Below are 57,671 nucleotides of genomic sequence, written 5' to 3'. Positions count from 1 at the left end.
CCTCGTCCTTCTTTATGTTTATGAACCCATATACAATCAATAAAGTAGACGTCTTGTCCTACAGCATTAGCATGTTCTATTGGTAGATATTGAATCATCCCACCAACATTGCCCGTATCATCTACAGCAAGCTTTACACCTAGGCCTTTATCTTTCATGTGGTTATACCAAGTACATTTGTGGTTGCCAGCTTCCTTCATTTCTTCCGACCAATCTTCCAAACAAACAAAAAACAATGACTCATGTTCCTTTGTTAAGTCCATTATTTTCACTTGATTCATCTCCTTAACGATTCCTAAAGAATCCTTTATATATAAGATTGTACATTTATTTAGTCTGATGTTCAATACCTATTGTCAAAGATGCAAAGAGATGTCAGAGATAACCTAACACTTGCAACAGGAGGGCTTATAATTATAACAAAAGGGCTGTTTTGTGTCTTGCAAAGCATGTTGTTCCATTAAAGACAGTATCGTTAGTGAAAATGCTTGTATATCCAAATGCTGAACTAGGGGCTTTCTATAAGACAAAAAAACAGGAAGATTGGTCATCCAATCTTCCTGATGGTCGTGATAATACTATAGGCGATTAATCATACTGGCATTGTAGGCAGCACCGAAACCATTGTCAATATTAACGACACTAACCCCACTGGCACAACTGTTGAGCATGCCTAGCAACGTAACCACACCTCCCAGATTAGCACCATAGCCAACACTGGTAGGTACTGCAATGATGGGTTTATCTACCAGACCACCTACAACACTTGCCAAAGCCCCTTCCATACCTGCAACAACGATAAGCACTTTTGCCTCTCGAATTCTATCCATTTGGTTAAATAGCCGATGAATGCCAGCAACACCAACATCGATGATCTTTTCCACTTTATTACCAAATATTTTAGCCGTTTCATAGGCTTCTTCAACCACTGGCAAATCGGATGTACCAGCTGCAATGATTGAAATCTTTGATGACGTTTCTTGGTATGCTTTATTGACGATACTGATGGTTCGTCCTAAAGGATTGTATCTTGCTTTAGGACATGCTTTAACCACCGTCTCATACATATGGTCATTACTTCTTGTTATAAGCACATTTTGACCTTTCGCTTGCATGTATGTGGCTATTTCAGTCACTTGCTCACTGGTCTTTCCTTCACCATACACAACCTCTGGATAGCCAACCCTAAGCTCACGATGGTTATCTATTTTTGCAAAACCTAAATCGCCAATTTGTAAAGATTCCAGTTGCTTTACCGCATCATCTATTGTCAAATCACTGTGCTTTACGTTATGCAGTAATTGTTCCAATTCATATTTTCGCATGATTGACTCCTTCCTTACCTAGAATACATGGGACATTGGTTACTTCCCAATTTGTTGATTGAAGCTGCCCATGGTATAACCGGAAGCTTCAATGGTCACATAGTCATAACCATAAGTTTTAAGTGTATGGGATATCTTATCTAATAATGCTTCATCAAACAACTTTTTCCTCATGTTTCTTGCAACTTCTATCCGAGCAAGCTGACCATGAGAACGGACTCTAACAGCTCGAAATCCAAGTGTCATTAAATAAACTTCTGACTTTTCAATGCGTTCTAGTTCTTCTTGGGTAATGGTTGTATCGTATGGAAGCCGGGTGAGTAAACAAGCATAGGCTGGCTTATCATGGGTTGTTAATCCTACTTCCTTTGATGATTCCCGTATCATCTCTTTGGTCCACTCACAAGCCATCAATGGACTGCGTACATTTAATTCGTGAAGAGCAGCAAGTCCTGGTCGATAGTCTTTTGTGTCATCTACATTGGACCCATCTACCACTACCTTGACACCTTGACGTTTTGCCTCTTCCAGTATGGATGAGAAAATAACTTTTTTACATAAATAGCATCGATTGGATGGATTATGTGCAATGGATTCATGGATGGTTGCTGGCAAAATAACATGGCGTATACCTATTTCTTTAGCCAATACCTTAGCTTCATCAATTTCCCATCTTGGTATATAAGGGGAATCCACTGTGATTGCAACGGCCTTATCTCCAAGAGCCTCTCGTACTGCATAGGCTAAAAATGTACTATCAACACCGCCTGAAAAAGCAACAGCTACACTCTCCAATTTTTCTATATAAGCCAATAGTCTTTTATAAGCACTCAATCCGCGTCACACACCTTTTTTTCCACTGCATCATAGATTGCTTGAATGGGAACACCTTGTTCATGAGCTAATCTTGCACAGTCTTCGTACTCAGGTTTACATTTAATACATTTACCCTCATAGTAGAGGTTTTTAACTTTTACTGAACCATATGATGTCTCAACGTCCACAAAATCCCGCTTTAGCATGGATTTCACAACCTGTGTTTCCCTCACACCGCCAGATGATGTTTCAGTAAACATTATTTTTTGGAGCGCTTCTCTATTTTCTTTTGAGAACAGAATACTTAATGTTACTGCTGGTCTGCCTTTCTTCATCATAATAGGTGTCTTATAGACATCCAGTGCGCCAGCATCAAAGAGCTTTTGCTCAATGTATGTGAAGATTTCAGGATTCATATCGTCAATATTTGTTTCCATAACGTATTGGTTTTCTATGACCAAATCACCAGGTGCATCCTCTATTTCACCCAAATAAACACGTAAGGCATTTGGCACTTCAAAATCTTTGTAACCCAAGCCATAACCTATTTTATGGATACGCATGTCATGTTCATCTTTATACGCTGATACAGTAGCCTTGAGGATGGCTGCACCTGTTGGTGTAGTCGTCTCAAAGGGGACAAGGTTGTATTTTAATGGTACACCTTGTAATATTTCTACTGTTGCTGGTGCGGGTACGGGCATTTTCCCATGAGCACAGGTCACAAAGCCGCCGCCTACTTGAATACTGGATGCTATGATTTTATCCACTTGAAGTGCATCAATACAAATGGCCGCACCTACCATATCCACAATGGAATCCGTAGCGCCTACTTCATGAAAATGAACTTCTCCCATAGGCTTGTTATGCACTTTACCTTCAGCTACCGCAACCAGTCGAAACATCTCAATACTTAACGCCTTAACCCCATCACTTAGTGTACTCTTATTAATCATGTCTTTAATCATGGTAAAGTTTCTATGGTGATGATGGTCATGGCTATGATTGTGAGCATGTTCATGGCTATGTTCATGCCCATGGTGATGAGCATCATTATGACTATGTTCATGTCCATGCTGGTGAGCATGGTCATGGCTGTGTTTATGTCCATGTTCATGAGCATCGTCGTGACTATGTTTATGTCCATGTTCATGAGCATCATCATGGCTATGTTTATGTCCATGTTCATGAGCATCATCATGGCTATGTTCATGTCCATGTTGGTGCGTATCGTCATGCTGATGATCATGAACGTGGTGGTGATGGTGGTCATGGTTATGCTCATGAGGATGATTGCCTTCTTGGGATCCTTTATCATGATGAAGAATGACTTCCACCCTTGTTCCACTGATACCACATTTCATGCCTTTTGTCACAACAATATCGTATTCCTCTTCAATATTCAGTTTTCTGAGTTCTGTTTTTAAATAATCTTCTTTAACACCTAAATCAAGTAATGCACCCAGATGCATATCACCGCTTATACCGCAAAATACATCATAATATAATACTTTCATATCATTCTCCTTTTTAACCAATTACTTAGAACAGACTGGACATCCTTGCATCCTCAAAGGCAATTCAAGGTGGCTTTGGCATAATAATGCTTTATTCTTAAATATGGTCATGGGTTCTCCATCACCCTGTATCTTACCTTCATATAAAACAATAATGCGGTCACACAAATCTAAAGCCATATCCATATCATGTGTTGTGATGATTTTGGTTTCATTTCTTGTGGTTAATAACCTTATTAAGCCTCTTCTTGACCTTGGGTCTAACCCAATAGATGGTTCATCCAGAATGAGTATTTCTGGATTGGTCGATAAGGCTGTGGCCAAGGTTATGGTTCGCTTTTCCCCACCTGATAAAGTATATGATGGCCTGTCAGAAAGATGCAAAGCATCTACTTCTTTCAGTATTTTTCTAACCCTGTCTTCTACTTCCTTCTTTGACAGGCCTTCTTGTCTTAGACCAAAAGCCACATCTTCAAAAACAGTGGGCATAAAAAGTTGGTGATTAGGATCTTGAAAGGTATAACCTACTTTTTTTCTTATGGCCTTAATAGCCTTTGATGAAACATCCATACCATCTACTAGAACACGTCCCTCTGTGGGTATGATTAGACCTGTCATCAATTTTATGAGGGTTGATTTTCCTGCTCCATTAGCACCAACAATGCCTACAGATTGTCCTTTTTTTATCTTAAGATTAACTGCCTTGAGAACTTTCTTATGGGTATACCCAAAACTGACATTTTCAAAAACAACCATGTTCCTCTCCCTTAACTGCATCCCATTTATATCTCAATTGAACCACCGCTGGTATCATAACCCCTTAACACCATGGCATTGTAAATCTCATTGGACCGGTGATACGACCTTATCATAATCTGACCAACCAACGATCCCCATGTATGGATGTGTATCCCATGACCACGCCTGGAGCGAAGACTGTATGCTTCCATTGTTCGATGCACTTCTCCCAACAAAATAGTGATACACCTGTACATAAGCAATAATAACATCACGAGTCTTACAGGCACTTTGAGCCTGATAAGACTTCTTCCTATTTCTTCAATGGGTGTTGTTGCAACCAACAACAGGGTTGCTGATAAGGTCCACATGGCTTTGATAAAAAGCGTTACAAAGGAAATGATGCCACCACTTATAGCAATTTCACCGACTTTTATGACCATCTCTCGATCTAGAAAAGGATTGAATACACCTAATCCCATACTTACAATAGCAGGAATAATCAGCTTATTACCAACAACACCAAAGGGAATATCAGCTATGGTGATGATGATGATGGGATAGATGCCAAATAGGAGCAGCTGGCTAAGCTGATATTTACCAAGGGAAGTGACAACAACGATATACAATAATGTTATCAGAATCTTCATGATGGGATGCACCTGATTCCACCAAATTTTACGCCTGGCAAATTGTTCCAGTTCAGCTAGATTGAACATGGACAGGAGTCTTTTATTCATTTTGTGACACCCTTCTGCCACGGCGTTTTATGCCTATACCCAGCAGTAGTACAATACCAAGTGTTATGAAACTGCCTACAATGCCCGAAACACTGGTCTCTGCTTTGTCCGACGACATGCGACCGCCAAACCCATAATCTGGCATGAAAGAAATCTGTTCTTGGGCTCTTTCAAGCCAGTGAATGACCGTTGATTCATTCGCTACTTCTTCCGTGTTAGCTGTCTTAAAAACAGCCCACTCCAGCCCATCTGGATTGGAAGAAGCAAATAGTGAGATTAAGCCTCCCACTACAAGAGCCGCCACCATTACCTTCATAACAAGATGCCGCTTAGGTTTCATGGCTGTTTTTACGTCATCAGATTGTTGATGAGCATAGATGAAAGCTGCATTCTGGCTATATAAGTAACTCACAATCAACCCTGTAATCATGCCTTCAACAATGCCAATGGCAAGATGAATAGGCTGCATGAATAATAAAAAGGTGGATAATGGCAATTCTGTCCGACCAGAAAACCAAGTCTGAGCCACAACGCCCAGTGAGCCAAGCTGTAAACCAACGATAGATGCCAGTATGGCTCCAATGATAATCCGCCTCTTTGTCACGGCTTTACGAACCATTGGACGAAAAATCATAGGATAGGCTACAAAACATGTAAAAAAGCCTAGATTAATCAGATTACAACCAAAAGCAAGCAAACCGCCATCAGCAAAAAACAGTGCCTGTATTAACAAGACACTTGCCAGTGTCAAAAATCCTGCGCTGGGTCCTAGGATAATGGCGAGAAGAATTCCCCCGCCAATATGACCGCTTGACCCGGTACCTGGTATAGCAAAGTTAATCATCTGTGCAGCAAATAAAAATGCACCCATAACCCCCATAAGGGGTAATCTTTTCTCAAATACCTCACCTTTTAATTGATGAATCGAATAGCCCATAACACCTGTACTTGCAGCTAACATGGTACCGCCAACAATTGGTGAGATGAGCGCATCACCCATATGCATATGTATTCCCCCTCTTCTATTTTAACTTACTACTATTTTACTTACTTCTATTTTAACTTACTTCTATTTTAAAATCCAGTACACGATATACAACATGTTTATTTCTTTATCACTTTTTTGATTATTCTTTCATACAAAGGTGAACAGATGCTGTTTTAAATGTAAGTGGCAATGCCAATATCTTGGGATTAGCACCCACATACTTCTTAGCATCCTCCAAAGCTTCTTCAAAACTAGCCCTTGTTTTAAGCCCCATACCTCTAGCAAAACCTGGTTCATAGGCACCTACACAGTATACTGCACTACAATGTTTTTCTGCTAAGTGACCACAGCTCATCATGGAAAAAGCATGGAATGGGTGATAAGCATAATTGAATCTGTAAAGGTCTGTATAATACTTATTCATAGCAAAATTTACACCATGTTCAGCCATATCCGGTAATTGATTATGATAATCTTGTTGAAAAAGCTCATAGGTTTCTCTGTAAGAAGGAAATTCCTGATCATGGAAATAACCGTTACAGATGGATGAGAAAATCATAACACAATTGTCCGACATGACCCGTTTATGACGAATAATCTGTGCTGAAGCTGCCTGCATCATGAAAATAGGGTTGGTACCCATTCCGTTTCCATAGTGGAAATTCTGAGGCATACCAAAAATCATAATGTCATATTTTTCATCTGCAAAGGGTACATACGTTCTTTCATCTGCTACCTTCCATGAGATGGGCTGCATCTCTTTGGCATAGCCTGAGAAAACTGCTATTTGTCTTGCTTTGGTATCCAGTACAGCGTCACACATAAAGAACTTGGTATTCATTTCTTTTTCCATGTGCATGGAAATGGTGTCAAACTTGGAACGCATTAATGATTGTGCGTTAACGGGTGTGAAATCATCTCTGTGCATCACATGTGGTGCATGATGGCTGGCAATGGATTTCCAATGGGTAATGCCTGTTGCAGAATGTTTGTAACCACCTGAATAACCGCCATAAGGGTTACCAAGTGTGTGACCAATAAATACAGCAAGGTCTGATTCATAGACTTGTTTACTCATGATGACAGGGTTATTGTTCTCATCCACACCAAGGTCCACTAAGTTGTCATAGTCTTCGCTGTCATGATTGATGATTTGATTGCTGTGCCAAAAATCATAGAAGACTTTGTTACCAAGAATGGATTTAATTTCTTTTTCCGTATTCTTTCGGTGTAAACCATTGGAACAGATGAGTAAGATATCTTTCTTCTCAACACCTGCTTTAAAACATTCTTCAAGAATAATGGGAATGGAAATCTTTCTGTGGGCAGTATCCTGGAAGCCGCCTTTTACCCGGTCTGGGAAAACAATGGTTACTTTTGAGCCTTTCTTTACCAAGTCACTGATGGGTTTCATCCCTATGGGATTAAGAATGGATTCTCTTGTTACTTCCACAATCTGATCTTCTGGAATATACGCTGGGTCTGGTACCGTAGTTCCTGGAATAAATACATCTGTTCTGTCCTCTGGTAATTCTGCTGTCATGACACCTTGTCCATACTCAAAATTAACTTTCATGTCTCATATCCTCCTATATAATGTGTTTTTTTATACCTGTTGGTATTGGTCAATAATCTTTTTAAGACTGGCTACTTCAAACCCAATAGGCTGTTCAAAATTTGTTAAAGCAACGAGACCACCGTCAATGGTATCAATGCTTGCTATCATGTTGGCATTGGCTTCTTTTAAACCACCACCATATACAACAGGGATATTATCAATGCCCAGTTCTTCTTTCGCACATGTTTTGATATAATCTGAAACAAATGCAATATACGGTTTTTCAGGTGGTGTCTTACCGGGTCCAATGGCCCAAATGGGTTCATAGCCAATAACCACTTTGTTGTCTCCCAAGAGATGACGATTATCTCTCAGACATTGTAATAACTGAGCCTTTAGTACTTTCTTGATGTTCACCTTCTGTTCTTCCCAAGTGCCTTCTCCCTTTTCCTCGGCAGATTCACCGATGCATAGCAGAACATGAAGATTTTGCTTTAAGGCACAAGCAACTTCTTTGCTCATCAGATGGTTTACGCTGGCCATGGCTTGTTGATAGGATGCTTCATGTTGTCTTAATGTGGGTTCAAACTGTTCCATGATTTCCAACTTATCTTGACGTTCTTCGGAATGACCAATGATGGACCATGTACATCCTAAGCTTTTAACGGCTGCTGCTGGCAGATTTGATGTAAAGGCTCCGAAGTTTCCACCTGGTTCAATATCTTTTCGATAAACGCTCTGGGAACCGATGGACAGGTTTTTCCTATCACTAGTATGAGCTTTTGTTAAGACATTCATTCCTGTAGACAAAAGTGATTCTGGTAACATATAAACCACTTCAATGCCTTCTAACTTGCCTAAGTCATAGGCTAAGCTTTCCTCCATGACCCCATGTATCCATGACACAGCATCATCTTGTGGGCATATACCGCCTTTAGCTCTACTTACATCAAATCGCTTTAGATTAATGAAAATATACTTCATGATCACACACCTTTCTTGATTGGTAAAACATTTTACTCAAACGTTTGTTTATGTGTTTATACTACACCCCTTTAAGATATTTGTCAACTGGTAAGTTCCATACATGATAAAAAAGTATAACATAAAGGAACTGTCCCATATCAGCAAATCATGATAATCCCTGTAGGAAAATATACGGTATTCCCCTACTAAAATTGCTTATATAGGACAGTTCCTTTTATAAAGTCGCTCTTTATCGTCTAGATTTGGTGCTCTGACGGACAACCAATTCAAATGGCAAGTCTACCCGATAAGGATATGTTCGATTACTCTCAATCTTATCCACCAATATTTTCACAGCTGTGCGTCCAAGTTCTTCTTTCTTAATGTGAACCGTTGTTAAAGCTGGTGATACAAATGATGCCATTTCTATATCATCTAAACCGACGATGGATATATCTTCTGGTATCTTCAACCCATGTTCCTTAATGGCTTTCATGGCACCAATGGCCGTTACATCATTGGCACAGTAAAAGGCTGTAGGCAGCGTTTCTTTTGTTTGACCTTTGAGATATGCCATCATGTTTTCATAAGCTTCTGTAGACTTCAGACTTGTATGGACGATGTTGTTTTTGGTCAAATGCCATCCTTGTTCGTCGAGAAAATCAACATAAGCTTTATAGCGGTGTTCATTAATAATAAGCTTACTCTCACGGTCTTCCGGGGCATAACCTACAAAGCCAATGTCTTTATGACCAAGGTCCTTCAAATGACCCAAGGCTGCTTTTGCGCCTTTATAACCATCACAAATGACCTCATCAAAACCCCCGTTCACACTGTTAACACCGGCATAAATGATATTGGTATAGTGTTTTTTTAGAAATTCTAAGGTAGCTTGATCAAAACGCCCAAGAACTACAACCCCTTCAACTGGGTTGGCAAGAACATAGTTATATATTTCAGAAAAGTCCATGCCGTAGATGGACAATGCATAGGCCATGACGTACCCTTGACGTTTCAGTTCTTCTTGAACACCAAGCCCAATGTAGGAAAAAAATGGGTCGTTATTGGTATCCAGCGTGGATGTATATAAACATCCAATGGTCTTCTTGGTTATCTTCTCCTCTTGGCTATCATTGCCTTTGATAAGATTTCTTGCATGTTGATTAGGTATATAACCCATTTCTCTTACAATCTCCCATATGCGATCAATGGTTTCTTGACTGGCAGGCTTCGTTGGGTCGTTATTCACAACACGGGATACGGTTGATATGGATACTTTTGCTTTTTCTGCTATTGCTTTTAATGTGACTGACATGATTTCACTTCTTTCTTCCCAAACGTTTGTGTTGTTTTTACTATAAAGTATATTTCCTAATCTGTCAACTAACTTATAAGGTGAAAAAACCCATCTTCTTCAGACGGGTAAATATTGGCTTGCTTTATGTTAGCCTACCGTGATTTCATTATCTGTAAAGCTTTTACGTTGACCTTTTCCCTATGGTCCTCATAATAGACTCGGTAACAGCATTCAGATGATCAGCCATGGCTTTGGATGCTCCATCAGGGTCTCTTGCTATAATGGCTTCTACAATCTTTTGATGATAGGCATTGGATTTTACAGGCGTGGACGAACCTTCTTGTTGAATTTTCAGCGTGGTACGAATGGCATCTAGAAAATTCATGAACACAGAATTGTGTGTCGCCTCAGCTATTGCAAAATGGAATTGACGGTCATATTCGTAAAGTTTATGATAATCGAAGTCACCATCAGATGCTTCCACAATTTTTTTTCTTTGTTCATTGATCTCACTAATTTTAATAATGTCTTCATCGGTGGCATTGATACTGGCTAATCGTGCTGCCTCAGACTCCATAATTTTTCGAACTTCCATAAATTCAATGACAAGTTTATCATCTAACTGCATATAGATATCCATGGCTTTACTGAGCACATCCGGATTCTTAGCATTAACAAATGTGCCGTCACCTTGTCTCGTTGTTAATACGCCCATGCGTGATAATGAACGAATCGCTTCCCGGATGGGTACTCTGCTGACACCTAATTTTTCTGATAGAGCCCTTTCTGTAGGTAACTTTTCCCCTGGCTTTAAGCGCCCCTCTTTAATCTCATTCACCAGATAGTCGTAAACCTGATCACTTATATTTTTTCTTACAATCATCCAATCACCTTCTTATTCATTAGGAATCACAATACATTCCTACTCATCATATGGTAACACCTTATCATTGGTATACCAATCGCTCATTACTTATCATACCAATTAATGATTTGAATGTCAAAGCTGATCTTAAGATACTTGTATTCTGTTGAGGATTGAAAGCAACTGTATGCTTTATCCATTTATGTGTTGGTGAAACTTCATACAGGCCTCCCATATGGAATCAACTTGATTAAAACAAGCAAACATACCCATAACGAGTAGGTCTGCACCACTTTCAATGGATTTTTTACCACTAACAGGGTCTATGCCCCCATCCACATTAATGATAAAATCCAATTGTTTTTCCTGTCTTATTTTATTCAATTGGGATATTCGTTCATAACTTGCATCCATAAACTGCTGTCCAGAAAATCCAGGCTCAATGGCCATCAGCAATACCATATCCACTTTGGCGATAATGGGCAATAGATTTGATATAGGTTCACTGGGGTTGATGGCTACGCCCGCCTTCATTCCTGATTGTTTAATGGCATCAATCATTCTACAGGGAAAATGGGTAGCATGCATATGAAATGTAAACCATTCAGCTTGTATATCTGCCGCCTGCTTGATGTACTGCAAAGGATTCGTGACCATCATATGTATGTCCAATGCCATGTTTGGAAATGTCTCTTTGATTTCTTGACACAAACGAAAATTAAGGGATAGATTTGGCACGTAGTTTCCATCCATAATATCAATATGCAATAGATCAATGCCAGCCTTCTCTAATTCTCGAATATCCTCTATCATATTTATTTGGCTTGCGCACGCTAGGGTTGCGGAAAGTCTCATGATTTATCCTTTCTATATATATCCTAATTTGTCTTGCTTATAGCTCATTTCGTTACGATAACACATCATGTCGCTTTGTTCATGATTGCATGGGTCACATCATCAAGATGTGCCGACATCCATTTTATTGCCTTCTCTGGGTTTTTCCCCATAATGGCGTGAAGCACTTTTTCATGATATGCATTTGATTTTCGAGGCATATCTTTAAAGCTTGAAGACTCTTTTTGTTGAATTTTCAACGTGGTATGTATGGCATTAAGGAAATTAACAAACATAGAATTATGGGTTGCCATAGCAATGGCTGCATGAAACTGACGGTCATATTCATATAATAACGCATAATCATATACATCCTTGGATCCTTTTATGATAGCTTTTCTTTTTTCATGTATGCTTTTAATGCGCGTAATATCTTCCGCTGTTGCATGCAGACTTGCTAACCTGGCTGCCTCAGACTCCATGACTTTCCTAACTTCCATATATTCCATAGCTAGTGATTCTTTTTCCATGGTTACATAAATAGCCATTACTTGACTAAGGATATCCGGTTTCTTGGAGTTCACATAGGTACCGTCCCCTTGTTTTGTTACCATAATACCCATCCGTGCCAAAGAAAGAATACCTTCACGTATAGACACCCTGCTTACACCGAGCTCTTGGGATAGATCTCTTTCTGTCGGTAGTTTATCCCCTGGTTTTAATTGCCCATTTCTTATCTTATCCACGAAATAATCAAATACCTGGTCACTGATATTTTTCCTTATGATCATCCTGTCACCTCCTAGAATGGTGGTATCCTTTTTTAGGTTTAAACCTCTGAGCATTCATAAAGTGCTAATTCATCAATTTGGCGATTGGCTGATAACACATAGGTTTTATCACCTTGTTGACGCACACTAATCTGACTGGGACCTGTCTGTTCATCCATAAGGGTATCCACAATCTTACCCTGCTCATGATGGATGGATATTAATCGCATAGCATCTCTTCGTTCACCTAACAAGAAAGTTGGACGCTTGCCTAATTGACCTCCCCAGATCACATGGCCGAATGCAATGGGAATGGTTTTAATGGGTCGTAACGTCCCCTTTTCTTTTTTGTAGATGACACATGTGTTGCCATGAAAAGGTTCAATGGTGGCATATTCCAGTTCACCATCTTGGTCCAAGTCACATACAGCGATATCACTGACTTCATGGGTCATGATGCGTTGGATTGTCCATGCATGATCCATGGGTGATTCTGGCACTTCAAATGAAAATACACCTTCAACACCTGTTATCAGATAACGTAAACCATGATCCAGCTCTACACGACAGAACCCATGATTCTTTGTTATGCCATGATAAATGTTTTTTACCTCAAAGGGTTGGCTGTAATCATCCTTTAACTTTCCAATATACACGCTACCTGGTTGACGCCAATCCTGGACAAACGTTTTTCCTTCACATAAGGATGCACCTATAAAATAAATATCACCGTTGCTTTCAAACAAGTCAAAGCGGTGCAAATAAGGAAAATCCATGACTTTAATCGTTTGCCATGTGCCTTGCTCAAATCGTATGTAATGAAGGCTGCACTGCTTTGCATCAAACACAGGTAAAAAATGTTGTGTCCCATAAAATGCATTGTCTCTTCCTGGAATGGGTACAATGTTCATTGTTCCGCCAGGTCTTTCCCATAAGATGCTTGTTTCTTCTCCATCATAAGCATGACAAGGACCTTCACCCTCTGAAGCGCCAATACATGTCATTTTCCCATCAACGTTTCCTATACATGTGGCGTAAACTTTATCAATTTGACCTAATACGGTTTTCTTAATCTTCATGTTTCACTCCTATCATCGTCCCATTGACATGACTTCTTTAACCTTGTTTATGATTTCATCAGGTGTCAACCGAAATCTTTCTCTTAGATATTCTTCTGTGCCGACTTCACCAAATTCATCCTGTATGCCGACTTTTCTTAATGGCGTGGGCAGGTTGCAGCTTAGTACAGATGCTACTGCATCCCCTAGACCTCCATGTATATTGGCATTCTCTGCGGTTACCACTGCACCTGTTTTCCTTGCAGATGCCAAAATAGTCTCTTCATCAAGGGGCTTAATGGTCACAGGGTCAATGACTTCTACAGAAATATTTTCTTCTGCAAGCATCATAGCTGCTTCTAAAGCCACAGCCACCATTATACCGCTTGCCACAATGGTCACATGGGTGCCTTCTCTCAACACATTGGCTTTACCAATCGTAAACTGACTATCATCACTGTAGACTTTTATGACCTTTTTTCTTGGTGTTCGGATATAAACAAGACCAAAGAAATCCTTTGACAGTTTTAGGACCTGTTCAAACTGTGTTGCATCCACAATATCAAATATAACCGCATCAGGAATTGCTCGATACAGAGCAATATCTTCAAAGGGCATATGGGTGCCACCGTTATAGGCCGCTGTAACACCTGGGTCACTGCCGATAATTCTTACATTATTTTTTGCATAGGCTACCGATAGGAATACCTGATCGTATAACCTCCTTGAAGCAAATGGACCAAATGTATGGACGTAAGGTATCTTCCCTTCAGCACTCATACCTGCTGCCATCCCAATCATGTTGGCTTCTTGAACACCCACATCAAAGGCTTGCCCAGGATATTTGCCCACAAACCCACCAGTTCCGATGGAGTTCATTAAATCTGCGTCCAAATAAACAACATCCCTATCTTTTGTCATTAAGTCACCCAATACCTTTGGAAACACTTCTTTTGGTGTTCTGGTATCGGGATGATTCGTATATGCATTCTTAAACATCTTCAAACCTCCACTATGCATTTAATTCTAATATGGACTTTTCTGCCTGTTCTTTTGAAAGGAGTATATGATGATTGAAGGTTGTTTCTTCAATCCACTTAACACCTTTACCTTTCACGGTCTGCATCACGATAACAGAAGGTCTGCCTTCATGATTGTTCTTGGCATCTTCAATGGCATTATATAGGGCTTCCACATCATGCCCATTCACTTCTTGGGTATACCAGCCAAAAGCAGCAAACTTAGCGGTTAAGTCCCCCATATCCAGCACTTCTTCTGTGGTACCATCCAGCTGCTTATGGTTATAATCCACAAAAGCAATGAGATGAGAGACACCATAATGAGCAGCTGACATGGCCATTTCCCATACTTGTCCTTCATTGCATTCACCATCCCCAAGTAGCAAATAGACGTAATGGTCTTGATCCCTTGTGGCCATGGCCATACCAAGAGCTGTGGATGCTCCCTGTCCAAGGGAACCTGTTGTCATATCAATCCCGGGTGTCTTTGTTTTGTCACAATGGCTTGGCAGGTTGGTACCACCACAATTCAACGTATCCAGCCATGTCATTGGGAAAAATCCTTTTAAGGCTAGAGCGGAGTAGATACCTGGTCCTGCATGCCCTTTGGATGATACAAAACGGTCTCTATCTTTCCATTGGGGGTCATCTGGGTTATACCGCATTACCCCTTCATATAAAACAGCAATAAGATCTGTGGCTGATAACGTACCGCCTACATGGCCAAATCCAAGATGCCCAAACATCTTAAGCGCTGTAATTCTAAGCTCTTTTGCAAAAGCTTCCATTTTAGCTTTAAGTTCTCTATCCATCTTTCCCTCCATTTTCACAGAACACTTCTAAAGAATTCCATGCCCTTTATAGCACAGGTTTCCGTATCTGGCAAAGCCAGTGCTTCCAGACACAGATACCCTTGGTAATCTATTTCTTTTAATGTTCTATAAATCATTCTCATATCCATATGTCCCATGCCCGGTGCTAAACGATTAGAATCAAGAAAATGCACATGTTTAAGCAGGTCACCACATACCCTAAAGCTCTCTTCAATGGACACGTCTTCAATATTCATATGAAAGGTATCCAGCATCAAATAGATGGGTAATTGATAATCATCAATGAATGCTTTCGCTTCTAAACTGCTGTTCAATGTGTTAATTTCATAACGATTAATGGGTTCAAGAACCAAATCAACACCATACTTTTGCGCAAATGGCAACAGCTTTTCAACAGAATCAGCGAATCGTTCCAACAATGCTTCTGTTGTATCATGACCTGCAACACTGCCACGAACAAGTCCTAGTGATACCATGGCATCTACTTGCGATGCATATTCAATGATCTGTTTCATACGGCTAATGATGGTACGTCTAATCTGAGCATCCATGTGCCCTAAATAAAGACCTTCTTTCGTCAAGGCTGCAGGCATGACCACCCCAACCCCTAATGCATGATTGTTTAGTTTTTTTATGGCTTTTTTGCTTATGTCCGCATAAGGGTCTAATACAAAAAGATCGACACCATCATATCCCAATTGTTTAATACGTGGAATGGTGTTATCAATATCCCCTGAAAAAAGTATAGGGGATCTGCTATCGGCTTTAAATAACGACAATGATACAGATTTTTTCATTTACTCACCTACTTCTTTTCTTGATAAAAGTATGCATTGGCACCGTATTTTCTTGTATAATGCTTGGTTATCATATGATTCGGCAGCAGGACTGGTTGACCACCATTAATGTCCAGTCCCAACTTAGCCATTTTTGCAAGTTCTTCAAGAATGACGCTGTGCTCTACGGCGGCGGCAGCATCTTTGCCCCAAGTGAAAGGGCCATGACCCGCTGCAAGTACTGCACCCATTTCAAGGGGATTTCTATCTTCAAATAGCTTACAAATCAATTGACCAAGATGCCGTTCATAGTCCTCTGCCACTTCCTCTGGTGTTAACTGTCTTGTACAAGGAATCTCCCCATAAAAGTGATCCGCATGTGTGGTTCCAAGTACGGGAATGCCTTTTCCTGCTTGACTCCAGGCAGTCGCCCACGTGGAGTGGGTGTGGGCAATACCGCCAATTGTGGGAAAATGCTTGTAGATTTCAAGATGAATATCCAAATCGACGGATGGCAGGAGGCCTTCAATCAGATTACCTTCCATGTCCACAACGGACATATCATCAGCTGTTAGGTCATCGTATTCGATGCCTTTGGGTTTAATCACCACCCGTTTTTTTTCGCTATCAATAGCACTTACATTACCCCATGTATAGATAACCAGCTGTTTACGTACTAATTCGAGATTTTTATCATAGACGTCCTGTTTTAGAGCTTTCATATCCATATGATCACCACCAATCTTATAAAAAGGATTTGAAGGGCAAGTCCGGTTCACTTATGAAAGCATCCTCAAAACCTCTTTCAAACATAAATTCCATATCATCTTTATTATCTGGCCATGTAAACTTACCGCCAACCTGCCATATATAAGGTTTAAAACCATATTTCAGTCTGTCTTTCTTCATATGCCATAACGTGGTAATTTCTTTTGGATCAGCCATAAAATTGGTCCATAAGTCATGATGAAATGGAATGATGACCTTGGCCTTTAGACTTTCTCCCATACGCAGGATACCTTCTGCCGTCATTTTATCGGTCATCCCTCTTGGGTTTTCCCCAAATGAGCCAAGTGCAACATCAATCTTGTGATCATTACCGTGCTTTGCATAATAGTTAGAATAGTGAGAATCGCCACTGTGATATAAACTGCCACCTGGTGTGTGGAATAAATAATTTAAGGCTTTTTCATCCATTTCAAGAGGCATATTCCCTTTTAATGTAACACCCTCAGGTGCTGTCACTAATTCGGTTCGATCAAAAGAATCCAGTGCAACAATTTCAATATCTTTAATCTTATAACGATCCCCAGGTACAAGTGTTACCAACCTTTCTTCAGGCACACCCCAGCTTCTCCAGAGTTCCACACAAGCCTTTGGTCCAATAAACTTCACATGGTTATCCGTGTTTTGACATATGGCTGCTGCCACATTCTCGTCGATATGATCCAAATGATCATGGGTAGCTAATATGGCATCAATTTCTTTTATTTCAAAGGGGTCTATGACCACAGGGATATTTCTTAGATTCGGCTGTAATGCAATGGCTCCAATCATGCGTCGATGCTGATGATGGGGAGGAAAATCCGGTGTATTAACCCGTGATCGTTTACCTGCTTTAACCCAAAGGTCGATACAGATATTAGCGTTGCCTTCACTTTTAAGCCATATGCCTGTACAACCTAACCACCACATGGAAAAAGTACCTGGTTGAACCACGGTGTTTTCAATTTCTTCATTTAACCAGGTGCCCCACTCTGGAAATGTATTAAGTATCCAACTTTCTTTTGTAATGTCACTGATTTTACTCATTTTCTATGCCCACTTTCTCTTTTCATCTTATCTTAAATAATCTTATCTTCTAACGAGACAACTCATATTGTCCATGTTTCACAAAACATGCATACCCATATTTCGCTGATTCCACTGTTACATTAATTGCTTTTAGAAACTTATATTCTGCTGCTACAATGCCGCCTTTTTTTGTCCCAACCCGGTGCATGATATCCATCACTTCTTTTTCAATAAGGGTTTTATCACCTGTTGGCAACGTTTTTTGGATATCAATGGATATGTCAAAGGCAATTTTACCAGCATACTTTTCTAAGGTTTCAAATCCAATAAGGTTCGGCTGATGAATATTTAACATATCAACGCCGATTTCCACAAAATCATTCAGTATGTCGTTAATTCGACCACAGGAGTGAAAATCCACATACATGCCATGTTTGTGCATTTCATCCACCAAAACTTTATAGCGGGGTTTAAAGATTTCTCGCCATAGATCAGGTGAAATCATCAATGCATTCTGGGTACCCCAGTCATCTGAAAAATCAATGGCATGGATTCTTCCCTTACCTAATTTAGCCGCTTGTCTAACAATACCCAATTGATAATTGAGCAAATCATCGCATAATAGCTCAAACATCTCTCGCTCTGTATACATATCCATTAATGTATTTTCAAATCCTCTTAGAAAATGCAACCTTTCAAAGATAAGGTATTGAGAATTAAGCTGTACCCATTTCTGCTCCTTCTCTGCTTCTCTAAGAACCTCTTCAAGCCCATCAAACCGACCGATTGCATAAGGGTCTGGCATGGTATATGTCTTGTAATCATCCCAAGTATGAATAGGACCTTTTAAAGGCTGTCCCAGACCCAAACCATCCCCCTCCATATTTTCCCATAACACACCCCACTCGTCATAAGCACCTGGGGTTGGCACCACTTTTACCTTCATGTCCACCTGCTCCTCAGGGTCTTTCCTCAAAGCTCTAGGGGTTTGCAGATAAATCCTAACAACATCACCTTCACCCACATTGGCATACTTAAGTGCTACCCTTTCAGGGTTATTGAAGGTGATGGCTCTTTTCACAATCTCATAACTGGTCATACCCATCATTCTTAACTCCTAACTCCGTGTATATATCGTATACCGCCATTAACTCTTGATAAAGTGACTAAGCTTTATGCACCGATTTTCGCTCTCTTCTAATGTAGTTTATAGCATAAAATAAAGGTAATAATACTGCCAGTACAACAAATACCGTTCCGAAACCAACATTTTGCATGGCACCCATAAATGTATTATGGTTGATAATGGATCGTCTTAAATTTTCCTCAATGATACCACCCAGTACAAAAGATAGGATAAAAGGTGCAATGGGGTAATCATTTTTATCCAGGACATAACCAATGATTCCGAAAACGATTAAATACAGCAAATCAAACAAGTTATTGTTAATGCTGATGACACCTGTAATACAGAATGCCGTTACCCATGGATACAGGTAACTCTTCTTTACTTCCGTAATCTTTGCCATGTAGCGTATGGTTACTATCTGATACAAAAACATCAAAATATTAGCGATAAACACTGAAAAGATAATGCTTTTGAATAAGACTTCATTGTTCATACTAAAGAGGGGTCCAGGTGTAAGACCTTGTAAGGCTAAGGCACCCATGATAATTGCGGTCACTGTATCACCAGGGACACCCAGTGCTAACATGGGGATTAAAGCCCCACCTGTGGTAGCGTTATTCGCACTTTCACAACAGTAGATGCCTTCTTCACACCCTGTACCAAATTTTTCTGGGGTCTTGGAGGTTCTTTTTGCTTGGGCATAAGAAATTAATGACGCTGCTCCCCCTCCCATACCTGGTAATATACCGATGAACGTACCTAAAATACTACCTCGAATCATGATATTCACATTCTTTTTTATGCTACTGAATTTTGGTAGGTAAAACAGCCTCTTTTTCACAGGCATAGGCTTGGTTTTTTCATGTATATTTTTTATAGAGTAAATAATCTCCGGTATAGCAAAAACCCCAATAATGACCACAATTAAATTAAATCCAGTCTCCAAATTATAATTGCCAAAGGTATAACGGGTAGCAACACCATCCACCGGACTGCTCCCCACGGTTTTAAGCAATAATCCAATGCACACGGCAATAAATCCTTTAAGAACTCTGCCTCTTAGCATGACACAGACTAATACTAAAGATAAAGTGGCTGTTGCAAAATACTCCCATGGGCCAAACCCTATGGCCATCTTGGATAAGAAGGGTGCCAATAATAATAAGCAAATACTGCTAAATATACCTCCAAAAACAGATGCTAAAGCACCATGAGACAGGGCTTCTGTAGCCCGTCCACTTTGAGCCATGGGATAACCATCAAATGTTGTTGCCACGGAAGCAGCTGTACCGGGTATTTTCAAAAGTATGGCCGATACTAAACCTCCTGAAACGGAACCCATGTATAGCCCCATAATCAAACATATAGCTGGCAAAGTTGCCATGGAAAATGTAATGGGAAGCACCAGTGCAACAGCTATAGGTGCATTCAAACCGGGAATACACCCAAAAATATTTCCTATGATAACACCTGCTAATATAAGCAATAAATTCTCAGGTGTTAATACACTCATAATAACGTCCATACCTACCTCCTCATGATTCCTTCAGGTAATAAAATATTAAGCACGTCTGTAAACACGTAGTAAACGCCAATGACCAACATGATGTTCAGGACGATTGTTACTGCCAATTTCTTTTTGCTCTGCTTTTCACCCATCTCTTTTTTATAGAAGTAAATAATGGTGACAATTAAATAGATACTTGTGGATACGATGTAGCCAACATATTTAATGGATAATATAAATGCTAACGTTGACAACAAATATACCAAGCGAATACCCTTAAACATTTCAAAGAAAGCAAATTTTTTGTGCCATTCTTTTTTTCTTATGATCTCAACAACCCGAATGATCATAAAAAATAGGAGTAAAAAAATAACGATTCTTGGAAAAAGTGCAGCCCCGCCTGATTGATCAATAATACTGGTTGGAAAGTTATACGTCATGATTAACATGATAAAGCTGATGACTGCTAATATACCCATAAAAATTATTTCGCCCATTTAAGCTCCTTTCATTCAAAACAGTACCTAAGACGGTAATCTCATACTTTTATACTAATAAGCGTGCCTTAGGGCTTCCATGAAATTACCCTCTTTTCCTGCTAACCAGCGATACTGTCATGATTCATTCATGATTAATCCATTCATTACTTGCCTGTTACAAGTTTTGCTTTTTCTTGGAATGTGGCATACGTTTCCTTCATGAATGTCGTATAGTCGTCTACGGACATATAGGATGTTTTGTAAGCAAGATTAGCAAATTCTGCCTGACATTCTTCATCCTCTGCTGCTAACTTCATTAATTCATTGATATAATCCACTGTTTCTTTTGGTGTACCTTTTGGTGCCCATAAACCCTGTACTTGCTTTAAGTAACCAAAGTCTTTAAATCCTAATTCTGCAAAAGTGGGAATATCTTCATAACCTGCAACTTCCACATCGGTTATCACACCAAGGCATCTGAACTCACCACTGTCGATGAATTGCCTTACTGCCCCAATGGCATCCACATAACCATCTACTCTGCCACCCAATAATTCAGATGATTTATTAGTTTGCGCTAAGTCTGCCATTTTAAACGTAGCATCCCCTTGAGCTCCAATTTCAAGAATAGCGAAGAAGGGTAAGGTGCCATTAACAGAACCCATGGATATCTGTCCTGGGTCTGCTTTTGCTGCTGCAATTAAGTCATCCATTGTTTCATAGGCTGAATCAGCTTTTACCACAACAGCAAGGGTTGAATTCAACCATTGACCAACGGGTTCGAAATCTTCATATGTAAAATCTTGAATGCCCAATGCATGCATCATCGGAAACGCAACAGGTTGAGAGACAAGCATGGTACCATCAGGGTCGGCTTTTTGTACCTCTTTTGCACCTGCTGAACCACCTTTACCACCTGTTATATTAATGACTTCCACTTTCACATCACTGTACTTGTCCATATACTTGGCAAAAATACGTGCAGGTATATCTGTAACGCCCCCTGCTGCAAAAGGTACCACAATCTTTATATCTTTTGTCATTGTAAATGCTTGTGACCCTTTATCGTCATCGTTCTCTTTGGTTGAACCCTCATCTGATGCAGTGTTACCGTTCATCTCTTCACGGTCTTTATTGGTACTATCCGTTTGTTGACTACTGCATGCAGATACTAACATTGTCATTACCATCACCAATACAATTAAAAGCTTTCTTTTCATATTCTCCTCCTAGTCTTTCATGCTCCTTTGTCATGATGCATGAAGACAATCTTATTGTCTCCGTGACACACCCATATTCATTTTTGTCTGTACCATGACACATAAAATAAGTTTTTACATCCCAATATATTGGTATTACCAATTACATCTTATACCATTTACGGTGCTTTGTCAATATTTATTGTGCAAAAAAACCAATTATTGTGCACATAAACCGTTAAAATTGTATGAACCTTCCACAAAATGCAAAAACCACCTACTCACTGTTCTTTTAAAAAGTGAGTAGGTGGTTCTATTTTATGAATGGATGAACATAAAAAATACAATGCTTTGGTATAACTGATTGTTATTGTCTTATATTCAATGAATACTATTCATAATCAATTATTATTTTTTTATATGAAGCATCACACAACCACGTTGCGTTTTGGTTTTCACTCTAAAATACTCCTCATCCTTTTCTACGCTTAGCTGCCCTTTCACACCGCCTGGCATAATCGCTTCAATGTCAGGATCATAAAAACTATCTTTCAAAACAACTTCTATGTCTTCACTACCTTGAATAATCATGACCACATAACCTGTGGCTACCTTGAACATGTTCATTTTTCCATGGCCTGTCACGATTTTTCCATAGTCTCCTTGGAATACCCATGATTTCTGTACCATCAACCCAAACATAGGCGCGTAGTCCATATACTTTTCTTCAATACCTTTATGAGGTCTTAAGGAATGGTCATTTCCCTCTATTGGTGCAACAGGCAGGACACCCATGTATAAGAAGCGCTGTATCAAGTCATCTGTTTTTTCACGGGCATAACGATTATCACTGACCCATCCAATAACGGCCATGTTGGCTCCTAATATAGCTGTGGTGTTCAGAGAAGGTCCAGCATAAGTGAATTCATCGAATAGACCATCTGCATTTTTAAGAAGGTCTAACCTTTTTAAATGATTGTTGCAATAGATGACTTTACCTTTTTCATGGAAAATAGCCGCCAAGCCTTCCATCACTTGATGCCAGCCAAAGTATAAACTGCTTGTTTTCTGGCCATTGACAAAGCTCATACCGTCATCTTTATTGAAATTATAAAGCCTTAACCAATCCATACGGTCAATAGCAATACCACTCGATGCAGGCAATAAATCCACATGTTTCCTAGCCTGCTTAAGCAGGAAGGACTGATAACTTTCATCTGTAGGGTCTAAGACAATAGCGTCTCGCCATGTATAGATGGGTGCATTAGGCTTTACTTTTATACCCGATTTCTCAAAGGGTACATCTTCTTTATGAGCGTAAAGAACCGCTTCTTTAAAGTTCTGACTGATGTATTTTGAACTGTCATCCCAGCATATTTCTTCAGGGCTTACTTCCTGGAAAGGGTATTGGACTTGATGCCCAAACTCGGTGACATTAAAATAGTTTAACACGTAGAAACCGTTTTCTTGCATACTTTTTGAGTAGTTCTGTAGATTATCCACACCTGTTTCTTGCTGCTTAAAACCTATCCACTTTTCTGCATCGGGTATATACATCCCTAAATAGGGGAAATCAAAACTTGCTTTCCAATTAACTTTGAATCCCATTTTTTGCATCTTGTCAACATCCAAGTTATTTTCATTGCTTGAATAAGCACCGCAACCAACAATATCACCCGCATGCTGAACAGGTGAGTTAAAATAATCGGAAAATTGCTGAGTCACCCATCGCATACCGCCACGCCAAGAATTCTCATGCTTAACAATATGCATGTTGAATGCAAGGGAGTTACTGGAACAAATACGATGATGAATTCTACTAAAGATAATGTCACCAGAGGCTTTGACTTCCATTGTTTCATCTAAACATCGGTCGTTCACATCATTAATAAAGCTTAGACCATGATCCGCTTCAATGACCGAACACATGGATATACAATAGATGTCTTTTCGAAAGGGCACATAACCAATATGATGGTCTTCTGGTGTATAATAAGGTGCCCCATAATAGAATAAACGATTTAAGAATGGCACTTCAACAAGAGGATCATTCCAGTTGGATACAGCGTCGGTATCCTCTACATTATCCCCATTGACCATGGCAGCTGTATCCACCTTGGCTTCTTGCTCTTTCACATAAGGTTCATCTGCCCATGCAGTCCAAAATCGGGTGTTTTCCTGAACATTATAACGTATCTTTGTTTGGATGGGCGTTGTCCATGCTATTTCTTCTCCTAAGATTTCAATATGATAGGTGGTATGATCCTGTGTATCCTTAAGTTGTTCCACCAATACACAGCGGTTACCTGTTTTTTGATGCACACATACACTGGTCACCTTTTGTAAAGTCTCATCAATGGCTCTTTCTTTCACATCACATTCTTTGAGCATGCTTTGGACCGTATATGATCCCATTACAAATGCACCCTGCTGATTAATCATCATTATCTTCCTCCATTTGATTCTGCTTATATACAGAAATCCTTTCCTTACATGTCAAATACTCAAATAATTATTTACAGTTAAGATGTTTTTTTAGTCTCCTAATCATGGTTATGATTAAAATTTTCTAAAAGTGTATAACAATCATTTGGGAATGTCAATGACTTGGATAGAGCTTCAAACAAATTAACCCTTTTCTATCATTTTGGGCATTCTATATGGTATTTATGTGTTCGTGTATCCTATAAAATCAACGCATAACCACTGGATAAAGTATAGGCTTCATCTACCTTCGCCAATCTGTAGGTGACATACCTGTCATCGCTTTCATCTTTTTGCTAAAGTAATACACATCTGAATAACCGATGAGTTCTGCAATGTTCTCCACTGTTAAATCACTGTGTATCAGCAATTCTTTGCCTTTTTCTATTCTTAACTCATTAATATAAGTAGAGATGCTTTTTTTCATAGCTCCTTTGAATAACTTTCCTAAGTAATCATGGTTGTATCCATAATAACTTGCCAGACTTTTTCTTGTAAGCTTCGTGTGGTAATTGTGTTCAATGTATTGACACAAGGTCTTGATAAAAGCACTGTGATCAGGCGGTGTTGCTGTTTTTCTTGATTCTGTCAATTGACTGATGACAGCAGCCATTATCAGCATCCAATTGGCTTTGGCCTCTAGCTGCCAGGATAACTTATGTTGTAAAAATACCCGAAAAATCTGATCAAAACAATCGGTCATGGATTGTTTATTCTCCATTAACAACACCTTTGGCAGCTCAATATCCCCTTCAAACACGTACCGCTTTCTTAAAAATTTCTTACTGGGCAACTCCGGTTGAAAGCATATGGAACCATTTTTTTGAATCATATTATGGAGATCATACACATCCTTATGGTATTCAAAATCAAAGTGCACCCATTTAATCATACCTGGTGTATCACTATCCAACCAAAAGCTGTGAGGTACATCCGGTTCAATATACAATAATGTACCTGGAACCAATGTATAAACATGACCTTCTTCTTCATAAAATGCTTTTCCAGCCGTGCAAAACATCCATTGATGGTCGTATATACGCCTCTTTTTATGCCGCCACTGATTAGACCCTTGAACACCAGCCTTACGTATGTAGGGTGTTAAAGCATCCATTGCTATTTTTGTTTTTTTCATCCACAACACCTCTTATCATTTATCCTTTTATGACCTCTTATTTTTACAAACAGTTATCGCTTATTTCCATTACCGATACGCTATAAACATTATATACTATAAACAGTCCATTGAGTATACCCATCACACGCCAAATAACCAGACATTGTACTTAAGGGTATACCCTATCATTGTTAAACTTATCGAGCTATGAAAGGAGTATCTATGATGAAAAGACCTAACATTCTGCTGATTACCAGCGACCAGCAACACCATAACACCCTTGGCGCCTTTAACCCGGAGATAAAGACACCTAATCTTGATAGACTGACCCAAGAAGGAACCACCTTCAACCGAGCCTATTGTCCTAATCCAACGTGCACACCTACAAGGGGTTCTATCATTACAGGCATGTACCCAAGCCAACATGGCGGTTGGACCCTTGGAACAAAAGTACCTGAAGATATCCATACAATAGGTAAAGACCTTATGGAAGCTGGCTACCGAACAGCACTGGTTGGAAAAGCACACTTTCAACCTCTTGATTCTACAGAAGCCTATCCTTCTCTAGAAGCTTACCCTACATTACAAGACCTGGATTTCTGGAAAACCTTTAACACGACCCATACACCTTGGTACGGTTTTCAACATTGTGAACTCACACGGAACCATACAGACGAAGCCCATGTGGGCCAACACTATGCATTATGGCTGGAAGAAAACGGCTGTGATAACTGGCGGGACTATTTTAGAGAACCGACTGGAAAACTCACCAATAAAGGCGAGCGCTGTTGGTTAATACCCGAACAATACCACTATGACAACTGGATTGCAGAACGCACCAATGCCTTAATGGAAAACTATGTCAAGGAAGATGAACCCTTCTTCTTATGGTCAAGCTTCTTCGACCCTCATCCTTCTTACTGCGTGCCAGAACCTTACTATTCCATGTATGACCCTGATACCATCACATTACCAACCATCACCGAAGGAGAACATGACCTGAATCCACCCCATTTTGCTATGACTCAAGAGGCATCACCAGACTTTAGCGCCTACCGTGAATCTGGCTTTTTTAACCATGGCATGACCAAACACATGTCCGACGAAAAAAGCCTAAGAAAACGACTGGCCATCTACTACGGTATGGTCACCATGATGGACAAATACATTGGCAGGATCATGGATAAATTAGATGAACTTGGTATAGCCGATAACACCATCGTTGTCTTCTCAACAGACCACGGTCATTTCATTGGTCACCACGGACTAAGCGCAAAAGGACCATTCCTCTATGAAGACCTCATTAAAATACCTTGGATTGTCAGATACCCAAACCACGTTCCTGCCGGCAAAGTATCCAGCGCACTACAATCCTCCGTTGACTTAGCACCCACGTTCCTAAGTATTCTAGACAAAACCATACCAACATCCATGACAGGTGTTGACCAAAAAGACGTCTGGTTCGGCCATGCATCAAATGCCAGAGACCACGTCATCTGTGAACACCACCACGAACCCACCACCATCAACCTAAGAACTTACGTGGACGAACGCTACAAGTTAACCGTATATTACAACCAGACCTACGGCGAATTATTCGACCTTCAAGAAGACCCCGAAGAAGTGCATAACCTATGGGACAATCCCAACTACAAAGACCTGAAAATGTCACTCATGTTAAAATACATCTGGGCAGAACTCGGCAAAGAACCCATGTGGATGCCAAGAATCGCCAGCGCCTAATCAATCCCAACAAAACAAAACCGACACCTATTCAATAGCTTCACCTAACATCACCTAAGCAATAGCAAACATGATATGTTTGCTATTGCTTAGGTAAATACTTCTTCTATAACTTCAGCTATAGTTTTCACCAACAGTTAACCCTCCATACTATTTCACCCTTACTACCTAACCCTATTTCTTCTTCAACAACACCCAACACCCTAAAACCCACTACAACCAAGTCGATGGATAGATGATAGTACATCAAGTGATGTTTAACAACTTGTTAGTCCTTCTTAGCAAGCAGAAATACAGCTTACGTTAAGAACCTTAAGTGTCTGACCAACGGGAGTTCTTAAGGTTTAGTAAGCTGTATTGGCGCGCGCTTAGAAGGACTTCAAGTTGTTAATCTGAACTTGATGTACTATCATCTATCCATCGACGCCGTCTTGCACCAAACCATACAAAAAATGCTTCTATTTTAATATCCTACATTTACAAAACTCTCATACAAGAAAATAAAGCCCCAACCTACCATCAGTCTAGGGCTCAATACAAATTTCCACCTACTTTCCATAATCCATCTTAACACTAACCCCTCCACCATACACACCAAACTGCTCCTCAAAAGCTTCCAACCACTGCTCATGATCTAACGTATCCACACCTGTCCTCACATCTCCCCCTACAGCATGACACACCTCATCAGCAAAACGCAATCCTCTATCACTTGCCTCACCCTCATAAAAAGGCTGAAACTGACTGTTACTCCAAATATGGTACTTCCCTCTCACATGACCATCCAAAGGCCCATGATTAAGAACAACCAACTCATCATCTACTACAGCACCCTCTGGTCCCCATTCCTTCTCATAATCCAATACCTGCTTTCTCAAAGCCAGATGCATCTCAGACCCTTCCATGGATGCTATCACATTATGCACTTCACCAGGATCATTGACCAAATCATACATCTCTTCCTTGCCACCATTATACTGATACACATACTTATATCGGGGATGACGGCACATGACCCACCTGCTTTTATGTAGAAAACCACATGCAGAAATAATGGTCTCTCTATTCCTATCACTTTTCCCTTTTAATAAGCTACCCCCATATAACCGACTTTCATCACCTGGATAATCTGTCCCCGTCACATCAAGGCATGTAGGTAATATATCTGTCAAATCAACAAATGCTTCCGATAAGGTACCAGCTGGAAAGCTCTTAGGATATCGTACAATAAAAGGAACCCTAACAGAACTGTCATAAGGCAGTGACTTGCTATAATACCCTTTATCTTGTAACATCTCACCATGATCCGATGTATAGATGACCAAGGTATTATCCAGTTGGCCTGTTGAGCGAAGATGTTCCATAATATGCCCTACACTTTCATCCACCATGGTCACACTTGTGTAATACGCTTCCCTTATTTGTCTCATCTTATCCTCATCATCCAAATCACCATACCATGGATCAGCTTCATTATCACATGGGTAACTTCTTGACCGTTCAATGGCCTTCGGCAATACTTTATCCTTATATAACCCTTGAAAATCCTCTGGAATATCCCATGGGGGATGGGGTTTAATATACCCTACACATAACATAAATGGATGCTCACCATTCTCATTGAGCCACTGAATGGTTCTGTTCTTCACCCAGTTGGTTTCATAATGAGCTTCATCCACTTGCGCCTGTTGAGGCGTATGATACAGAAGGGGCCTTATGCCATGAATATTTTGTACTGCTCCTAAACCCTGTTTCTTCAAGTATGTAGCATAGGCATCATCTTGACGCCTTCTTGGTATTTCCTCCATTAGATGCATTTCCGAATACCCATGATGCATGCGCACCGGTGAAAAATGCATCTTACCAATAGCTGCTGTTCGGTATCCATTTTCTGATAAAATACCCGGTAATGTGGGGATACCATAATCCTTAATGGGGCTGCCGCCTTTATTGGCAAAATAACCGTGAGCACCTGCAGGCATACCAATGAGAAGGTCATGCCTAGCAGGCATGCATACTGGGTTATGGGTATGTGCGTTTTTATATAAGTATCCTTCTTCAACCAATTTATCCAGATTGGGGGTTATCATATGCTCATAGCCTGCTGCTCCAATGGTATCGTAGCGTTGTTGATCCGCCAGTATGATTAAGATATTGGGCTTATTCATCTAATCTCTCCTTCCTCGATAGAAAACAATTTCTTCTGGATAACTTTTAGCTCGCCTAATGGCTTTGTTATGGTTATCAAGGATGACCTCCTGCCCCTCTTGACTCACCATCTTCATGGGACTTCTCTCCCCTGTATGAAACCAGATTTCGCCTTGCCCTGCATATGTCTGTGCTTCAAAAGGGTCCAAAGGAAAATCATACCACCAATACCCTATGGACTGCTCTTGCTGAGCATTCAGCACACGGGTTAGGGTACCATCCCCTTTAAAGTCATAATCAAACTGCCCATCATGCCATATCCCCACCATTTCAGGTGCAAAAGGACCCACAGGTTTATCCAGATTCAATACCTTATTTCCATGAGCCAAATCAATTACTTTCTCACGTTCACCCTTGTAAAAGGTGGCTTCAATATCAAATAGCAGTTCATCCATGGTATATATCCGAGCTTTCACAACCGTTGTCTCCTGTAGGACTATAGGTGCTGTTAAAACTTGCCAAGGTTGTTCATTCAGTTGTATCTCAATGACATAGGCCGATGGCTTATGCTGACCACACAGGTTTATAAAATCCACATCCACCGTTACTTGTGTACGGTCTTTAAACATTGTCTCACCAAGTATGGATGCCACATATACCCCTGTTGTTGTCCTATGAAGCTCAAGAGGATTAATGGGGTCACCATTCATACTTCTAACAAGAGCCATACATTTACCATAGAATGCTTTTTTAGTTTTGGAAGCAATCGGTGTTGTATCCACCACATTACCGTTTTCAGTGCCTAGAATGTTGACAAGACCCGTGGCTTTAAAATAAAGTGTATTCTCTCCATGAGGCACCATGACACCTTGTGCATCACATATATCCACGTCAATCTGTGCCACATCTTTCCCATCTAAGATTAATTGATCCACATCACTGGTTACCTTTAGGGTTGCAGGTGCACCAGCTGTATCATAGGCTTTTTTGGCGACTTCCTGTTGATTTTTATAACCAATCACTTCTAATCTTCCTGGTTCATAAGGCACATCCCATTGAAGATGCTTAGCCTTCCCTCTGTTGCATCTCCCCAAACTGATGCCGTTCAAAAATAACTCGGCTTCATCACAATTGGTATACACCCACACAGGAATAGGGGTTCGTTCTGGCATATTAGGATGAGTCCAATGAGGCAGTAGATGAATCATGGGCTCTGTGGTCCACATACTCTGATAGAGATAATAAGCATCTTTTGGGTAATTCTCTACCCCAATGACACCGCTATCACTCCATTTTGCCGGCCATTCAAAGCTTTCACCATAGTAATCAAAGCCAGACCATCGAAATTCACCCATTAAATAAGGGCGTTCTTCCGTTAGTGTCCACGAATCCCGAATACAGACCCGCACACCTGCATTATCGTATGATGAGCGGTATGCCAGATGACCATCAAAAAACAATTCGTCTTCCGATAGATTTTCAATTTCTAATCGGGGTTGATTTTTGTCCCGCCACCAAGTTTGGGTTCTGTAAAAGCCTCGTGTTTGACTGGTATGAGGTGCTTCCGTTGCAATCATCAACTGGTCTGGTCTTTTAGCGTGGTCTTCATCATAAAGAAAGCATGCACCACCCCCATCGTTGTAACCAGCAATATCCAATATAGCCCGATTATCATCGGATATTTGAGACGTTCCTTGAACACCGCAGGTAACGGGTCTCGTGGCATCCAGCTGATGCACCAAATCTTGCAGTTCCAGATTAATGGTGGTACTCATATGATGGACTTCATTGCCAATGCTCCACAGCATAATGGAAGGATGATTTCTATCCCGTCGTACCCAATCGGTCACATCTTTCACATGCCATGTATCAAAATACAATCCATAATCATAAGGTGCTTTGGGTATTTCCCAACCGTCAAATACTTCATCCATGACCATAAGCCCCAGCTCATCACAATAATCATAAAACACAGGTGCAAAGGGGTTATGAGCTGTCCGGACAGCATTACATCCCATATCTTTAAGCATCTGCAATCGCTTACGTAACAGCTTATCCGGTACAGCCGCACCTACAACGCCAGCATCATGATGGATACAGACCCCTTTGAACTTAAGGTGCTCCCCATTTAAGTAGAAGCCTTTATGGGGTATGTATGCTGTCTCCCGTATCCCAAACCGAGTGTCATAAACATCTACACAATGCTGGTTAAGATACAGTTCGGTTTTACATGTGTAGAGATATGGATCATCAATGGACCATGGATGGGGCTTAGACACCTTGACTTGCCCATGACATGTTTGCTTCGTCTCCCCTATAGTCACTTCATCTGCTACCGTGCCTACAGTATTACCTGCTCTATCTATAATCATATGTACAATTCTTACTGTTTTTGTTTCTTCATAACCGTTCACCACATCTGTTTCTATGGCGATGGTTGCTGAGTCTTGTGTTATATCAGGGGTGGTCACATAAGTGCCCCATAAGTCAATATGCAGCTTATCTGTTATGGTTAACCACACGTGACGGTATATGCCGCAGCCATTGTACCAGCGACTGGTCTCAGCCTTATCACGACAATCCACTTTTACGGCAATGATATTCAGCCCTTCCACCACATAATCACTGATGTCATAAGCGAAACTAATGTAACCATAAGGTCTTTGACCCACCAGCTGACCATTCACATAAACAGAACTGTTCATGTAAACCCCGTCAAATTCAATGCTGATGGCTTGCTTCAACATGGTTTTATCCACATAAAACGGTTTGCGATAATACCCTATTCCTGTTCTCACAAATCCGCCTTTTTTACCTGAAGGTGCCGCCTTATCATACCCAAATGAAACACTCCAATCATGAGGAAGCTGTACTTTTTCCCACGTGGAATGGTCGTAATGGGGCGTTATGGCTTCATCTCTATCCTCAAGGCTAAAAAACCAGTGGTCATCAAAAGCTTGTGTTCTTGTATATGTACGCTCTATGGCTATCACCTCATTCCTTTCTCAGGGTGCTCTTCATCACAGGATGATTCATAGATAACCCCTGGTCCAAAAGGTGCTAAGGATACCATCACATATTGATTGATGCAGACATCCCCTGTTTCCCGTGCAAAAGACCATAAACGACTGCTTAACGCTTTCAGGATTGGGCTGTCTTGGTAAGCATCCAATACATTGACCATCTCATGGGGGTCTTCTTCTAAGTTATAGAGTTCATCATAATCAAAACCATTATAGACATATTTCCATGCTTTCGTGGTGATGGAACGTTGAATACCATAGAGTTCGTTGCCATTACTCTGGGTAAACAATGCATCCTGCACGTGTTCTGGCTGTTGGTCTTGCATATAAGGTAATAAGCTTTTTCCTGTCATCTTCATGGATGGTTCAATGCCACATACATCAAGGAATGTAGGTGCAAAATCTGCCAATGTTATATAATCATGGATGATTCTGCCAGGGTTCTTAATCCCTTTTGGCCAGCGCATAGCCGCAGGTATGTGATAGGCACCTTTAAAACAAGGTAATCCTTTACACCATAAACCATGCTCTGCCATATAATCTCCGTGGTCCGATACATAGAGAACCAACGTATTATCGGCTTCACCTGATGCTTCCAACGCTTCTAAAACCTGCCCAAATAAATCATCTTCATAGCTACATAAGGCCAGATAATGACGAATGGCCTCTTTGTGTTCACGTTCGGATAACTGATCAAAGCGATCCCTGGTTTTTCGATAAAGACCTGGTTTATCCAGCATACGATCTTTATAGCTTTTGGGTAACTGTATGGTCTCTATGGGGTACATATCCAAGAATCTTTGGGGAACAAAATAAGGGTCATGAGGACCATTGGGAGCAATCATCTGACACCAAGGTCTTTGATCAAAGTCTTTTCCCCCATGATTACGGATATAGGTTTCACCATATTCTTCTTGGTCAACGGTATGGCGATTGAGAATGATATCGATGGCATCATCAATGACCTTTTTATCATTTTTAGGGCATTCATCCAGACCATAATGGGTGTAGGTGCCATAGCCTGGCCGTATGATTTCACCTTCCTCCCTTTTGTCCTTTACACGATAGCCTTCATATTTATCCCATTCCCTTTGCAAGGGCGCTTCATGTTCATAATCTTTTCGTTCATAGGGACGAGGTACCCGAGCAACATCAAATCCTCTGTCTTGTTGAGATTCCAGATTGCTCACATGCCATTTGCCACCATAGTACATGCGGTAGCCGTCTTCTCTTAGGGCTTCACTGAATAAGTGAACCCCTTTATATAAACCTTTTGAAAGTGTATTACCCACATTGACATTATTCCATACCCCATGCTGTGACGGGTATAACCCGCTGAAAAATGTTGCACGAGAAGGACAACAATGAGGGGCTACTGTATGGGCTTGTGCAAAGGATAACCCCTCTTTACAAAAGGCTGTAATATGAGGTGTCTTGGCTCTTTCATAAGGAAAGATGGTGTCACCTCTTTGTTGATCGGTCATAAAAATAAGTATATTGGGTTTACTCATCCTGACTCCTTTCCAGCTTATAGATGGACCCTTCTTCAATGATCTCTCCATATGCTTTAATATCCATGGTAATGGCTGATTCGGGTAATTTCTTAATGAAGGTGTTATGCATAAGAGAAAGCTTCTTAAAACTCTGTCCATACACCAATGGTCTGTTCCATAATTCAATGGTATTGCCTTCAATTAGAATCGTATCATGATAATACTTGCCTGCTTCAAACGCCACCATCTCCGGGTCAATATCAATGATGCCTTTTCCCCAAACGTCTTCATTCATACAGGCGATATAATTGTTCTTAATAACCACTTCACCTACAGGTCCTGACTCATGCCAGTGATTGGTATCGCCGCTTATTTTAATAGCAGTACCTTCAGAGGTCAGGGTATTGCCTTCAATTAGGATGGGTTTTCTAGATGTTAACAGAATACCACGAGCTCGATTCTTCCTTACTATATTGTTCTTAAAGGTCAGCACAGGATAGGCATCCATGTCTTCCAAGCTATAAGCCTTATCTGGCGCTAGATCTAAAGGCTCTTCAAACATTAATTTAACATATTGATTGTTGATGATTTGTTTATCCTGCAATGGCAGAACCTTGTGGTTTAACATGCTGTCACGGTTAAGAATTTGTATGGATGTTCCCTTTTCCAGACCAAAAATACCCACTTGCTGGAAATGACCTATCTTAGCAATAACCGTCTTCTCATCCAGTATTTCTTCAATATCCAGATAGTTACCATGAACATTTAACGCATCATCCAATTGGTTTTCAAACCGGCTGTTGGTGATGGTCAGATAGCCCTTACATCCTACAAAATGGGTTGCATCTGCATTGGTGGATACCATTCTATCCGAGTGTTCATCCACAGCCACAACAATATGATCCAGCTGAATATCTTTACTGTATTGAGCCACAATGCCCATGGTACCTGCTTGACGTATGGTGACCTGATTGAGATCAATGCCTTCTGTATGGTCAATGGCTATACCGGGTACAAACCGACGTTCATGCTTAATGGTGAGTATATTACCTACGTTTGGTAGTTTCCTAAAGGGGTGGTTGATTTCAATAACACCCTCTTCAATTTCATGACCTTTTAATTCCCCTCCAACGTGGTTATCCTTAGCACCATAAACAGGCTTTCTTTCTATGGGATCAAACTCGAGCATACCATGAACATATGTGCTTTCATAACCATCTCCTGTAAAAACAAAGTGGTTTCTAACAACATGGTATGGGAATTTGTTGCTATCTATTTTTAATTGTACCTTATCTGTATCCGAAGCAAGTACCTTACCTTGAGAGTACAGAGGTCTTTTATAATCCATTTCCAGATGCTTAATGACAATGTCTTTAGATTCACTGATGTAAAAAGGCAGTATGCGGCCAATAAAAATAAAGGTAGAGCCATTGCCATCAATGGTAAGGCCTTTTTTATGTAGGATAGGAAAGGCGATGCGCTTTTGGCTGTGGTCGTTATTTGTGATGTAACAATGCTGTTCGTAGGCATATTTAGGTGAAAAATAATAGGTACCTTTTTCAAATTCAATGACCGTATGGTCTTCTGCATCCATAACAGCGCTATTCACGATCTGGGTCCAGTCTTTATGCTTACCACATTGTTCTATTCCAATTCTAATGATGTTCATATTATCCCTTCTCCATTCTTTCTAAGTTTAACAGTAACATTTTCTATTGATGACTCGTTTAGAACTAAATGGCTGGTGCTTGATGATTCCATTTCATGTCCCATAGAGGTGTCATTTTAACGAGATGATCAATCAACAGACGATTATGGATGAGTTTTTGCCCATTATAAGCCTCTTCCTCCCATAAGTTAAACTTTTCAATGGGATCATGGTTTAGATCGTAGAACTCACCATAGGGCTTATCTAAATAATGGACTAATTTGTACCCATCTTTAATACATGCCTTCATCCCGCTTGCCTCTAGATAAAGATAATCTCTTGTTTTAACTTCATCCTTATTCTGCCAATAATCTGTATAAGCATAATTGGACATACCTTTGTCTACTTCACCACCAGCAGCTTCTAAACAAGTTGCCGCAATATCAATATTTAACACATAGTCATCCACATCAAAGCCTTCAAAATCCTTAATGGGCGGCTTAACAAAGAGGGGTACACGCATCAGGCATTCGGATAGGTATTGGGCTTTGGACACAATACCAAAGTCCCCCATGAAGTCTCCATGATCGGATGTATAGATAATGAGGGTATTATCATATAGCCCATTTTCTTTTAATGTCTCAATAATCTCGCCTACCTTTTGATCAATGAGGGATACATTGGCATAGTAGGATCGTTTGGTTTTCTTAAAGACTTCCTCTGAATGATTTTTCACATAAGCCTTTTCTTTCATTTGTTTAAAATGAGGCGGCTTGCAGTCCAAGTCCTCATAACAGGTTTCGGGCATGGGAATAGCATCTAGATCATATTGTTCAGCAAATGCTGTCCCTTCACAATCATAGGGCTGATGGGGGCCTGGGAATGAAATGGTTAAAAACCAAGGTTTATCCGGTCTTTTATGTTTCAGCCAATCTTGACCAAGATCACCCACAAAGGAATCAATGTGGTATTTGATGTCCCCTTTCCAAGAACCACCGATCATAAGACCCCCTTCGTATAATGTGTCTTTGTCCACGTTATGTTGTGCTAAGTAGTCGTAGTATAACGTCAGTTCTTCTTTATGCCCCATTGGACTATGCCCATCCATTATCATGGCTTCGTCATAACCTTTTTCGATACTGGATTCAGCAAAATGCTGTTTACCTACCACTGCCGTATAATACCCTAATGCTTGAAGTCTTGACATGAATGTTTTTTCATAGGCTGGCAAATAGGTTATGTAGGTAGGTGTCTTGCATTCTGTGGGGTGTTTACCTGTCACGATGGCAGCCCTTGATGGAATACAGGATGGATTGGAGCAATAGGCATTTTGAAAGAAAACACTATCCTTGATTAACTTATCCATATGGGGTGTCTTAATGTGTGGGTTCACGTGGGTGAACGTATCGTAGCGTTGTTCATCTGTCATAATAAAAAGTATATTGGGACGCTCTTGTTTTTTCATGACTCTCCTCCTCATTCATTTCTTGACATGTTATAAGATAAGAAAGCTCGTTGTTACCCTTTGATAGCACCAATCATGACGCCTTTCACAAAGAATTTTTGAATATAGGGATAAACGCAAAGGATTGGGATAACAGCTACCATAATGGTTGCATACTTAATAATCACGCCAATATGGGCTTCTGTTCCCACATCAATGCCCATGGACGATTCATCTAATTGATTCTGTAATACGATTTCCCGTAAGAACAATTGTAGAGGATACAGCTTTCTGTCTCTTAAATAGATACTTGCTTGAAACCACTGGTTCCAATGATTGACACCATAATAAAGTGCCATAACCGCCATAACAGGTTTGGATAAAGGCAAAACGATTTTTGATAATAACGTCATATCGTTAGCCCCATCTATCCTGGCCGATTCAAATAAACTTTCCGGGATGGAACGAAAGGACGTCCGCATAATAATCAGGTTCATGGTAATAATGGCCTGGGGCAGTAGCAGTGTTAATCTGGAATGCCCTAGAAGCTGATTGACCACATAATACGTTGGGATAAGCCCGCCTTTAAACTGCATGGTAAAAATAATCATAATGGTTAAGACTTTTGCAATATATAAATCTTTCTGAGCCAGTGCATAAGCGCCAAGGGATGTTAAAAACAGATTAATGGATGTACCCACAATCACATAAAACAGTGTGTTTTTATAACCTGTTAAAACCGCTGGACTTTCAAATACCAGACGATAGGCTTCTATGGTAAAGCCTATGGGTTTCATCAATAAGCCTTTATGGGATTGAAACAGTACTGGATCACTAATGGATGCAAAGAGCACATAGATAATGGGATATAGGGTTAAGAGGCATAGCATACTTAACAAAAAGTAGTTAATACCATCAAAAACACCAAATTTATTCTTCAAACTTTTTTTCCTAGCCACTGTTGTACCTCCTACCATAAACCGCTTCCGCTTATTTTTTTGCCTATTTTATTCGCTGCAATGAGTAATCCAAAATTAATGACCGAGTTAAATAATCCCACAGCAGTGGAATAACTAAAATCAAATTCAAGTAAACCTTTCCGATACACAAATGAAGAGATGACGTCTGCTGTTTCATAGATAACAGGGTTGTAGAGCAGAATGATTTTCTCCCAGCCTACCAGCATCATCTTTCCTATACGCATAATCAAGAGAATGGTAATGGTTGGTGCAATGCCTGGTAAAGTCACATGGATAATCTGCTTAAAACGATTGGCCCCATCAATTTTGGCTGCTTCATAGAGACTTGGGGAAATGCCTGATAAAGCCGCAAGATAAATAATGGTTCCCCATCCAATATGCTGCCAGATATCACTGGTCACAAATATAGGACGAAAAAGTCCCGATATGGTCAACAAGTTTTGTCGTTGAAAGCCAAAAAACGCCAATATATCATTAATGACCCCATCCGTAGCCACCAAATCCACTATAATCCCCGATACCACCACAAGGGAAATAAAGTGAGGCATGTATGTAATGGTTTGTACGGTTTTCTTAAATGCTTTATGCTTCACTTCATTAAGGAGTAAAGCCAATATAATGGGTGCTGGGAACCCAAATAATAATAGATAAAAGTTAATGGTCAAGGTGTTCTTAACCAACCGCCAAAAATAACGGCTGCTAAGAAAATGTTGGAAATATTCGAAACCAACCCATTTGCTTCCAAAAATACCGAGTCCTGGACGGTAATCCTTGAATCCAATGACAATACCCAACATAGGACCATACTGAAAAATAATATAGTATAAAAGTACAGGTATCAGCATAAAGTATATGAGCTTATGCTTCTTATAATCTTCTTTTAGCATATAAAAGATATTTCTTCTTTTCTTTTTTCTCTTTATTGATACCACTTGTTCCATTGTATTCCTCCTACTTTGAATGAAAAAGAGGCTACCATGAAGATAGCCCCCTTACGATTAATTATCTGTCTAAATATCGATCATATGAAGCTTGTTTATATGCAGTTGCTTCGTCAATGCCCATATCTTTAATGGTTGCTACAAATTGATCAAAGTTATCAAGTGATTCTATACCCATAACGAATTTGGTGAACATCTCTTCCACATAAGTATCCACTTCGCTCATAATGCGGGAATACCCTTCTTGTTCTTCAACTGTAAACAAGAGTGATTCCGGTAGTACGTTCTCATAATCTGCTTTCTGCCATCTCTCCCAAGCATCGTGCTGATCCTCTGTATCGTAGAATATTTTCTGTTCATCCCATGCATAGGTTGAAATAATATCATGGATGACCAATTGTCGTCTTGCATATGAAAAAGGTAAGCCATCGGGATTGTTTTCCACTAAATCGGTATATTTTTTATTGCCTTGCTCATCATATTCAAAGGTGACCCCTTCATCCCCCCAGACGGTTAATTCAATACCCTCTGGACTGTATAAATAGTCAATCCATTTGACAATGGTCACAGGATCATCTGCTGCTGTGGTAATAAACGTTGCTTCTTTTTTAACATTGGATAAAAAATGTCTGAAATGTATTTGATCACCTTTATTCAATACAGGATAAGGTACAGCTATCAAATCAATGTCTTTATTATCGGCCTTAGCCAAGTGTTCCAATTGTTCCAAATTAGTTAAATGAGCTACTGTTGCACCTGCTTCTCCATTAATTAACATGGGTTTTACGTGCTTATTCATGTTACGTGACAGGTAGTCCGCATCCAATAACCCCATTTCATACCACCGATTCAACAAGGTTAAAAACTCTCTATACCCCTCTTGAATAGGGCCGTATTTTACCACATTGCCTTCTTTAAAGAATTCAGATTCTGAAGGTACGCCATATGCTCCTGAAAAAACATCATTTAAGAAACCAATGGTATTATTGGCAGGCCAAGTAAAGGGCGCTTTTATACCCATGTCTTTAAATGCAATTAACATGGTTTCCCAATCATCAATGGTCTCAGGTATACCCAGTCCCGTCTTATCAAGGAGCTTCTTATTAAGGAATGGACCCCAGAATGGTAAACCTCTCATTTCGGGTGCAGGTATGATGGAACCAAATGCTTTAATGGTTCCTTCATCTGTATAACTATCCCGTCGCACATCCTCATCGGCACTCATCATGGCCATATAGTTTGGTGCATGTTCTTCTATGAGTTCCGTTGCATTGATGATAATGCCGTCAGCAATAGCACCATCAACGCCACCCTTATAGTTTTCCGATAGATTACTATGAAAGGCATCCGGTAAATTCTGGGAACTAAAAATCAAATTAAGCTGTTCTTCTTCTTGACCCACTGGCGGGTTAACGTATTTGACATCCACACCTGTTTCTTCTGCCAACCTAGGTGCAAAGGGATGCTCATTGTGACTCTCCATGCCCTTTGCTGTAAAAGCATGTATAGGATGCCAGTACTCAAATGAAGGTCGTTTATCTTTATCTGCTGAATCACTGCCTGATGGACTAGATTCACCAGATGTTGACTGCTTACCATGATTATCTTCTGTTTTTGAACAACCTGAAAAGACAGCTAACCCCATAACGAAAACAAGCATTATCGCCACTATTTTTTTTGCTACCATATTATAAGCCTCCTAATAATTTGTTATCTCACACGGTTATGCATGGGTGATGCTATGTATCTGCTATTATGTCATAACCATTAAGAAAAAATACCTCATTGTCCATGTTGTCTTAATGGAACATATATCTTCAACAACCGCTAGCAAGTTGAAGGATATTCGTATTATATACCCTCACTGGCTTATTGGTAAATCAGTAGATTTTGCAGCTTACGATAGGCCATATCCTTATAAATTGGGCATATACATAAAAAAGATACAACAAATCGACGAAATTTGCTGTATCGTTTTATTTTGATTACTTGCTGTTTTGGCGGAATTTCCCAGGTGTAATGCCTTCATAACGCTTAAAGACCCGAATAAACACATCGCTGTTTAAATACCCACACTTGATGGCAATGGTTTTAATGGTGTCATTGGTTTCAATAATCATGGGTTTTGCTATTTTCAGGCGCTCAAGGTGAATATAATCGGAAAGATTAATACCACAATCTTTTTTAAATTTCTTGGATAATATGGACATATCCACTTTGAATTTGCATGCCAGCTGACTAACGGATAAATTGGTATCCATGTAATGCTGATGAATATGGTGTTTGACCATTTTAATCATATTGCCATCCCCATGCTTATGATCACTCTTCACGTGTTCCTTAATGGTATCCAGTGTTTTAATAATCCCTGTACGTAAATCCTCAATGCTGTAGAACCCAATTAGCTTATCATAGAGTTCATCCAGGGCTATTAATTGGGCATCCAGATTATATTTCTCCACGGTATTCATTAAAATGTTAATGATACCAAACATTCTACATTTTACACTGTTCATGGGCATGGTTTCTTGGTTAAGGACTAAGCTGAATAAGTTATTAATGACATTTTTCGCCTTTTGAAACTCGCCGCTATCTAATAGCATGATAAAATTATTCTCATACTGATAATACTTAATATGGGTAATCTTTTTCCTATACCCCATGACAGACTTGTACTGACCTACACCAGACTTGCCGTAGACCAGCTGATGTTCTAATGCTTGTAAGGCTTCGTCATAAGCATCGTTTAATTCATGGAGGGTTGTCTTGGGTTGACTCATGGCAACGGACACATCGGCTTTGTTCATTTCTTCTTTAAAACCGTTTAACCATCTGACGATACCATGATCATGATGAATTTTCTTCGTATAATTAATCATGCATACCACCATATTGTTCAGGTATACAGGATAAAGTGCAGCATTAGACGATTCCTCTTTAAACACAGCATAAAAGGTGTTTTTAATGTCTTCAAGAAACCCTAGAAAAGCTGTGTTTTCCTGCAACGATTGATCATCATAGGAGTTCAGGTAAAAAATAACCACATTGGTATAATCCCGTAATAAATCAATGCCATAATAATCCATTATTTTCATGAAAGATCCTTCGTCATCAATGGGTTGGTTCAACATACGGATTAAAAAATAGTTTCTCAGATAATCCCTGTTCATCAACATGGTCTCTTCCATGCTGCTTTTATCGTTTAAGGTTTGTTCCACCTTTTCTTGTAAAAACTTAAACGCATCATCATGATGGGGTGTCTGATTATCTGACCGCAACAGGTCAATGGTGGATGCCAAAGGGTCATAACGTCTTCTTTTCACGTAAACAATGGCCAATATACTCAGGATAAGGATAAGAACCAAGCTAAAAAAAGCAATCATCTGTACACCTTTTACCCGTTTATTAAAAACCGACGTTGGTGTAATGGTCAAATAACGCCAATGGCTGTTATTGGACGCTGCCATATAGGCATAATAATCTCTTTTATCATGAATACTCAGAAAACCATCTTCCATAGTCCCTAAATCATAGGCTTCAATGGCATTTAAGATGCCTTCATCGCCATAGGCATATAAGATATGGTTGTTCTTATCAATAATGGCAAACGTAGCATTGCCCTCACTGATTTCCAGCGTCGATGCCATAAGTTCATCAAAGTATTCATTATTCAGCTTAATGACTGCAATGGCATTGGGTTCAGAATAGATACTTGAAGGTAAAGACTGTAGATACACAATGCTTTCCAGCTTGTGGGTATTTTCTAAAAATATAGGATACAACTCACTGCGATGCTCTTGATGAATGATGGTATACCATTTTGGAAAATACCAGGCCACATCATAAAAAGCTTTATCACGCATACCTGTGGTATTGGTATAGCCATAAGGTCCAATAATGGTTTTATTTAAATAACAATAAACAAAAAAATCCTCAATAAACCCATTGGATAGATTGTAGGCACTAAAATTACTAATCACATGCTTCAAGGTATAACGGTTGAGGGTACTCAGCTCATTTTTTGTATGAATAATACCATATAGTGACTCATCGGTTTCCAGCTGCATGGTAAATTCTCGAATGTTATGGATACGTTGGTCGATGGATAACTGCAATTGTTTGATGACCACCTTATTGGCTTTTATGACTTCATCTTGAATGACTTGATTACTATAAAAGTTAAGACCGATACCCACCAATAGGGGGATACATAAGATAATGATATAATAAGATAAAAAAGAAGTCAGGAAACCACTTTTCTTTTTTGACTTTGTCTGACTCAACATCAACTCACCCTAACGTATTTATTTGTTTGTTAAATCTCACTATAGCATTAGTATAAACGTGAACAACATGAAAGTCAATTTACTATGATTGTGGAAAAGATGGGACTGTAAATAAGCAATCTTGTTGGCTAGAGGTTCTCGGAAAATATAAGAGGTTAAGCTTTTCAGACCCCTAAACGTCCATGTTTAGTAGTGCAACATGTCCATGTTGCTTGAACAGGGGTCTCGCCGTCCGTGGCTACGCTTTTCGCTTAACCTCTTTTATTTTCCTACTATATTGACGTTAGTTTGCTTGACAGTTTACTCTTCCTCTATTATAAATCGCTTCCAATTCATGTAGTTGGGCAGTTCAAACCTTCCCTCTACATAGGCTTGCCAAGAACCTTTGTCGTTGCTGTACTTATCAAGCACATAGCTGTCAAAAATATCACCGTGACCAAATATTCTTGGGTCATTGGTCTTTTGTAGATACGTTTCTAAGGTCTGCCAAAGCTCTGCTTTGATTTCATGGTAAGCTGGATTATCTGCTAGATTGAGCATGCATTCTGGGTCGGTAGCTACATCAAATAATTCTTCCAAAGGGCGTTTACCAAAGGCTAACTGATAATACACATCGTTTCCATGTTCCTTCATCTCCATGATCAGGTCTTTGGTTGGGGATCCATCACAGTTACCAAATAATGTTTCTGGATTGCCTGCAGGCCATCTATCGGGTTCAAAATTACGTACATACAGGTACTTGTCTTTTCGAATACACCGTACAGGATAACCTACATCACCTTCACGCCCACTGTCGTGGTTCTCACGACCCATGGTCACATATACCCGATTGTTATCCAATGTACCGGATTCTTCTGATACAATCAGGTCCAAAAAGCTCTGCCCGCTAAACTGTTGGTGCATGGGCACACCAGCTGCTTCTAAGAAAGTTGGTGCAAAGTCCGTAAAACTCACAAAATCATCTATCTCCCTGCCTCCATTACCTAATTTCGGCCAGCATACAGCTAAGGGCAGGTTAAAATCCTGTTGATACATCTGCCCTTTTACCCGGGGGAATGGACAGCCATTATCGGATGTAACAACAATGATGGTGTTATCAAGCTCATTTCTTTCACGTAATATAGCTAATATTTGACCAAGGTGCTGATCAAAATAATCAATTTCATAGGCATAATCTAAGAGATCCTCTTTCACAATAGGATCATCAGGCCAATAAGGTGGCAGGGATGGGATATCTTCCAGCTTTTTGCCATGGCGTATGCCTTCACCTTTAACATAATGACGATGAGGCTCAAAACCGCCATACCAGAAATAAAAGGGCTGGTCTGCTTCTTTCTCATCAAGAAACACTCTAAAATTCTCTGTATAATCACAGTTGGATACGTGGGTCTTCTCAGGTGGCACTAATGTTTTGTCGTTATAGGCAGGTCCTGCTGGGTTCCATTTTCGTGTCGTCTGCCAGATACCTGGACCCCAGCCTTTCCCTGTATACCCTACGTGATAACCTGCATCCGCTAACAATTCAGGAAAGGTTGCAAATTTCTCTGGAAAAGTAATCACAACATGACAACAGGCATCTTCTAACTGCCATGTATGCATGCCTGTACAGATACTGGCTCTTGATGGGGCACATTTGGGATTGGTTGTATAAGCCTGATGAAAGAGTGCACCTTCCTTAGCTACCCAATCAAAATGAGGGGTATGGACAAACCCATGGCCATAGGCTCCCATATGGGATGCATCATCCATAATCGCAAATAAAATATTAGGTCTTTTTGATATTTCCATGTTTTCACTTCTTTCTGTGTCTTCATCCATATGTGAACATATGCTTTAGATGAAGGGTCCAAATCATCCATGTTTTACCCGGTATTTTATCAGGAGATGCCGCCAATGTGAATGCTTTTATACGACATATCTTTGTCATAATCAGACATGTGTCTACCCTATTTTAAGCAGTATGCATGCTATCTTCTCTTTCTTTCAAACGTGCAACAAGTTCCTTGATTTGTTTTGCCACATTGGGCTGTTCGCTGACTTCTAAAGGCAAATGTTTTTCTTCAATGGTTTCCAATATACCATGACGTGCTACAACACTCCCTACTTGGCAGTTATGGCCATAGCCACAGGTATAACATTGACCATATCCTTCTACTGTCACATGTCCTACAATCTTCATCTCATTGGATTTCATAAACCGTTCAATCATTTCCCGAACAGGGTCATTGCCTGTGGCTGAACGGGACGTACTCACAGTTATCCCTATTTTATCTTTGAGTGAGAAAACACTGTTATGTCTGAAGCTAAATGTACGTTCCAAGCATGCATGCCCTAAAGCATTGATTGTACCATAATAATTAGGGGCACCAAAAATAATAATATCCGCTTGACGCATCTTCTCACCTATTGCATTCCAGTCATCTTGCACTTTACATGTATTATCTGCTGCACATCGGGTACATCCATTACATCCATTTATCCTTTTTCCTGCTAATGAAACAACATCATATGTAGATCCCAATTCAGACGCAATGGCTTCCACCGTTTGGTGAATCATACGATTTTTCCTTGGACTTGCACTAATACCTAGAATCATTTTTCATCCTCCTAAAAACTATTATTTTTAGCTACTTAAGCGTCACGTTATCATGTCCATTAGCTACAAGAATAATATACCACGTCTAATGAAAAATTTCAAAAGTTATAAGTATTCTGTTTTCTATAACGGGTAGGCGACATCCCTACTTTCTTTTTGAACAACCATCCAAAATAACTATGATGGTTAAAGCCTACCTCCTTGGCAATATGTGCAATGGACAACCTGCCATCATTAAGTAATAATTCTTTTGCCTTCTGAATGCGTAGTTCATTCAAGTAGGCAATGGGCCTCATGTGCATCTCCTCTTGAAAAAGATGACAAACAAGCTGTTGTGAACAAGGTATCACTTGAGCGAGATCATCCAAGGTAACATCATGGCTGTAATGGGTTGCTATATAGGCTAGAATGTGATGGATTCTTTTCGTGCTCAGGGAATCTTCCTGTTTCATTTGGTCCATGTCTATAGCTTCTTTCACATCTACCAACAGCTGATACAGTCTAGCAGAGGATTGATAGATGGATAGGTCATCACTGAACTTGGCGATTCGATAGAGATCCAATAGACCATCTCTTAGCTTACTAAAGCCGTTCAACTCATAAACACTGGCCATACCCAGTGAAAAAGCCTGTCGTATGGCTTCTACACCACTGCCTAGGTAGGCTATAAAATCAATGCCCCATGGTTCTTCCATAGCATGATAATGATGAGGCATATGCATGGGTATAGCGTACAGCATGTTTTTCGTAATGTCATAGGTTCTTCCTTCAATAGATAACCTTCCCTTTCCTGCATAACAAAAAAACAACTGATCAGCCGGATAACCATTCTGACGTTGAATGGGGACTTGGTTGTTAAAGCCACCGATGCATTTAATATAAAAAGGTAAATGTAGCCTTTCTTGCTGAGTAGGATGGTAAAAGCTATCCATGGGATCACTGCCTTTCATATCTTTATAATTGTATCATATCTTTATATTGAAAACCTTGTGATGACTAGATTATGATAGAGTTACAACCCATTATACCAATTCATATGATGATAAAGGAGTGAAACCATGCCACGAAGAATTGAAGCTTTTAATGATCAATGGCAGTACATGGCTGACTTCTCCCCAGCTTATATTGAACCTGCTTTCAATGATGCATCCTTTGAAGAAGTCTGTCTGCCCCATACCCATAAAGTGTTACCTTATAACTATTTTGACGAAAAGGATTACCAATTCGTATCATGCTATCGAAAACATTTTACCCTTTCAAGTGATGACAAAGGAAAAATCATCTTCCTGGATTTTGAAGGGGTTATGACCTATGCCAAGGTCTACTTAAATGGCACCTGTATAGGTGAACACAAAGGTGGTTATACACCCTTTAGTATAAACATGACGGAGCATATCCGTTTTGATGAAGAGAACGTGTTAACGGTGCAGGTTGATGCAAGAGAACGGGAGGACATACCGCCTTTTGGATTTGTCATAGACTACCTGACGTTTGGAGGCATTTACCGAGAAGTTTCCCTTCGTGTGGTTGAGCCTTTACATATCCATACCATCTACGCAAAACCACAAGATGTATTAGAACCTGTAAAAGCAGTGCACACGGATATAGCCATTATTAACAAAACAGGTAAAGAGGTTACTTTTGACCTTCAGTTGACACTTGCCACAAGAGACGGCAAGCAGTTGGCGACATCCTATGAATCCATGTGTGGTTCCTTGGAAACATTGGATTGTACCATGATACTAAAAGGATTAAAAGCTATTCAGCTGTGGGATATCCATACGCCCTGTTTATACACGGTTACGGTGTCCATTATTATGGATGGCGTTGTCATGGATGCCTATACCTCCCTTATAGGTTTTCGAACAGCTGTTTTTACAGCAGAAGGCTTTTTCCTTAACGGTAAGCCCTTGACAATCATGGGGTTAAACCGTCACCAGTCCTTTCCATATGTTGGTTATGCCATGCCAAAACGTGTCCAGCAAAAAGATGCGGATATCTTGAAATTTGATTTAGGGTTGAATACGGTGCGTACTTCCCACTACCCTCAGTCCACCCATTTCTTAGACCGCTGCGATGAAATTGGACTTCTTGTCTTTGAAGAGATACCTGGCTGGCAGCACATTGGGGATGCTCAATGGCAAGAGACAGCCTGTCAGCATGTGTCCGACATGATTATACGTGACCGCCATCATCCCTCTATTATCTTATGGGGCGTACGTATTAATGAATCGGTGGACCACCATGATTTCTATATAAGAACCAATGCAATAGCCCACCAATTGGATAAGACACGACAAACGGGTGGTGTAAGAGCACGAGAAAACAGCGAATTCTTAGAAGATGTCTTTACCATGAATGATTTTATCAATGGTCGCAATGGGGATACACGTATTGCTAGGTCTCAACAAGAAACCACAGGCCTTACTTATCAAGTGCCCTATTTAATTACGGAATATGGCGGGCATATGTATCCTACAAAACGGTTTGATCAAGAAGAACGTCTGGACCACCATGCACGGCTTCATATGCGCATGATCAACCATGTACACCTTGACCCTCATCAATCAGGTGGCATTGGCTGGTGTGCATTTGATTATAACACCCACCATCAATTCGGTGCCGGTGATCGCATCTGTTACCACGGTGTCATGGACATGTTCCGTTTGCCCAAATTTGCTGCTTATGCTTACGCCAGTCAGATAGCACCTTCTGAAAAAATTATCCTCGAGCCTGTCACACGTTATGCCATGGGCGAACGTTCAAGAGGGGGTATTACACCATTAACCATTTATACCAACTGCGATAGGGTTGACTTCTACATAGCCGGTGTAAAAAAAGGGGAATATTACCCAGCTGTTACTGACTATGCAGGTGTACCCCACCCACCTATTATCATCGATAAACTGGATGGTACATGGGGGTCTAATTGGTCCGATGGTTTGTTTATTGGTTATGTCCGTGATAAAGAAGTGATACGAAGACAATATGCTTGTAACCCTGTCTTAACCAACCTTGACATTGCAGCAGATGATCTTGAACTTGCATCTGGTGATTGGGATGCTACACGGGTAACCTTAAAAGCTGTTGACCAATATGGAAATCTTATCCCCTTTGTGGATTGTATCGTCCATGTGACCATTGACGGTCCTGGCAGCATCATTGGTCCACAGGCTTTCAACCTTATTGGAGGTGAACGTGCCTTATGGGTAAAAACCCATGGTGTGCCTGGTACCCTCACGCTAACATTTGCCGTTGAAGCATTTCCTAATAAGACAATGATGATTGAAGTAAAGTAAGGTAAATATACGGCTATCAGAAAATACGTTTAAGATGGTTTATTTATTTTCTGATAGCCTAACGTACTGAGCAGTAACCTTCTATCCGCTAAATACTATTTATGGGTGATATCAATGATTCGAAATACACCTGCTGGAATGGTTACATTAATTTCTTTGTTTTGTATTTGAAGTTCTTCCCCACTTAGAATATCTTGACATTTTTTACCTTTTAAGTTTTGTAAAGTTATCGTCGCTTCACGTTTGCGTGGTGTTGTATACCCTGCATCCAGTAGAATAACACGTACATGTTTACTGTCAACACGAATGACTGTCCATGCTACTTGATCTCCCTCAACAACCACAGGTAATGCATCCTTAGCGTTGCTTAGCATGGTCTGTACCGTATCCTTATACGCATCAGGGGATTGCTTCTCACCCAGGTTGTTGTAAAAATATTTTCCATCGGTGACAATTTTGTTATCAAAATAGGAATGATCACCAGCGTTATCCGAAATAATGGGTATGAACCCATAAGGTGTTGTGGGTAGAAAATTAAGCATTCTACTGCTAGCACCATAACCATATCTGGAAATATCATGTTCCGCAATGGGATAACCTGCCCAATAAGGGTCTATATGGTCAAAAACATATTTCTCCGTATTATTGGGGTCAAAGCCTATCATATTGTGACCATTAATGCTGTGTTTAATATAGTCTGGATCAGGGGTTGTCATGCTTAAAGCGATAGGTGCTATGGACAATATCTGATCATTCTCTGGTACGATCAAGGCTCCTTTATCAACCAGCTTATACACCAATTCGCATTGGTCTCTGCCTGTACCTAAGCCGTTTTGAAAATATGTGGCGCCAAGGGATAGATTATAAACCAAATTCCGTATATAGGTGCTTTGGGTTTTTTGAGCACTCCACTCAAATTGTCGTGCATAGGATGCATTATCCTCAATTAACCTGCCGCCCCAATCATCAAAGGCTCCTGTCATCCATAGACCTACTCTACCAGCCACACTGAGTTCTTGGGTTCTTGAATTGGTCTCTTCCATGGACGGTATGACCACATCTTTATATTTTTCATCAAAGAGAGGTGCCCACGCCTCATCGTAGTACTGTCCATTCCAGAATGTGCCCTTAAACCTCAAGAAGATTTTAGCGGACCCATAAGTTTGACACAGTTCTGCCAAAGGCACTAACTGGTTGTTGATGGCATAAGCCATGTGCTCATTTTTAATGGATAGCTCCGAATATATAAACATTTTACAATGATTAGGAGCCGCTTTTAAGATACCTTCCAAGGTGGATAGCTGCATATAAAACGGGTCTGATCCGTGACCTGCCCACATGGAAAAATCCTGTCCCTTGGCTTCCCATTCGGCCGCTAATGCGATTAATTCTTCAGCGGATTTATCATAGGTTTTTCGTTTATCCTTATGGGTCTGCCAATAAGGAGATAACCCAGAACGGTCATAATCTTCTTGCCATGAAGCAGAAAAATCAGCAAATTGAATGGCATCATTAGGGGTCATTTCATCCAGCTCTGGGGGTACATCCAGTAGAGCTATGTGGATGCCGCTGGAAATGGTATCTTGATAGGATGGCTTCACAAAACTCTCCAACTGACGGTCAATTTTTTCTATGTTACGTTGTACATCCTTAATCCGTCCAGTGAGTTCCATGTTTTCAAAAGCTTCTCCCCATTGATTATGATCCAACCGCATGGCATATATGGCATCACCACCTGAGGTTTCACTGGCCATGTAATAGGTGTTGGTCTCAGGGTCAAATGCGCCCCCTGCAAAGGATGCAGGTCCGGAATAAACGGCCTTAAGATTGCCATCAAGATCATTGACAATGATTTGATGTTGATTAAGCCCCAGTATATATTCCTCACCCATGGAAGACATTTTAATATGAGAAAGGAAATTCATTCTGTAATCTCGTTTTACCACCTCATCTGAACTGGTAGATGACTTGATATAGTCACCATGACAGTTAAGGATTATATATTGACCTGGTGTCACTTTTCGGCTGTGAGGCAGAAGGATTTCACATTGACCATCCTTATTGATATCTGCCAACACCATACGCCCTATGTATTTATCCTTTTTAATGGCGTTAAGTGAAATGGTCCATTCAGCTTGCATGGTATCCACATCCAACATTAATGCATGGGTAGTACTGTTATCCGTTACAGTGGTTACCGCTACCAGGTATTCCTTTCCTGTACCATACATATCCGCCGTTTCAAGATGTCTGATGATGCCTGTTTCACTCTCAAAAGTATCCAACACGGCCCCATCATGAGATAGCTTATAAATGGTTCTGTCAATCCCCCCTACAAGAATATGTTTCTTGTTATGGTCTGCTTGGATGGTATTGACACAATAGAGGGGTGCTTTTGTGTTGTGCTGCCACAATAGTTTTCCTCTCTTATCAAAGACATACAGTGAACCATCTGCTGATGCGGCCATGCTTTCATCAAAGCCATCACCGTCTATATCATCGACATATAAATCAAATATAAAACTGCCATTGGTTTTACCCGTCCACAGGTGTCTCCCATTGGACTTATAGGCAAGTACTTTTCCGTCATAAGAGGCTGCAATAACCCCTCTTCCATTGGTTAAGGTAGCTGGTTTAACATGATAGATATGGTGATTGGTGGAAAATCCAGTGATGATGGGACTAGCCCCATGAACATAATGATCTTGACCCATCCTCATTATGGAAAAAGCAAACATAGCTATCATCACGACAGCCATTAATTTCTTAAATGTTCGATTATTCATATTTCTTATCTCCTCTTCCTAAAATCATCAAAATTACCTATACATGTAACTAAAAGCTTATTTTGCATGGAATCTTTTAGGTAGCATGCATTGCTCAGCTATAAATGTCCAGTTAATGAAGAGTTTTTTATCGGTATCAAAGATGTAAGAGATTCAACAACCGCTAGCAAGTTGTTGAATAGTTATATTATAGACGTCCTCCCCTTCTTTCGTAAATCATTTAGATTTGCTACCGACGATAGCTGATAACCCTCATATAAATGGACTATCATAAAAAACGATACCCAAATCGATGAAATTTGACGTATCGTTTTATTTTGATGATGAAAAGAACGTTTATGCTTTTAACCCTTCACAGAGCCAATCATAACACCTTTAACAAAATATTTTTGTAAGAATGGGTAAATGACCAGTACAGGTATACTGGATACAATGATTAAACCATATTTTATAATCTCTACTAATCGTTGCTGGTGGAGGGCTTCTTCTACGTCTAACAGCTCTGTATCAATGGCATTTTCTATAAGAATGCTTCGTAAAAACAGTTGCAATGGGTATAATTCTTTATCGGTTAAGTAAATAAGACCTTTAAAATACTCATTCCAATAGGAAACTCCATAATAGAGAGACAATACGGCTATAATGGCCTTTGACAAAGGCAGAACCACCCGAATAAAATACTGTATATGGGTACAGCCATCGATAACAGCTGCCTCATATAATTCTTGGGATAAAGTAGAACGGATAAACGTTCGAGCTAAAATGATGTTAAACACACTGACAGAACCAAAAAGTATCATGATGGTCGGTGTATTGTACAACCCTAGTTTCTGAACCAATAGATATGTGGGAATCAGACCACCATGAAAATACAATGTAATGAGTAAAAACATCATGAGGAATTTCCCGCCCATAAATTTCTTGATGGATAATGCGTAACCAATCATCATGGTCATGATGACACCGATAGAGGTTCCTGTAATGGTGTAGAAAATGGTGTTGCGATAACCTGTCCATAGGTCTTTATGGTTAATCAATAATGTATACCCTTCAAAGGATATTTTTTTGGGTAGTAAAATCACTTTTCCTGAGTTGACCAAAGTAGGGTCTGAAAAAGACGCAATGACAATAAAATACAAAGGATAGGCAACACTAAGAACAACAATCCCCAGTAAAATATAGATGATGATATCAATGGTCTTATCACTTTGTTTTGCAATTGAATTCATAGGCTTTATCCTTTCTACCATAAACTGGTTTCCGTTACTTTTTTTGAAATACGATTGACACTGACCAGTAGTAGGATATTAATGATTGTATTAAACAAACCAATAGCTGCCGAGTAACTGTACTGAGCATCCAACAAACCTACCTTATAAATATAGGTGGATATAATTTCTGACGATGCCAGATTAAGATCATTCTGTAACAAAAATGTTTTTTGAAAACCTACATTCATGATACGACCCACATTCATAATAAGAAGAATGACAGCCGTGGGCATAATGGAAGGTATATCAATGTATCGAATTAGATGCCACTTATTGGCACCATCTATTCTTGCCGCTTCATATAACGATGGACTAATGGCAGAAAGGGCCGCTAAATAAATAATGGCTCCCCAACCTGCATTCTGCCAAATACCTGAAAACACATAGATGGTCTTAAAATAGCCCGGGTTCGCCATAAAATTCACTTTGTCAAAACCAAGTCCTCCAATAAGATGATTAATGACGCCACTGGTAGGCGAAAGAAAGAGAATAATCATACCAGCCATGACCACAACGGATATAAAATGGGGTGCATAGGTAACCGTCTGAACAAATTTCTTGAATTTCAAATTCTTTGTTTGATTGAGCATCAACGCTAAAATGATGGGCGCTGGAAAACCAACGGCCAATTGATAAAAACTAATACCCAAGGTATTGAGAATTAACCGCTTGAACTGATAGGATGTGATAAACCTTTCAAAATGCTGAAACCCTACCCAAGGACTACCCGTAATCCCCTTCATGGCAATAAAATCTTTAAAGGCAATCTGTATACCGTACATGGGTAGATAGTGAAACACAATAAAGTAAATAATCACCGGCAGGGCTAACAACCATAACTGATAATCCTTTTTCAACTGTCTGATGATTTTTTTACGTTTAAGTCTGGGCTTTTTTTGGTTCAATGCTGCATATGCTTCCATAAACTTAACCTCCTATAATGTCATGGGACACCAATTCTAGCCATATCATAAAACATAAATCCCTTGTAAGTAAATGCACATTAATTTTTACAGGTATACAATTATTGGCGTGTTTAATCATAGCTGTCAATGTACCAAAATTATAGGGTTGTCAATAATTATCCGTATATTGTGGCGATAAATCTTCTATGATACAATAAGACATCAGGTAAGGAGGTATTTACATGATCATTTCTAAAGGAACAACCTATTTTCGCAGGAACCTCATCTCATACTTCATTATTTTTTTTCTACCTTTCTTGATATTTAGTTTAATCTATCAACTTCGATTTCGGACAACCCTACAAGAAGAACTGATTGACAATAATTTTAAACAATTATCCGCTTTAAAAACAACGGTAGACGATGAACTTGAACAACTACAGGCCATTGTTAATCAAACAATTTTTAGTCAGAATATGGTGCCTTTTCATTTCAATTTGATGCCCCTTGAAGCTCTAAAACGGATAGAGATACTAGACCAGTATACATCTACCAATCCCTTTATTTATGAGATGATGCTGCATTATCATGGTGATCCATTTATCTACTCATCAACCGGTTCTCTATCCCTTGATAACACCTTTGGCAAAGTGTATTCTTTTGAAAACTGGCCCCTGGAAACCTTTGTTCAAGATTTGGAATCATCGGCATATAAAACCATTAAAGTACATAAAAAGTTAAGTGTTTATACGAAACAAGAAGCCAAGACTTATACAGTGCTTATGTACGGCATTTCCCATGATGGCATTAATCATTATGGAAAGCTTCTTTTTTTCATTCCTGAAGAAGCCATCACCTCCATGATTGACACCATCTATGCTGCTAATAATCATTACACATTTATATTAGGTGATAATGGCGACTTAATTACATCCAAACAGTCCAATGGTTTAATTGATCATGCTCACTTACAAGATTACCTGAATGCATTAAAAGCCCCCAACTCATCGGTGATTGTGCCCATTAATGGTTCCGACTATCTCCTATCATCCACCTTATCGCCAGAAACGGGATGGCAGTATATCAACTTTACATCGGTTAATGCCGCATTGGCAGTAGCTGTTGAGATGCAGCAGCAATTTTTCGCCATGGTTATTCTGCTGTTACTAGTGGGCATCGTCATCATTTCATTTCTTATGACCATCAATTACAGCCCTATACGAAAGTTGCAAAACACAGCAAAAACCATTGTTTCCAATAAAAATCAAATGGATAAAAATGAATTTCGATATATTGAAGACGCCATCACCTTTTTACGTGATAAAAATACCGCTTTAGTAGAAGCCATGGATGACACAAAAATTGCTTCCAAGGATTATGTCATTGGACAGCTTTTGTCTGGACAAACCATGAAAAGTGATCTTATGGACTCGGGCGTTATTAAAAAGGTGATGAACCCCCATCATCATCATTATGTTGTCTTTATCGTGAATATTTCTCAGGATGAACACATATGGTCGGATATGAAGTTAGAACTTATAGGGGATATTGAGAACTACTCCAATGAACATATGGTGCTTTTATGTAAGGAGAGCATTGTGGCAAACAGCATCACTGTGTTATGTTTATACGATGACAGCTATGTTCATCTGTTGCATGAACGTTTGAACGAAGTCCTTCAAGGGTTATCTTTTAAATGGAAGGAAGATGTCACTCTGGGACTCGGTATCAGCTTCACGTCTTTGGATGATTTGCCAAAATCTTATATGGCAGCGTCAACAGCCATTGATTATCGTTTAATGGTTGGTAACGGCTCCATGATTCTCTATGATGAGATTGTGGGCAATATGAAGAAGGTTACCAACTACCCACTTGCTGACCTTAAACTTTTTCGATTGTCCATTAAAAAAGGGAATGTACAGGATATTGATACCATTTTAAATAACATTGTGAGCCAATTTGCTTCCAATACCATACCTATTTTTATAGCCCGTACCATTTGCTATGAAATCATTCATACCGTTGTGAACAGTTATGAGGAGTTAGGGCAAGAACATCAGGATATTTTTTCGAAATATCCGGATATCTTTTCCATTACCAAGTATGAGTCCATTGATAAGATTATAGAAATTGTGAAGTTGATCAGTTATGATGTGTGTAAATCCTTAAGTAAATCCTACGATAATGATAATAAAATCCTCATTGCCAATATGAACACCTACATACAGGATAATTATATGGATGCTAATTTTTCGCTTCAAACCATGGCGGATCATTATAATACCCTGCCGCCTAATTTAAGTTCTTTTTATAAAGAAAATACCCATAATAATATTTTTGAAGTGGTGACGGAGCTGAGGATGACTGCTGCCAGTGAGTTGTTAATGACGAGTCAATTACCTGTGAATCAGATTTGTAGTAAAATTGGGTATGATAATGTGTCCAGTTTTATTCGTCGGTTTAAGCAGTATTATGGTATTACGCCGGGGCAGTATCGGTCGTTGAATGTAGGGTAGCTAGGGTTGTTGGTATTTGTTTAGGGTTGTGGTTTTGGAAAGTTTGGGTTATTTTGGCGTTTAAGGATTTGTAATGTTTAAGTTATTGTGGAGGTTGAGTTATTGTGGTGTTTCCGCTCCAATGGTATAGGGTAATATTACGTCAGCAGGTTAAACGTCCGTGTTTAAGCTGCTGAACTCGCCGTCCGTGGCTCGTGCTCCATATTACCCTATACCATTTCCGCTGGGGTTGTGGGGTATAAAGATGGATGATATAGCCTTGACCCTGCTAGAATGTTGAGAACTGTATATTAACATACTATATTCTTTTTTAGTTTAGTATTGTAATTAGCTTTAATTAATGGCATTTAACTGGAGGATATGTACGTTGTGTAATGAATAATGCCCTTTGATATGTTATAAGGCTAAAAAGGTTATCTGAAATGCGTTATTTCAGATAACCTTTTTTTGGTTTATCATGTTTAATGATTGTCTCTTAACTATGATATGGGACTATTTTAGTTGATACAGTGCTTTTAGTTGTTGAAACGGTCGAGGGCATCTTGATGAATTTGAATGAGTTCTTTTAGTCCCATTTGGTTTAGACGGTCCAAATAGCTGTCCCAGTCATCTTCTATACCGCCTACTTGCATCCACCTTGCATACATTTCGTTGCTATAGTCCACGATGTCTGTTCGAAGGATGGATAGTCTCTCGACTTCTTTTAGGGTGAAGAATACTTTTGGATAATACTCCCCGCGATAGTGTTGATTGTAATAGGCATCCAGCATGTGTTTTTCGGCG

General features: G+C 39.8%; 44 protein-coding genes (2 of these 44 running past the window's edge). 3 read left to right on the top strand and 41 right to left on the bottom strand.

Features of this window, described 5'->3' with window-relative positions:
* The 25 genes from HZI73_RS08195 to HZI73_RS08075 form a co-directional block, all read right to left on the bottom strand.
* On the bottom strand, positions 1-263 hold the 5' end (the start) of the coding sequence (locus HZI73_RS08195; protein WP_246552526.1) for a GNAT family N-acetyltransferase. 520 nt of this gene lie to the left of the window's left edge; 263 of the gene's 783 nt are visible here — the first part of the coding sequence; the start codon lies at positions 261-263; its stop codon lies off the left edge, out of view.
* 315 nt (positions 264-578) lie between these two features.
* Positions 579-1,325, bottom strand: coding sequence for a nickel pincer cofactor biosynthesis protein LarB (gene larB / locus HZI73_RS08190; RefSeq protein WP_212697760.1), 747 nt, complete (start codon positions 1,323-1,325; stop codon positions 579-581).
* 39 nt (positions 1,326-1,364) lie between these two features.
* Positions 1,365-2,159: an ATP-dependent sacrificial sulfur transferase LarE gene (gene larE / locus HZI73_RS08185; RefSeq protein WP_212697759.1), complete on the bottom strand. Its 795-nt coding sequence runs from the start codon at positions 2,157-2,159 to the stop codon at positions 1,365-1,367.
* Positions 2,156-3,658: a nickel pincer cofactor biosynthesis protein LarC gene (larC, locus tag HZI73_RS08180; RefSeq protein ID WP_212697758.1), complete on the bottom strand. Its 1,503-nt coding sequence runs from the start codon at positions 3,656-3,658 to the stop codon at positions 2,156-2,158. Before larC ends, larE begins: the two co-directional genes overlap by 4 nt.
* Positions 3,659-3,679: 21 nt before the next feature.
* On the bottom strand, positions 3,680-4,414 hold the full coding sequence (locus tag HZI73_RS08175) for an energy-coupling factor ABC transporter ATP-binding protein (protein ID WP_246552409.1): 735 nt from the start codon (positions 4,412-4,414) through the stop codon (positions 3,680-3,682).
* 26 nt (positions 4,415-4,440) lie between these two features.
* Positions 4,441-5,136, bottom strand: a complete 696-nt coding sequence (gene cbiQ / locus HZI73_RS08170) for a cobalt ECF transporter T component CbiQ (RefSeq protein WP_212697756.1) — start codon at positions 5,134-5,136, stop codon at positions 4,441-4,443.
* A complete protein-coding gene (locus tag HZI73_RS08165; RefSeq protein ID WP_212697755.1) occupies positions 5,129-6,142 on the bottom strand; it encodes an energy-coupling factor ABC transporter permease in 1,014 nt (337 codons plus the stop codon). Before HZI73_RS08165 ends, cbiQ begins: the two co-directional genes overlap by 8 nt.
* A 121-nt stretch (positions 6,143-6,263) precedes the next feature.
* Positions 6,264-7,700, bottom strand: a complete 1,437-nt coding sequence (locus tag HZI73_RS08160) for a lactate racemase domain-containing protein (protein WP_212697754.1) — start codon at positions 7,698-7,700, stop codon at positions 6,264-6,266.
* A gap of 30 nt (positions 7,701-7,730) precedes the next feature.
* Positions 7,731-8,666, bottom strand: coding sequence for a triose-phosphate isomerase (locus HZI73_RS08155; protein WP_212697753.1), 936 nt, complete (start codon positions 8,664-8,666; stop codon positions 7,731-7,733).
* A gap of 232 nt (positions 8,667-8,898) precedes the next feature.
* Entirely contained in the window at positions 8,899-9,963 is a 1,065-nt protein-coding gene (locus tag HZI73_RS08150) for a LacI family DNA-binding transcriptional regulator (RefSeq protein ID WP_212697752.1), read from the bottom strand.
* A gap of 163 nt (positions 9,964-10,126) precedes the next feature.
* Complete coding sequence (locus HZI73_RS08145) at positions 10,127-10,828, bottom strand: FadR/GntR family transcriptional regulator (RefSeq protein WP_212697751.1); 702 nt, start codon at positions 10,826-10,828, stop codon at positions 10,127-10,129.
* Positions 10,829-11,002: 174 nt separating this feature from the next.
* On the bottom strand, positions 11,003-11,665 hold the full coding sequence (locus HZI73_RS08140) for a ribulose-phosphate 3-epimerase (protein ID WP_212697750.1): 663 nt from the start codon (positions 11,663-11,665) through the stop codon (positions 11,003-11,005).
* A gap of 65 nt (positions 11,666-11,730) precedes the next feature.
* A complete protein-coding gene (locus tag HZI73_RS08135; RefSeq protein ID WP_212697749.1) occupies positions 11,731-12,435 on the bottom strand; it encodes a FadR/GntR family transcriptional regulator in 705 nt (234 codons plus the stop codon).
* 38 nt (positions 12,436-12,473) lie between these two features.
* Positions 12,474-13,493 (bottom strand): hypothetical protein, encoded by a 1,020-nt coding sequence (locus HZI73_RS08130; RefSeq protein ID WP_212697748.1) that lies wholly within the window; start codon positions 13,491-13,493, stop codon positions 12,474-12,476.
* A 12-nt stretch (positions 13,494-13,505) separates the two neighbouring features.
* A complete protein-coding gene (locus HZI73_RS08125) occupies positions 13,506-14,471 on the bottom strand; it encodes a transketolase family protein (RefSeq protein ID WP_212697747.1) in 966 nt (321 codons plus the stop codon).
* Positions 14,472-14,484: 13 nt separating this feature from the next.
* Positions 14,485-15,303, bottom strand: coding sequence for a transketolase (locus tag HZI73_RS08120; protein ID WP_246552406.1), 819 nt, complete (start codon positions 15,301-15,303; stop codon positions 14,485-14,487).
* A 14-nt stretch (positions 15,304-15,317) separates the two neighbouring features.
* Complete coding sequence (locus HZI73_RS08115) at positions 15,318-16,121, bottom strand: sugar phosphate isomerase/epimerase family protein (RefSeq protein ID WP_212697745.1); 804 nt, start codon at positions 16,119-16,121, stop codon at positions 15,318-15,320.
* Between the two features lie 8 nt (positions 16,122-16,129).
* Positions 16,130-16,828 carry an L-ribulose-5-phosphate 4-epimerase AraD gene (araD, locus tag HZI73_RS08110; RefSeq protein WP_281418869.1) on the bottom strand — a complete coding sequence of 233 codons (699 nt, stop codon included), beginning with the start codon at positions 16,826-16,828 and terminating at the stop codon, positions 16,130-16,132.
* A gap of 16 nt (positions 16,829-16,844) precedes the next feature.
* The gene (gene ulaG, locus HZI73_RS08105; RefSeq protein WP_212697744.1) at positions 16,845-17,912 is read right to left on the bottom strand and encodes an L-ascorbate 6-phosphate lactonase; all 1,068 of its coding nucleotides are present in this window, start codon (positions 17,910-17,912) and stop codon (positions 16,845-16,847) included.
* Positions 17,913-17,961: 49 nt separating this feature from the next.
* Positions 17,962-19,002 (bottom strand): uroporphyrinogen decarboxylase family protein, encoded by a 1,041-nt coding sequence (locus tag HZI73_RS08100; protein ID WP_212697743.1) that lies wholly within the window; start codon positions 19,000-19,002, stop codon positions 17,962-17,964.
* 58 nt (positions 19,003-19,060) lie between these two features.
* A complete protein-coding gene (locus HZI73_RS08095) occupies positions 19,061-20,548 on the bottom strand; it encodes a tripartite tricarboxylate transporter permease (protein ID WP_212697742.1) in 1,488 nt (495 codons plus the stop codon).
* 2 nt (positions 20,549-20,550) lie between these two features.
* Positions 20,551-21,027 (bottom strand): tripartite tricarboxylate transporter TctB family protein, encoded by a 477-nt coding sequence (locus HZI73_RS08090; RefSeq protein ID WP_212697741.1) that lies wholly within the window; start codon positions 21,025-21,027, stop codon positions 20,551-20,553.
* 146 nt (positions 21,028-21,173) lie between these two features.
* Positions 21,174-22,229 carry a tripartite tricarboxylate transporter substrate binding protein gene (locus HZI73_RS08085; protein WP_212697740.1) on the bottom strand — a complete coding sequence of 352 codons (1,056 nt, stop codon included), beginning with the start codon at positions 22,227-22,229 and terminating at the stop codon, positions 21,174-21,176.
* A 387-nt stretch (positions 22,230-22,616) separates the two neighbouring features.
* Positions 22,617-24,653, bottom strand: a complete 2,037-nt coding sequence (locus tag HZI73_RS08080; protein WP_212697739.1) for a hypothetical protein — start codon at positions 24,651-24,653, stop codon at positions 22,617-22,619.
* A 283-nt stretch (positions 24,654-24,936) separates the two neighbouring features.
* A complete protein-coding gene (locus tag HZI73_RS08075; RefSeq protein WP_212697738.1) occupies positions 24,937-25,827 on the bottom strand; it encodes an AraC family transcriptional regulator in 891 nt (296 codons plus the stop codon).
* Between the two features lie 204 nt (positions 25,828-26,031).
* Between HZI73_RS08075 and HZI73_RS08070 the strand changes: the two genes are divergently transcribed.
* A complete protein-coding gene (locus tag HZI73_RS08070) occupies positions 26,032-27,552 on the top strand; it encodes a sulfatase family protein (RefSeq protein WP_246552404.1) in 1,521 nt (506 codons plus the stop codon).
* A gap of 548 nt (positions 27,553-28,100) precedes the next feature.
* On the opposite strand, the gene HZI73_RS08065 is transcribed toward HZI73_RS08070, so the two are convergent.
* The 12 genes from HZI73_RS08065 to HZI73_RS08010 form a co-directional block, all read right to left on the bottom strand.
* Positions 28,101-29,720, bottom strand: a complete 1,620-nt coding sequence (locus HZI73_RS08065) for a sulfatase family protein (protein WP_212697737.1) — start codon at positions 29,718-29,720, stop codon at positions 28,101-28,103.
* Entirely contained in the window at positions 29,721-32,693 is a 2,973-nt protein-coding gene (locus tag HZI73_RS08060) for a glycoside hydrolase family 2 TIM barrel-domain containing protein (RefSeq protein WP_212697736.1), read from the bottom strand.
* Positions 32,690-34,234 (bottom strand): sulfatase-like hydrolase/transferase, encoded by a 1,545-nt coding sequence (locus HZI73_RS08055; protein WP_212697735.1) that lies wholly within the window; start codon positions 34,232-34,234, stop codon positions 32,690-32,692. Before HZI73_RS08055 ends, HZI73_RS08060 begins: the two co-directional genes overlap by 4 nt.
* Positions 34,227-35,885, bottom strand: a complete 1,659-nt coding sequence (locus tag HZI73_RS08050; RefSeq protein ID WP_212697734.1) for a right-handed parallel beta-helix repeat-containing protein — start codon at positions 35,883-35,885, stop codon at positions 34,227-34,229. The genes HZI73_RS08055 and HZI73_RS08050 overlap by 8 nt, the downstream gene beginning before the upstream one ends.
* Positions 35,886-35,949: 64 nt before the next feature.
* The gene (locus HZI73_RS08045) at positions 35,950-37,329 is read right to left on the bottom strand and encodes a sulfatase family protein (RefSeq protein ID WP_212697733.1); all 1,380 of its coding nucleotides are present in this window, start codon (positions 37,327-37,329) and stop codon (positions 35,950-35,952) included.
* A gap of 53 nt (positions 37,330-37,382) precedes the next feature.
* Positions 37,383-38,267 carry a carbohydrate ABC transporter permease gene (locus HZI73_RS08040; RefSeq protein ID WP_246552402.1) on the bottom strand — a complete coding sequence of 295 codons (885 nt, stop codon included), beginning with the start codon at positions 38,265-38,267 and terminating at the stop codon, positions 37,383-37,385.
* Between the two features lie 11 nt (positions 38,268-38,278).
* On the bottom strand, positions 38,279-39,229 hold the full coding sequence (locus HZI73_RS08035; protein ID WP_212697731.1) for an ABC transporter permease: 951 nt from the start codon (positions 39,227-39,229) through the stop codon (positions 38,279-38,281).
* 61 nt (positions 39,230-39,290) lie between these two features.
* The gene (locus tag HZI73_RS08030; protein ID WP_212697730.1) at positions 39,291-40,916 is read right to left on the bottom strand and encodes an extracellular solute-binding protein; all 1,626 of its coding nucleotides are present in this window, start codon (positions 40,914-40,916) and stop codon (positions 39,291-39,293) included.
* 298 nt (positions 40,917-41,214) lie between these two features.
* Entirely contained in the window at positions 41,215-43,515 is a 2,301-nt protein-coding gene (locus HZI73_RS08025) for a helix-turn-helix domain-containing protein (RefSeq protein ID WP_212697729.1), read from the bottom strand.
* A gap of 300 nt (positions 43,516-43,815) precedes the next feature.
* Complete coding sequence (locus HZI73_RS08020; RefSeq protein ID WP_212697728.1) at positions 43,816-45,303, bottom strand: sulfatase family protein; 1,488 nt, start codon at positions 45,301-45,303, stop codon at positions 43,816-43,818.
* Between the two features lie 163 nt (positions 45,304-45,466).
* Positions 45,467-46,111, bottom strand: a complete 645-nt coding sequence (locus tag HZI73_RS08015) for a flavodoxin family protein (RefSeq protein WP_212697727.1) — start codon at positions 46,109-46,111, stop codon at positions 45,467-45,469.
* A 98-nt stretch (positions 46,112-46,209) separates the two neighbouring features.
* On the bottom strand, positions 46,210-47,061 hold the full coding sequence (locus HZI73_RS08010; RefSeq protein WP_212697726.1) for a helix-turn-helix domain-containing protein: 852 nt from the start codon (positions 47,059-47,061) through the stop codon (positions 46,210-46,212).
* A 108-nt stretch (positions 47,062-47,169) separates the two neighbouring features.
* Between HZI73_RS08010 and HZI73_RS08005 the strand changes: the two genes are divergently transcribed.
* Positions 47,170-49,410 carry a glycoside hydrolase family 2 protein gene (locus HZI73_RS08005; RefSeq protein WP_212697725.1) on the top strand — a complete coding sequence of 747 codons (2,241 nt, stop codon included), beginning with the start codon at positions 47,170-47,172 and terminating at the stop codon, positions 49,408-49,410.
* A 95-nt stretch (positions 49,411-49,505) separates the two neighbouring features.
* Here HZI73_RS08005 and HZI73_RS08000 read toward each other — a convergent pair whose 3' ends face one another.
* The 3 genes from HZI73_RS08000 to HZI73_RS07990 all read right to left on the bottom strand — a co-directional run bounded on the left by HZI73_RS08000 (position 49,506) and on the right by HZI73_RS07990 (position 54,390).
* Positions 49,506-52,196 carry a PQQ-binding-like beta-propeller repeat protein gene (locus HZI73_RS08000; protein WP_212697724.1) on the bottom strand — a complete coding sequence of 897 codons (2,691 nt, stop codon included), beginning with the start codon at positions 52,194-52,196 and terminating at the stop codon, positions 49,506-49,508.
* A gap of 344 nt (positions 52,197-52,540) precedes the next feature.
* A complete protein-coding gene (locus HZI73_RS07995; RefSeq protein WP_212697723.1) occupies positions 52,541-53,425 on the bottom strand; it encodes a carbohydrate ABC transporter permease in 885 nt (294 codons plus the stop codon).
* 14 nt (positions 53,426-53,439) lie between these two features.
* Positions 53,440-54,390, bottom strand: a complete 951-nt coding sequence (locus HZI73_RS07990; RefSeq protein ID WP_212697722.1) for an ABC transporter permease — start codon at positions 54,388-54,390, stop codon at positions 53,440-53,442.
* A 224-nt stretch (positions 54,391-54,614) separates the two neighbouring features.
* Here HZI73_RS07990 and HZI73_RS07985 point away from each other — a divergent pair, with 224 nt between their 5' ends.
* Entirely contained in the window at positions 54,615-56,888 is a 2,274-nt protein-coding gene (locus tag HZI73_RS07985) for an AraC family transcriptional regulator (RefSeq protein WP_212697721.1), read from the top strand.
* A 515-nt stretch (positions 56,889-57,403) separates the two neighbouring features.
* On the opposite strand, the gene HZI73_RS07980 is transcribed toward HZI73_RS07985, so the two are convergent.
* Positions 57,404-57,671 carry the end of an extracellular solute-binding protein gene (locus HZI73_RS07980; RefSeq protein ID WP_212697720.1) on the bottom strand. It continues 1,337 nt past the right edge of the window, so the window shows 268 of its 1,605 coding nt (coding positions 1,338-1,605); its start codon lies beyond the right edge, outside the window; its stop codon occupies positions 57,404-57,406.

This window comes from Vallitalea pronyensis (genome assembly GCF_018141445.1).
In the GTDB taxonomy this organism is placed as follows: Bacteria; Bacillota; Clostridia; order Lachnospirales; family Vallitaleaceae; genus Vallitalea; species Vallitalea pronyensis.
This window is presented reverse-complemented; position numbering and strand designations above follow the sequence as displayed.

Bases quoted from the DNA above. Each gene is read 5' to 3' on its own strand.
- larB (WP_212697760.1), bottom strand. From the start codon at position 1,325: ATGCGAAAATATGAATTGGAACAATTACTGCATAACGTAAAGCACAGT.
- larC (WP_212697758.1), bottom strand. From the start codon at position 3,658: ATGAAAGTATTATATTATGATGTATTTTGCGGTATAAGCGGTGATATG.
- HZI73_RS08175 (WP_246552409.1), bottom strand. From the start codon at position 4,414: ATGGTTGTTTTTGAAAATGTCAGTTTTGGGTATACCCATAAGAAAGTT.
- cbiQ (WP_212697756.1), bottom strand. From the start codon at position 5,136: ATGAATAAAAGACTCCTGTCCATGTTCAATCTAGCTGAACTGGAACAA.
- HZI73_RS08165 (WP_212697755.1), bottom strand. From the start codon at position 6,142: ATGCATATGGGTGATGCGCTCATCTCACCAATTGTTGGCGGTACCATG.
- HZI73_RS08160 (WP_212697754.1), bottom strand. From the start codon at position 7,700: ATGAAAGTTAATTTTGAGTATGGACAAGGTGTCATGACAGCAGAATTA.
- HZI73_RS08155 (WP_212697753.1), bottom strand. From the start codon at position 8,666: ATGAAGTATATTTTCATTAATCTAAAGCGATTTGATGTAAGTAGAGCT.
- HZI73_RS08150 (WP_212697752.1), bottom strand. From the start codon at position 9,963: ATGTCAGTCACATTAAAAGCAATAGCAGAAAAAGCAAAAGTATCCATA.
- HZI73_RS08145 (WP_212697751.1), bottom strand. From the start codon at position 10,828: ATGATTGTAAGAAAAAATATAAGTGATCAGGTTTACGACTATCTGGTG.
- HZI73_RS08140 (WP_212697750.1), bottom strand. From the start codon at position 11,665: ATGAGACTTTCCGCAACCCTAGCGTGCGCAAGCCAAATAAATATGATA.
- HZI73_RS08135 (WP_212697749.1), bottom strand. From the start codon at position 12,435: ATGATCATAAGGAAAAATATCAGTGACCAGGTATTTGATTATTTCGTG.
- HZI73_RS08130 (WP_212697748.1), bottom strand. From the start codon at position 13,493: ATGAAGATTAAGAAAACCGTATTAGGTCAAATTGATAAAGTTTACGCC.
- HZI73_RS08125 (WP_212697747.1), bottom strand. From the start codon at position 14,471: ATGTTTAAGAATGCATATACGAATCATCCCGATACCAGAACACCAAAA.
- HZI73_RS08120 (WP_246552406.1), bottom strand. From the start codon at position 15,303: ATGGATAGAGAACTTAAAGCTAAAATGGAAGCTTTTGCAAAAGAGCTT.
- HZI73_RS08115 (WP_212697745.1), bottom strand. From the start codon at position 16,121: ATGAAAAAATCTGTATCATTGTCGTTATTTAAAGCCGATAGCAGATCC.
- araD (WP_281418869.1), bottom strand. From the start codon at position 16,828: ATGGATATGAAAGCTCTAAAACAGGACGTCTATGATAAAAATCTCGAA.
- ulaG (WP_212697744.1), bottom strand. From the start codon at position 17,912: ATGAGTAAAATCAGTGACATTACAAAAGAAAGTTGGATACTTAATACA.
- HZI73_RS08100 (WP_212697743.1), bottom strand. From the start codon at position 19,002: ATGATGGGTATGACCAGTTATGAGATTGTGAAAAGAGCCATCACCTTC.
- HZI73_RS08095 (WP_212697742.1), bottom strand. From the start codon at position 20,548: ATGGACGTTATTATGAGTGTATTAACACCTGAGAATTTATTGCTTATA.
- HZI73_RS08090 (WP_212697741.1), bottom strand. From the start codon at position 21,027: ATGGGCGAAATAATTTTTATGGGTATATTAGCAGTCATCAGCTTTATC.
- HZI73_RS08085 (WP_212697740.1), bottom strand. From the start codon at position 22,229: ATGAAAAGAAAGCTTTTAATTGTATTGGTGATGGTAATGACAATGTTA.
- HZI73_RS08080 (WP_212697739.1), bottom strand. From the start codon at position 24,653: ATGATGATTAATCAGCAGGGTGCATTTGTAATGGGATCATATACGGTC.
- HZI73_RS08075 (WP_212697738.1), bottom strand. From the start codon at position 25,827: ATGAAAAAAACAAAAATAGCAATGGATGCTTTAACACCCTACATACGT.
- HZI73_RS08070 (WP_246552404.1), top strand. From the start codon at position 26,032: ATGATGAAAAGACCTAACATTCTGCTGATTACCAGCGACCAGCAACAC.
- HZI73_RS08065 (WP_212697737.1), bottom strand. From the start codon at position 29,720: ATGAATAAGCCCAATATCTTAATCATACTGGCGGATCAACAACGCTAC.
- HZI73_RS08055 (WP_212697735.1), bottom strand. From the start codon at position 34,234: ATGAGTAAACCCAATATACTTATTTTTATGACCGATCAACAAAGAGGT.
- HZI73_RS08050 (WP_212697734.1), bottom strand. From the start codon at position 35,885: ATGAACATCATTAGAATTGGAATAGAACAATGTGGTAAGCATAAAGAC.
- HZI73_RS08045 (WP_212697733.1), bottom strand. From the start codon at position 37,329: ATGAAAAAACAAGAGCGTCCCAATATACTTTTTATTATGACAGATGAA.
- HZI73_RS08035 (WP_212697731.1), bottom strand. From the start codon at position 39,229: ATGGAACAAGTGGTATCAATAAAGAGAAAAAAGAAAAGAAGAAATATC.
- HZI73_RS08030 (WP_212697730.1), bottom strand. From the start codon at position 40,916: ATGGTAGCAAAAAAAATAGTGGCGATAATGCTTGTTTTCGTTATGGGG.
- HZI73_RS08025 (WP_212697729.1), bottom strand. From the start codon at position 43,515: ATGTTGAGTCAGACAAAGTCAAAAAAGAAAAGTGGTTTCCTGACTTCT.
- HZI73_RS08020 (WP_212697728.1), bottom strand. From the start codon at position 45,303: ATGGAAATATCAAAAAGACCTAATATTTTATTTGCGATTATGGATGAT.
- HZI73_RS08015 (WP_212697727.1), bottom strand. From the start codon at position 46,111: ATGATTCTAGGTATTAGTGCAAGTCCAAGGAAAAATCGTATGATTCAC.
- HZI73_RS08010 (WP_212697726.1), bottom strand. From the start codon at position 47,061: ATGAAAGGCAGTGATCCCATGGATAGCTTTTACCATCCTACTCAGCAA.
- HZI73_RS08005 (WP_212697725.1), top strand. From the start codon at position 47,170: ATGCCACGAAGAATTGAAGCTTTTAATGATCAATGGCAGTACATGGCT.
- HZI73_RS08000 (WP_212697724.1), bottom strand. From the start codon at position 52,196: ATGAATAATCGAACATTTAAGAAATTAATGGCTGTCGTGATGATAGCT.
- HZI73_RS07995 (WP_212697723.1), bottom strand. From the start codon at position 53,425: ATGAATTCAATTGCAAAACAAAGTGATAAGACCATTGATATCATCATC.
- HZI73_RS07990 (WP_212697722.1), bottom strand. From the start codon at position 54,390: ATGGAAGCATATGCAGCATTGAACCAAAAAAAGCCCAGACTTAAACGT.
- HZI73_RS07985 (WP_212697721.1), top strand. From the start codon at position 54,615: ATGATCATTTCTAAAGGAACAACCTATTTTCGCAGGAACCTCATCTCA.